Below are 57,671 nucleotides of genomic sequence, written 5' to 3' on the forward strand. Positions count from 1 at the left end.
GAACTCAGAAGTGAAACCACTCAGCGCCGATGGTAGTGTGGGGTCTCCCCATGTGAGAGTAGGTCATCGTCAGGCTCCTAAATACAAAACACCCCCGTCACGAACGTGTCGGGGGTTTTTTGTATTTAGGACACGGTGTCCTTCTGTCCCTACAACGGCCCATGTGACCGCCGATGCACCGCAGGTGCCAGGCGGAGGCGCCGAAGGCGTCGCGCAGCGATGGCGAGCACCGCTCGCCACCTAAGTAGGTCAGCCCACCCTCACATGGTCCCCTCGGGGTCGGACCTCGGTAACCGCTTGTTGCTTCGCCCCTTTCCCCAAAAAGCGCGCCGCCAAAGCGGCTTAGCGCTCGATTTCCCCACCCTGAAACACCGCCTTAAGCCCACGCGAGCGCTACTTAGCCACCATTTCCAAGGCCAAAAAGTAATGTCTGACGCCGCCACAGGCCGCTCCCAGGCCAGAAAGCCGACCTGAATCAAGCACTTCCGGTGGTCCGACCCCGCTCGGTGGCTCCTCCGCGGGGCGTAAATCCGGTACAGTCTTCAGCAATCCCACAACGAAGATTGCGACGATGACCCTGACTACTCCGGCGCTGTTGTTTCCCGCCATCTCCCTGCTGCTGCTGGCTTACACCAACCGTTTTCTGGTGCTGTCGCAGATCATTCGCAAGCTGGCGGATGAGGAGAAGACGCACCATCAGGAGGTGGCGTCGCGGCAGATCGGGTTGTTGCACCGGCGGGTGGTGCTGACCAAGTACATGCAGGTGGCCGGGGTGCTGAGTTTTCTGTTGTGCACCCTGTCCATGTTCGGGCTGTACCTGCATCTGGAGCTGACCGGGGTGGTGTTGTTCGGGGCCAGCTTGATCAGCCTGTCCCTGTCGCTGATCTTTTCCCTGTGGGAGGTACTGATTTCCACCAACGCCCTGAACGTGCAGGTGGCGGCGCTGGCCCGGAAACGTTCCGACGAGGAAGGCTGAGGCGGGGGCCGGCTGGAGAAGATCAGGCCAGCAATTCGCTGCCGTCGGGCAGCGCCAGCTTCAGGGCACCCGGCAGCACCCGCAGTTCGAAGCGGGTGTCTTCCAGCGGCTCGCCGTCCAGGTTCAGGTGCATGGGTTCCGGGGTGGTGATGGTCAGGTGATCCAGGCGGGCCCGTTCGAACAGCCCTTCCTTGCCGCCATTCTCACCGCTGCGGAACAGGCCGCGTACGCCGGCCAGCAGATCCATATCGGAAGGCAGGATGGCCACGTCCATCAGGCCGTCATTGATCAGCGCCTCCGGGCAAAGTCGCTGGCCGCCGCCGGCCTGGCGGCTGTTGCCGATGCCCAGGGCCAGGAATTCCCCTTTCCAGTGGAAGTCGGGGCCTTCGAACTCGCCCTCGGCGGCGCGCACTTCGGTGAAGCGGGTGAGACCGGTGAGCAGGTAGGCGGCGCCGCCGAGAATTTCCTTCAGGTCCTCCGAGGTTTCGGTGGTCACTTCGGTGCCGAAGCCGCCGGTGGCCATGTTCAGAAAGTAGCTGTCGTTCACCTGGATTACATCCACGGGCACCGCCGGTCTATCCAGCAAGGCCAGGGCATCCGCCGGCGCTTCCGGCACGCCCGCGGCGGTGGCCAGGTCGTTGGCGGTGCCCAGGGGGATCACCGCCAGCGTCAGATCGTCGCGGCCGGAGGCCATCATCGCCTGGGTGATGTCGCGTACCGAACCGTCGCCGCCGCCGGCGATCACCGTGCGGTAGCCCAGCTGCAGCGCCTCCTCCACATAACGCTCGGCGTCGCCGCCTTCCCAGGTGACCCTGACCGCCAGGTCCCAGCCTTCATCCCGGCGGGCCATCACCGCTTCGCGCACGTCTCCATTAGCGGCTTGTTTGCCATGCAGAATCAGAAGGGCTTTGCGGTCGTCCATAGAAGTTCCTTATCCATTCAGGGCGGGGCGCCCGCCGGTACCGGCTCAGAGTAAGCGGAAGGGGGCCGGCGCGCATCGTCGAAGTGCGGCCCTTTACAACAATTAACGGCGGAAAGAATAGGTGGGGGCTATTGAAAAAATAGCTCGCAACGGCATTTACCTATCTGTGAGAATGGATATCATTTAGAAATGTGCGGCGACGTGGCAAACGGCGGCGCGACGAACAGCCAGGAGGTGTCCCATGATCAAGACAATGAGTTTCGGCGTGATGCACATCAGCGTGGCGTTTCTGGTGGTCTGGGCGATGACCGGAGACTGGCGCATCGGCGGGGCTACCGCGCTGGTGGAGCCGTGCGTGAACACCGTGGCCTACCATTTCCACGAGAAGGTCTGGAAGCGGCTGAGAAGCCGCAAAGCGGGCCCGGGCGGCCCCGACGGCCAGCCGCTGGCGGCTTGATAAACTCCTTGTTTACGCCCCGGCCGGGCTTGGTTAAGCTAGCGGCCGGGTAAACAAAAACAGGGGATAAGTCACGTGCAACGCGGACCCGACGATCTCGACGCCATACGCCAGGTGGTGAATCAGGTTCTGGAAGCCCACGCCGAGGAAGAGGGCGGCCAACGCTCCCAGGCGCGCGCCGAGATTCTGATCCATTCCATGCACGTGTTCGCCCAGCGCGGCCTGGCCCGCACCACGGTTCAGCACCTGCTGGACGCCGCCAAGGTGTCGCGCCGCACCTTCTACAAATATTTCCGTAACAAGATGGACGTGCTGGAGCACATCTATCGCATCTTCATCGACAACATGCTGCTGCATTTCCACCAGGAAATGCGCCAGGCCCGGTCGGTGCGCGCCATCATTCACAACACCACGAAGGTGTATTTCGATTACCACCTGAGCATGGGGCCGGTGATCAATCTGATGATGGAAGAGGCCCGGTCCTCCGGCTCCGCCCTGGCGCCGCACCGGGAGCGCGCCCAGCGCATCGCCGCCCAGGTGGTGACCGCGGAAATCAATCGTCTCACCGGCCGCCAACTGGACCCGCTGGTGTTGCGCACCATGCTGTGGATCCTCGAGAACTATTCGCTGTATATCTTCGAAAACGGGGCGTTTTCCGCCGAGCGGCTGGAGGAATGCCAGCGGGTGATGATCGGCATCGCCGAGGCGGTGGTGCTGGGCGGGGACGCCTCCCCGGAGCTGCTGGAGGCGCGGCCGGGCTGAGTGGGCCGGTTCAGGGGCCGTCGCGCAGGCCCCGGATCAGCACGCGCATATAGGTGACCGCCTGGCGTTCCGGCTCGCCTTCGCCGGTGAGCACCCAGGTATAGGTTGTCCCCACCAGCAGATTGACCATCATCAGTACGATGTCCCGGGTGGGCAGGGCGGTGAAGTAGCCCTGGCCGCGTAATTCCTCGAAGAACGCCTCCGCCACCGGCAGGTTGTCGTCCACCAGCTGCAGATAGCGCTGCTGGATGGCGCCGAGAAACTCGCCGGCTTCCTGGATCAGCAGCCGGGAAAAGTCCGCCTCCCGCTCCAGAAATCGGGCCACCGCCCGGCACACCCGTTCCAGCCGCTCCAGCGGCGGGGCCCCGGAGAGCAGTTCCCGCAGCACCAGATCCCGGATGACGGTGAGATTTTCCTCCACCACCGTCAGCAGCAGTGCGTCCTTGGACGGGAAGAATTGATAGATGGTGGCCTTGCCCACGCCGGCGTCCACGGCGATGGCCTTCACCTCCGCCCGGCGGAAGCCCTCCCGGGCGAACCGGTCGCGGGCGGCGGCGAGGATACGTGCGCGGCGCGGGTCGTGGGCGTCCATCGGCTCAGAGATACTTGATCTTCTCCAGCTGCTCTTCCAGGCGTGCCTGCTGCGAGCGGTAATCGTCGAGCTTCTCCCGCTCCTTGGCGACCACCGCATCCGGGGCCTTGTCCACGAAGTTGGGATTGCGCAGCTTGGCGTCGCCGCGGGCCACTTCCTTGCGCAGCTTGTCGATTTCCTTGCCCAGCCGTTCGATCTCCGCGTTCTTGTCGATCAGGCCGGCCATCGGCACCAGGATTTCCATATCGCCCACCAGACCGGTGGCGGAGGCCGGCGCGGAGTCTTCCGGGCTCAGCCAGGTGATCGCCTCCAGCCGGGCCAGACGGCACAGGAAGTTGTGGTTGGCGTCCAGGCGGGCCCGGTCGCTGTCCTTGCCGTTGTGCAGATACACGTCCAGGGCCTTGCCGGGGGGGATGCGCATCTCGCCGCGAATATTACGGATCGCCGTGATCACCGCCTTGATCCACTCGATGTCCTGCTCGGCGGTTTCGTCGATGCGATCGGCGTCGGCGGCGGGGTAGGGCTGGCGCATGATGGTGGCGTGCGCGGCGTCATCGCCGGCGCCTTTGCCGGCCAGCGGCGCCACTTTCTGCCAGATCTCCTCGGTGATGAACGGCATGAACGGATGCGACAGGCGCAGAATGGCTTCCAGCACCCGTACCAGGGTACGACGGGTGCCGCGTTTTTCTGCTTCGCTATAGTCATCGCCGTAGAGCACCGGTTTGGACAGTTCCAGGTACCAGTCACAGTACTCGTTCCAGATGAACTCGTAGGCGGCCTGTGACGCCACGTCGAAGCGGAATTGATCGAGCGCTTCGCTCACTTCCCGCTCGGCCCGCTGCAGGGCGCTGGTGATCCAGCGGTCCGCCAGGGACAGGCTGACTTCGCCGGCGTTCGGGTCCAGGCCGCAGTCCTGGCCCTCGGTGTTCATCAGCACATAGCGGGCCGCGTTCCAGATCTTGTTGCAGAAGTTACGGTAGCCCTCGATGCGGCCCATGTCCCATTTGATGTCACGGCCGGTGGAGGCCAGGGACAGGAAGGTGAAGCGCAGCGCGTCGGTGCCGTAGGCGTTGATACCGTCTGGAAACTCCTTGCGGGTGCGCTTGGCGATCTGCTTTTCCTTCTGGGGCTGCATCAGGCCGCGGGTGCGTTTGTCGACCAGATCCTCCAGCTGGATGCCGTCGATCAGATCCAGCGGGTCAAGCACGTTGCCCTTGGACTTGGACATCTTCTGGCCTTCCGCGTCCCGCACCAGGCCGTGCACGTAGACGGTCTTGAAGGGCACCTGGTCGGTGAACTTCAGGGTCATCATGATCATCCGCGCGACCCAGAAGAAGATGATGTCGAAGCCGGTGACCAGCACGTCGGTGGGGTGGAAGGTCTTCAGGTCCTCGGTCTGCTCCGGCCAGCCCAGGGTGGAAAAGGTCCACAGCGCCGAACTGAACCAGGTGTCCAGCACGTCCTCGTCCTGGCGCAGGGAGCGGCCGCCCAGGTCGTGCTCGGCGCGCACCTCCGCCTCGTCGCGGCCCACATAGATGTTGCCGTCGTCGTCGTACCAGGCCGGGATGCGGTGGCCCCACCACAGCTGCCGGGAGATGCACCAGTCTTCCAGGTCGCGCATCCAGGAAAAGTACATGTTCTCGTAGTTCTTCGGCACGAAGCGAATGTCGCCGTTCTCCACCGCCTCGATGGACGGCTTGGCCAGCGCCTCCACGGCCACGAACCACTGATCGGTGAGATAGGGTTCGATCACCACGCCGGAGCGGTCGCCGCGCGGCACCTGCAGGGTGTGGTCGGCGACCTTTTCCAGCAGGCCCAGGGCGTCCAGGTCATCCACCACCTTCTTACGCGCCTCGAAACGCTCCAGGCCCCGGTAGGCGGCTGGCACTTCGTCATTGAGGTGGGCGTCGTCGGTGAGGATGTTGATCATCGGCAGGTCGTGCCGCTTGCCCATTTCATAGTCGTTGAAGTCATGGGCCGGGGTGATCTTCACGCAGCCGGAACCGAAATCCGGGTCCACGTAATCGTCGGCGATGATCGGAATATCCCGGTCGGTGAGCGGCAGGCGAATGCTCTGACCCACCAGATCCTTGTAGCGTGGATCCTCCGGATGCACCGCCACGGCGGTGTCGCCGAGCATGGTTTCCGGGCGGGTGGTGGCCACCACCAGATGGCCGGAGCCGTCGGACAACGGGTAACGGAAGTGCCAGAGGTGACCCTGCTCCTCCCGGTTCTCCACCTCCAGGTCGGAGATCGCCGTGTGCAGCGCCGGGTCCCAGTTGACCAGCCGCTTGCCGCGATAGATCAGACCTTCCTGGTGCAGGCGCACGAACACCTCGCGCACCGCCCGGGAGAGACTCTCGTCCATGGTGAAGCGCTCGCGGCTCCAGTCCACGCTGGCGCCCATGCGGCGCAGCTGGCGGGTAATGGTGCCGCCGGACTCGGCCTTCCATTCCCACACCTTCTCCAGGAATTTCTCGCGGCCCAGTTCATGGCGGTTGGTGCCCTCGGCGGCCAGCCGCCGCTCCACCACCATCTGGGTGGCGATGCCGGCGTGGTCGGTGCCCACCTGCCACAGGGTGTTGCGGCCCTGCATACGCCGGTAGCGCACCAGCGTGTCCATGATGGTGTCCTGGAAGGCGTGGCCCATGTGCAGGCTGCCGGTCACGTTGGGCGGCGGAATCACAATGGTGAACGGGTCGCCCTCGCCGGACGGGCGGAAATGCCCCGCCTCTTCCCAGGTCTCGTACCAGGCCTGCTCGATGCGCTCGGGTTGGTAGGTCTTGTCCATGATCTCCGCTGTCTTCACCGTCAAAAAACGAAGGGCGAATTATAGCGGACGGGGCGGCCCCCGTCGCCCATCGTGGCGCGGGCGGCAGGGGCCGGTATGGGCGATCAGAGCCGGTGGCTCTGAATATCAAAGCCCCGTTCCCGGTAGAAACGGAAACGGGCGCGGCCGGCCTCACGCAGGTCCGGATCGCCGGTGATCATCTCCGCCACCCGCTCGAAGCGGGTGGCGAAGTCCGGGACTTCGACGGCCAGATTGATCATCACGTCATGGTGACCGGCCGGGTCGTCCCCGTGGCCCACCAGCACCGGCGAGGCCGCCTCCGGGCCGGCCGGCTCGTGGGGCAGAAAGCCGGTGGTCGGGTGCGACCAGAACGCGGCGTCCACGCCCCGGGCCTGGGCGGCGTCACCGCAATGCACATAAATGCGCCGCCCCTGGCGCCACGCCTTTTCGGCGATGCGCCAGGCCAGCGCGGTTTGCACCCCGTCGCCGGCCCGGTCGGTGATGTAGAACAGGATTTCGGTCAACGCCTCAGCCCTTGTTCGCCAGGTTCATCAGGTAACGGGTCAGCATGGGAACCGGGCGGCCGGTGCCGCCTTTCTCCTTGCCGCCGCTCACCCAGGCGGTGCCGGCGATGTCCAGGTGGGCCCATTTCACATCACGGGCGAAGCGATGCAGGAAGCAGGCGGCGGTGATCGAGCCGGCCTTGGGCCCGCCGATGTTCTGCATGTCCGCGAACGGGCTGTCCAGCTGGCTCTGGTAGTCCTCCCACAACGGCATCGGCCAGCCCCGGTCGCCGGTGTCCTGGCCGGCGGCCAGCAGCGCCTCGCTGAGGTCGTCGTCGTTGGCGTACACCGCCTGGGCGTGGGCGCCCAGGGCCACCACGCAGGCGCCGGTGAGGGTGGCGATGTCGATCACCGTGTGCGGCTTGTGCTTTTGCTGCACATAGGTGAGGGCGTCGCACAGCACCAGCCGGCCCTCGGCGTCGGTGTTTAGGATTTCCACGGTCTGGCCGGACAGGGTTTTGACGATGTCGCCGGGCCGGGTGGCCTCGCCGTCGGGCATGTTCTCGGCGGCGGCCACCACCGCCACCAGATGGATCGGCAGACCCAGCTCGCACACCGTCTTGACGCTGCCGAATACGCTGGCCGCGCCGCCCATGTCGTACTTCATTTCGTCCATGGTGGCGCCGGGCTTCAGGGAGATACCGCCGGTGTCAAAGGTGATGCCCTTGCCCACCAGGGATACCGGTTTGCCGGCGGCGCCCTTGTAATCCATGACGATCAGGCAGCCCTTGCGAGCGCTGCCCCGGGCCACCGCGCAGAAGGCGCCCATGCCCATTTTTTCCGCCTGGGCGTAGCTGATCACCTTCACCGACAGCTTGTCGTAGTCCTTGCCCAGGTCACGGGCGCGCTGGGCCAGATAGTCCGGGTGGCAGTCGTTGGGCGCCATGTTGCCCAGGTCTTTCGCCAGGGCGGTGCCGGCGGCCACCGCGCGGCCCACCTCGGCGGCCTTGCGCAGGCCGTTGTTGCGCTCGGCCAGCCAGAAGGTCCACTTGGCCAGGGTCGCCGGCTTGGGCGGTTTGCTGCGGTACAGGTCGAAACGGTAAGCCGCTTCCTCGGCCACCCGGGTGCCTTCGCGGACCTGCCAGTCCAGATCCTTGTCCACCTCCAGACCGCCCAGCACCCAGGCGGCGTGTTTCACCGGGCCGCTCTGCAGCGCGCGGCTGGTCTGTTGCACCAGTTTGAGAAAGCCCCGTCCATCCAGCGCTTTATCGCCGGCGCCCACCAGCAGCAGGCGGGCGGCGCTGATGCCGGCGGGTTGATGCAGCCACGCCATCTGGCCCTTGTCGCCGGAAAAATCACCGGCTTTCATGAACGCCTGGACCGCTTTGCGGGTCTCATCGGGCAGGCTCTCCGGCAGGGCCGTTTTGCCGCCCAAGGGTAAAATCAGGCAATCCACTTTCAATTTCGGCAGGGCCGAATGACTGATGGCGTACTCCATGCTCTCTCCTGAGTTACAATGCCGCACTCATTTCAGTGCAGGATAGGCGGGGCCAACGTTGATATTACACCGCTATATCAATCGTCAGATCTTCATGACCACGGTGATGGTGACCTTCATTTTGGTGATGGTGCTGGTCAGTGGGCGCTTTATCAAGTACCTGGCCGAGGCCGCCGCTGGCCAGATCGCCGCCGACGCGCTGTTCATGGTGATGGCGTTCCGGCTGCCCGAGTTCCTGCAGATGATCCTGCCGCTGAGCCTGTACATCGCCATTCTGCTGGTGCTCGGCCGCATGCACATGGACAACGAAATGGTGGTGCTGCGCGCCGGCGGTCAGGGCGACGGACGGGTGGTGCGCTCGATCATCATCCCGGTGCTGGTGGCGATGGGCGTGATCGCCCTGTTCTCCTTGTACGTGACCCCCAACGGGGATGCGGAGGTCAACCGCATCTTCGAGGAACAGAAGGATCGCTCGGCGCTGGAACTACTGACCCCGGGGCGTTTTCACGTGAAGGGCGACGGCGACGCCCAGCGCGCCACCTACGCGGAGAGCCTCAACCGGGAAGAAGGCTTCCTGGAGAACGTGTTCGTGGCGGACGCCAGCTTCGACGACCAGGAGGCGGGCCGGCTGCTCACCGTCTGGGCGCGCAGCGGCCGGCTGGAGCAGCAGGACGGCATCAGCTATCTGCTGCTCGAGGACGGCTACCAGTACCAGGGCAAGCCCGGCGAGGCGGATTATCGGGAGGTGGCCTTCGAGCAGGCGCGGGTGCGGATCGGCGAGGAGCGCTCCAGCAGCCGGCCGCCCAAGGTGCGCGGGCGCACCACCGCGGAACTGCTGGACGAGGGTACCAACCAGGCCTGGGCCGAGCTCCAGTGGCGCCTTTCGCTGGTGCTGACCGTGCCGATCATGTGTCTGGCGGCGATCCCGCTGGCCCGGGTCAATCCGCGCCAGGGGCGCTTTCTGCGCATGATCCCGGCGGTGCTTGGTTACATGCTCTACGTCGGCATGCTGCTTACCATGCGCAGCTGGATCGCCGATGTGCCCGGCAGTGACCGGCCCTGGTTCTACTCCATGCTATGGATTCATCTGATCGCCCTGATGGCGGTGTTCATGCTGTATTTCGGCGGCCGACTGTTGTCCCGGAGGGCGCGCGCATGAAATTGCTTAATCGGTATTTCTGGCGGGCGGTGCTGATTCCGTCCGTGGCCATCGTCGCCATTATCGTGGCGCTGGACTGTCTGTTCGGCTTTATCTACGAGCTGGAATTCCTGCGCGGCGACTACCAGATTCTGCAGGCGCTGCAGTTCATCCTCACCACGGTGCCGCGCCGGGTGCACGAATATCTGCCCATGGCGATCCTGCTCGGCACCCTGATCGGGCTGGGGCTGATGGCCAACAACGGCGAGCTGTCGGTGATCCGCGCCGCCGGCCTGTCGACCCTGCGGGTCAGCGCCATGGTGCTGCGCCCGGTGATCTTCCTGATGGTGATTTCCCTGCTGATCGGCGAATACCTGGCGCCCTATTCGGAGCAGGTGGCGCAGAGCAACCGCTCCTTGCAGGAAGGCGGCGGCGAGGCGCTGCGTTCGGACTATGGCTTCTGGCACCGGGAAGGGGATGAGTTCATTCATATCAATACGGTGCAGCCCAACGGCGTGCTCTATGGGCTGACCCGCTACCGCTTCACCGACAACCATACCCTGGCGGAAAGCCAGTTCGTGGAGCGCGCCATCTACCAGGGCGACCATTGGTCCCTGGAGCACATCCAGGGCACCCGTTTCACCGGCGGCGGCACCGATACCTACACCGAACGGGGCGGCGAATGGCGCACCAGCCTGACCCCGCAGCTGCTCAGCGTGGTGGTGCTGGAACCGGGCCGGCTGGCGATGAGCAAGCTGTGGAGCTACTCCGCCTATCTCAAGAAGCAGGGCCTGGAGACCGCCGACTATATGCTGGCCTTCTGGCAAAAGCTGCTGATGCCGGCGGCCACCATCGGCATGGTGCTGATCGCCATTTCCTTCGTGTTCGGCCCGTTGCGGGAAGTGACCATGGGGCTGCGCATGGCGGCGGGCATCGTCGCCGGCCTCACCTTCCACTACGGGCAGCAGTTCTTCGGCCATTTGTCGCTGGTGTTCCACACCGATCCGCTGATCGCCGCGGCCCTGCCGCCGGTCCTGTGCGTGATCGTCGGCATCTGGTTATTGGCCCGGGTCCGCTGAGCGCGGGCCGAACGGCCCGCCGCGTCCCGTCACCCGGGACCCTTTCTTGTCCGCTCCCCTAAAGTTGGCGACTGACCGGTCGAAAAATCCTGTGACGGTGGACGGCCGGCCGACAGCAGGCCGTCCACCTGACCTTTGCCTCTCGCACCGTGACGATCCCAAGCCGGAGCAACATCCATTGGATTTCAAAAATCTTTCCATCGCCAGGCAACTGGCGCTGAGCACCCTGGTCGCCGTTTTCTTCCTGATCGTCAGCGGCGTCCTGAACGGTTACAGCCTCAGTCATATCAACCAGACCATGCGTTCGCTCTACACCGACCGGGTGGTGCCTCTCAAGGGGCTGAAAACGATTTCGGACGCCTATGCCGTGGACGTGGTGGACGCCGTCAACAAGGCGAACGCCGGACTGATCAGCGCGCAGCAGGCACTGAGCGCGGTGCGCGACGCCCACGCCACCATCGACCGCGAATGGCGGGCCTACATGGCGACCCGGTTGACCGAGCGCGAAGCCGCCCTGGCCGGGGAGGCGAACCGGCTGTTCGCGCCGGCCGGCAAGGCCCTGGATGATCTGGAGCAGGCGCTGCAGGGCTACTCCGGCGTGCGCACGGGCGCGCTGGACGCCTACGACGGCAGCCTTTATACCTCCATCGACCCGATCAGCAACAAGATCAACGCGCTGATCGATCTCCAACTTGAGGAAGCCCAAATGGGCATGCAGGGCAGCGAGGCGGAATACCGGGCGGCGCTGCTGAAAACCCTTCTGCTCGGCGTGGTCGCCGTGGTGCTCTCCGGTGGCGCCGCCTTCCTGATCACCCGGGGCATCACCCGGCCCCTGGGCCTGGCGGTGGCACAGGCCAAGGCGGTGGCCGCCGGCGATCTGACCACCCGGGTGGCGGTGCGCTCCAGCAACGAGATCGGCCAGCTGCTGCTCGCGCAGCGCGCCATGGTGGAAGGGCTGGCCGAGGTGGTGGCCGAGGTGCGGCGCAACGCGGAAAGTGTATCCACCGCCAGCCAGCAGATCGCCCAGGGCAACGTGGACCTGAGCCAGCGCACCGAAGAGCAGGCGGCGGCCCTGGAGGAAACCTCGGCCTCGGTGGAGGAAGTCGGCACCAGCGCCGCGCAGAACGCCGAGAACGCCGGCAACGCCAGTCGCCTGGCGTCCGACGCCAGTTCGGTGGCCAGGCAGGGCGGCGAGCTGGTCGGCGACGTGGTCGAAACCATGCGCGAGATCAACAGCAGCAGCGCCCGCATCAGCAATATCATCGCGGTGATCGACGGCATCGCCTTCCAGACCAACATTCTGGCGCTGAACGCCTCCGTGGAAGCGGCGCGGGCCGGTGAACAGGGCCGCGGCTTCGCGGTGGTGGCCGTGGAGGTGCGCAATCTGGCGGAGCGCAGCGCCGAGGCGGCCAAGGAGATCAAGGCCTTGATCGAGGCCAGCGTGACCCGGGCGGCGGACGGCGCCGCCCTGGCCGACCGGGCGGGCAATACCATGCAGCAGATCGTGTCCTCGATCACCAATGTCAGCGACATCGTCGATGAGATGAGCAGCGCCAGCAGCGAGCAGAGCACCGCGGTGCGCCAGGTGAGCGTGGCGATCAGCCAGATCGACGAGACCACTCAGCAGAACGCGGCGCTGGTCGAGCAGTCCGCGGCGGCGGCGGAAAGCCTGCGCTCCCAGTCGGTGCAATTGGTGCGGGTGGTTCAGCGCTTCCGGCTGGCGGGCTGAGCCGCCAGCGGCGCGGGCCGGCTGGCATTGTGGCCGTACCTTGGTATACTCGCCGCCCTGGACGGCCCGCGCGGGCGGGCCTCCGCCAAAGCCAGAGTGGTGGAATTGGTAGACACGACGGATTCAAAATCCGTTGGGGTAAAACCCGTGCCGGTTCAAGTCCGGCCTCTGGTACCAGATAGATGTGCGGTAGCGTGCAAAGAGTGCCTCGATAAACTATGGAATCATCAGTTTATCTTGCTGGCTGGCTCTCTCCGCTGCCGCCCCTGCGTTTGTTGATATCGGCCCCTCGGGGCCGGTTTCGGGTCCAACTCCATGGCTCGCAAACCGGCGCCGGGCAGGGGAACCGAAAAGCTTAAGGGCACCAGAGTCCGCTTTGCCAAGGCCGGGAACAACGTCGGCAACCTCAGGCAAAAGCGGTTCCTCCCCGTGGTGCCGGCCTGGCACTGGCAGGTTTGCCGACCCAACGGGGCCATCTCCGGGTTCTTATCCGCCGAAATCGTAGGTCAGATAAAAATGAGCGACCCGGATGTTTCCCAGCGGTCCTTTTCTGTCGATGCGAGCTAAGAGCGACTGCAGCTTCCAGTTCTTAGAGATTTGATATCTCGCAACCAGCTGATACGAACGCGCGTTACTTCCAGATCCTTTGAAGAAGCCATTCGAACCGCGTACCAGTTCGGGGCTGTCCAGGTGAGTGTAACCAAACGCAAGGGTCAGTCCGTGGTTGGGAAGCCTGATAGTGTCATTGAGTGAATAGGCTCGACCAGGTGCGACATCAACGCTGGAAAGGGAAGCTCCGAGTTGATTGGTATAAAACCTGGTGGTGTTGTAGTTGCCCTGCTGGTAAGGCGATATGAACCCGCCGCCTCGGTAAGCGCCAGGGTGGCTGACAACCTCATTGTAGGATAGGGCCACCTCGTTGTACGGAAGTTGCGCGGCAATCTCTATGCCGTAGAGGTCCGAGTCAACATCTTTGTAATCACCTTTCTGATCGCTGGTGTCCCATTCATGAGAAAATTGGGCACTTAAAGAAACGCTTTTTAAAAAGTTCCTGTTTGTGTCAATTCGGTGGCTGCCTTCCGTATAAAAGGCGTTTAGCCTGTTGTCGAAGTGGTAGTACCAGAAATCCAGGTTGCTATTACGATATTTTGATTTTACGCCGATCGTTTCAAATCCGCTGCTGGAGGTCTGTGGAAGCACTCCGATCTGATTGCCCGGGTTTGCACCCGTATCAAGTTTATTGAATCCCGAATACCCATAGCCTTTGAACCTGAAGACTTTGTATCCGTGTATTTCCAGATTTTTGGAGGGGAGCTTGTAGTATCCGCCCAGTGCTTCATAGAAGGGCGGGATCATTCTGTAATCCACGCCCATGGATTCCGCAAGTGGCGTCTCGATGGGTTGTCTCCCAAACCTTAATTTCAAACCTGCGTTCTTGTACTGGAGATAGGCCTGGCCAAGGGTGGTGACGTCCTTGTTGGGCAAACTTGTGTTTTCCCTGGCGTCTTCCCGAGACCCGATATTCTGAGCTGTGTATGCGGCCAAACCTAAGTTAAAGCCACTGATGTCAGGCGTTTCGAGCTTGAGCCAGCCGCCTACTGAGTTCGTTAGTTGTGATGGCCGAATATTTTCATAAAATTGGCTGAAGTAATATGCTCGAAGCTGGCCGGTGACTTCCGTTTTCGAAAGCCAGGATTTCAAGCTTTCATGTTGCCGGATGTCGAGTCCTGACGGGGCGTCCTTGCCTGGCGCGGGCCTGGTCTGTGCCTCGGCGGATGGAAAGATTGACAGCGCGGCTATGATTATAAAAGTCGCTAATTTAATATAAAAATTTCCCACAATCATGGTTCTTCCTCTTGTTTCGGGCAAAAGTAGAGCTTTGTCCGAAGTGGATGTTTTTGGTGTTATGTTCTGGCTGTTATGCTTTTGCGGGGAAGGAAAGGGGGTTGTGGCTGGCCTTTCGGGTTTTCGATAATAAGCAGGTGCACCTTTGCCGAGAGGGTGAGAGCCCGCTTTCCTGGGGCGTGCTAAATTCAGACTGACGAAGATGGGTGAGCCAGGCGCGACCGGGACCGGGATTGCAGGCCGGGTCGCGCACCGGGTGACGGGCGTTTCACGCCCGCGCTCCGTAGACCGTGATCAACAGGCCCCCGGCTGTCCGTACCAGGGCGCGCACCTCGTGCGCGCCCTGGCACGGTTCCCGGATCACTTCCGCTCCCGAGGCGACAAGTTCGGCAACGGCCGCTTCGACACTTTCGGCCTTTGCCGTCAGTACCATTTCCCCTGGCGCCGGATGGTCCTCTGGCGCCGCGAACGTCACCCCAAGACTCAGGTCCGAGCGGTCCACGGCGGCATACCGGTCGCCATCCCGGAACGCGATCCGCGCTGAGAACGCGCCTGCGTCAGCGATCAGCGATTCCATGTCATGCGCGGTGATCACCACATCGCGCAACGTGAAAGAGCTCATTGGCCTGCCTCCATATCCATCAGCCCGCGGAAATCGCTACGATGGAAAACCAGCGGCTCGGCGGCGCTGGCCACGCCATGACCGGTGATGCGCAGTAGGGCGATGATGTGATCGCCGCCATCAAGCTCGTCGTGCACGACGCACTCTAACCAGGCAACACTTTCATCAACGAATACCGCGCCGGTCTTGGTCGCCGACCAGGCGACCTGGGCGAACCGGTCTGGTACATTCGATGACAGGGCGCGGCAGATTTTTTCCTGGTCAGCGGACAGGATGCTGACACCGACAGCACCGTTCTCGCGGATTTGAGACCATGTACGGGAGCCTTTCTGCACGCAGACCGAGACAAGCGCGGGGGCCAGCGAGACAGAAGTGAACGTACTGATCGCCATACCCACCGGCCCTTCCGGGCCCCGGGTGCACAGGGCGATAACGCCGGTGGGGAAGCACCCGAACGTGGTGCGAAGGTTGCGTGGTTCCAGAACGTCTGGAGAGCTCATCGGTAATGCACTGGTGGTCATGTGATCATCCTCTCTCAAAATCAGTTGATCAGCCGGGCGCGCCCAGACCAGTATTGATCGCGCAGATCCCGTTTAAGGACCTTGCCGGCCGGACTGCGTGGCAGGGTGTCAACGAACTCAACCCGTTTAGGTGCTTTCACACTTCCGAGTCGGGATTTGCACAGGCTGAGTAGCTCGGAGGCATCGAGCCCCGCGCCGGGATTCAGTTCGACTATCGCTGTGACCAGTTCGCCCCATTCGTCGTCGGGAATACCGATCACCGCGCAATCCTGGACCGCCGGATGACTCCAGATCACCTGTTCGACCTCTTGCGGGTAGATGTTGAGTCCACCGGAAATGATCATGTCCTTCTTGCGATCGCAAAGGTGGAGACGGCCACCGCCATCAATCCACCCGACGTCCCCGGTGTGCAGCCAGCCGTCGATGATGGTTTCAGCGGTGATGTCTTCGTTTCCGTAATAGCCCGGGGTCACGAGGTCGCCGCGAATACACACCTCGCCGGTTGTTCCCGGCGCGACCTCGGCGTTGTCGTCGTCCATGATGCGAATCTCGATAAACGGGGTTGGATAGCCGCAACTGGTGAGCACCTCGTCCGACGCGATCTGGTCGCCATCCCAATGGTCCTGGGGAGCAAGAAACGTCACCAACGCGGGTGCTTCGGATTGGCCGAAGAACTGAGTCATGCATGGCCCGAACAAGTGGAGGGCGCGCTTCAGCTTATCCAGGGACATGGGCGCCGCGGCATACGCGAAGTACCGAACCGAACTAAAGTCCCGCTTTTCGATGCCGGGATGATCAAGTAGTCGATACACCACGGTGGGCGGCAGGAAGAACTCCGTCACGCGGTGCTTCTCGATGGTGTCGAGCATCGTCTCGATGTCCGCGTTCGGCAGCACAACCAATGAGCCGCCGCGCGCCAATGCCGGTAACGACAGCATCCCTGCGGCGTGAGTGAGTGGCGCGGCCGCCATGACTACCGGGCGTTCATCGGCCTCGTAGGTGAAGCTGACCATGTAGGCGGCGACAAGGTTGTAGAGGTTGCGTTGCGTCAGCATCACGCCTTTTGAACGCCCGGTGGTGCCGCCCGTCGGCATCAGGACGGCGATTTCATCCCGGTCGCGTTGGATATACAGAGGTGTCGCTGCCGAGCCTTCCAGCCATCTATCCAACGAGGGCGCGATGTCCAGATCGCGATCCAGACAGACCAGCGTATTGAGATCAGGCAGCGCGGTACGAAGCTGCTCGACCATGCCCGCGAACTCGCTCTGAAAGAACAGAACCGTGCAGTCAAACTTATCGAGGACATAGTGCATGTCCTCAAGCGCACTCTTCGGGTTCGCCGGGATCCAGGTCACGGAGGCACGATGGAAACCAAAGGCGCACATGAAAGACAGCGCGCTGTTGGTGGAGAGAACGGCCGCGTGTGTGCCCGGCCCGAGCCCAACCGACCGCAGCTTGTTACCCATGCGGTACGTGAATTGCTGCACCTCACGGTAGGTCCAGGAACGGTCACCCTCCACCATGCAGGTTGCCTCACCACCGTAGGTGGCTCCCCGGTCGAGGAAATGCGTGAACAACATGTCAGAATCCTCTGTTTTCGTTATTAGGAGGCGTCAGACTCAAAGATGCCCACCAGGGCCGCTGCCTCTTCGACGCCGTAGAGTCCGCCGCCATTCTCCAGAATCGCGCGTCGGGCACCGGCCACCTGCCGGCCTCCCGCTTCTCCTCTGAGCTGGGTCACCAGTTCGTAGGTCTGTGCGAGGCCGGTTGCGCCGATGGGGTGCCCGCGTGATTGCAGGCCGCCGGACACATTGATTGGAATGCGGCCGCCCAAGCGGGTCTCGCCACGCTCGGCGGCGGGCCCGCCCTGCCCGCGAGCCACCAGGCCCAGGTTTTCGGAATTCAGCAATTCCCCGAAGGCGGTGGCGTCATGAACCTCGGCCAGATGCATGTCCGACGGCGCCATGGCGGCTTTTTGGTAAGCCCGGTCCGCTGCGAGTTTGGTGAGGTGTAAGTCCCAATCACCGGGATCACGATCCCGGCCCGAGGCAAGTTCCAGGGCAGCGATCGATACCGCCCGGCCTTCGGCCTTCAATTGCCGGGCCTTCTCCGCCGTACATACCAGTGCCGCCGCCCCGCCGTCCGAGTATGGAGAGCACATCGGCACGGTGAGCGGGAATGACAGGGGGCGGGCCAACAGAACCTCCTCGACGCTGAACTCGCGCTGGAAATGACAAAGCGGATTCAGTGTCGAATGCTTATGGTTCTTGGATGAGATCTCCGCCAGCTGCCGCTGGGTGGTGCCGAAATCACGCATATGAGCTCTGGTCCAGAAGCCATAGATATCCATGAAGATCGACCGATCACCATCGACTTCGGGCAGCTCCTCATCGCCGGCCAGCTTCTTCAGTCCCGCGATCACCGATTCCCGGTCGTGGACATCCATGCCGCCCTCGAACAGGGCGTTTCGTCGTTCGACATGGTCCGTCGATAGCTTCTCGACGCCGACCGCCATCGCGGCGTCCGACAAACCGGCCTTGACATGCGACCAGGCAAGATACAGCGCAGTGGTGCCGGAGGCGCAGGCGTTCTCGGTGTTAACGATCGGGATGTTCTCGAAGCCGAGCGGCCTGAGTGCCATCTGTCCGGCCGTGGCCGATTGCCCTTCGATAATGTCCTGACCGGAGTTTGAGAAGAAAAGCGCCCCGATGTCATCGGTGGTGGCTCCGGCATCGGCCAGTGCGGCCGTGACCGATTCCGCCGCCATCGATTTGATGCTTCGGTCGGGATAGTGTCCAAACCGGGTCATACCAACGCCTACGATGTAGATGCGGTCCTCGCGCATTATCTTGCTCATATCACCGCCCCCCGAAGCGCGGCGCCCGCCGCTCTGCAAATGACGTCACGCCTTCCTTGAGGTCCTCGGTATGCGCCAGATCGGCGAACGAGTTCTCCTCCATACGGATGGCGTCGACCAATGTCATCCCGGGAGCACGACGAGACACATCCTTGGCAAAGCGTTGCGCAAGCGGTGCTCTCGTTGCCAACAGCCGGGCGTACCGCACCGTTTCGTCGAGAAGCGACTCCGGCGCGATGACGCGATTAACCAGTCCGATTCTCAGCGCGTGCTCGGCATCAAACCGCTCACCCGACAGAATGATCTCCATGGCGTGGCCCATGCCCACGATCTGGGGGAGTCGAACGCACCCGCCATCGCAGGGGTGCATACCCCATTGGACATCCTGAATCGCGAACTCGGCATCGGTGGAGCAGAACCGGAAGTCAGCGGCCAGTGCCAGCTCCAGGCCTCCCGACATGGCATAACCATTGATGGCCGCGATAACCGGTTTACCGATCCGCAGGCCACGCGTGATGCCACCAAAGCCGTTCCCATCGACGAAATGTTGCCGAAAGTACGGCGCGGGCTTGGTGGCGTAAGCCAGTGAGTACGTTTTGAGATCGGCTCCGGCGCAGAATGCTTTGTTCCCGGCGCCGGTCACGACCGCGACGCGCGCATCGTCGTTGGCTTCGAAGTCCGAGAACGCCTTGATGAGCGCATGGTTCGCGTCATAATCCAGGGCGTTCATTGCTTCGGGGCGATTCAATGTGATGACCGAGACATTGTCATGCTGCTCGATGATCACGGGGTCGGAGCTGTGCATCATCACTCCCCCTTGAACGCTGCCGGGCGTTTCTCTGCAAATGCAGCGATGCCTTCATGCAGGTCCTGCGTATGAGCCAGGTCATAGAACGACCGGGTTTCCATGCGCAGCGCCTCGTCAAGGTTCAGCCCAATCGCGCGGTGCATGACATCCTTCGCGAAGCGCTGGGCCAGCGGGGCGCGCGACGCCAGCTTCTCAGCGAACTCGATGGTCCGCTCAAGCAACTCCTCTGGCGCATAAACCCGGTTGACCAAGCCGATTCGATAGGCATGCTCGGCATTGAACTTGTCGCCGGACAGCAGCATCTCCATGGCGTTGCCCTGACCGACAACCAACGGAAGCCGGATGCTCCCACCGTCAGCGCAATGGAAACCCCAGTTCACATCCTGCAAGGCGAACACGGCGTTGCTGGAGCAGAACCGTATGTCGGTGGCCAGAGCCAGTTCCAGACCGCCGGAGATGCAGTAACCGTTGATCGCGGCCACTACCGGTTTGTTACCTTTGAAGTTCCGGGTGATCGCGCCGAATCCGGGACCGTCGGTGTAGTCCATGCGAAAATCAGCCGCCGACCGGCTCACGTACGAGTACGTATAGCTTTTGAGGTCCGCGCCCGCGCAAAACGCTTTCTCGCCCGCACCGGTGAGCACCGCGACATAGGCGTCGGGGTCGTCTTCAAACTCCCGGAAAGTGCGTATGAGCTCCTGGTTGAGATCGTAGTCCAGCGCATTCATGCTCTCGGGACGGTCGATCGTGATCACTGCAACGTGGTTTCGCATTTCTTTTCTAATTGACGGCATGATTACTCCTTGATGGTGTCGAGGAAGTCGATGAGGGCGGTGCCGAACGCCATCGGATCGTCGATCATGGGGAAGTGCCCGCAGTGCGGTAGCGTGATTACCTGGCCACCCGGCAACAGTCGCTGAAAGTCTTCAAAGCAATCGATGGAAGGTCCGTCCTCACCGAGGATCGTCAGAGCCGGTACCTTGACTTGTGTAATCGCGGACATCAGATCGTAGTCGCGGACCGCCCAGATAACGTCCATCATCGAATGCGCTCCCGCCTTGGCCCGATCGATGTTCCAGCGCTGCAATGTTTCATCAGTCAGCGCGCGGAATCGGGGGGCGACGGTGTCGAATGATTGAGTGACGTCAGTGAACATCGACTCGATCATCAGGAAGTGGTCGACCCACCACTGCTGGGGCCGTAATTGCATATCCACGATGATTGATCGGTCGATCCGGTCGGCGAAGTTCGCACCCAACTCCACGGCCAGAATGCCGCCGATCGAGCAGCCGGCGATGCTGGCACTCGCGATGCCCAGATGGTCGAGAAGCGCGATGGCGGTCCGCGCGTGATCGCGGACACTCATATGCTGAGTCAGGGCGTCGGAATCACCGTGCCCCAGCAGATCCCATGAGATGGTTCGAAACCGCGTCGAAAGGTGTTCGTAGTTGTGGTCGAACTCGTGGATCGAGGCTCCGCCGGAATGCGCCAGCAGCAGCGGCTTGCCGGTGCCATGCTCGACATAGTGGATTCGCCCGTACTCCGTTTGAACAAAGCCCTCTTTCATTGCGCCCCCTCGGAGAAGTGCGGCATGACTTCCTCGGAGAAGCGGCGGAGTGAATCCGTGTTCGCACTGAAGTCCGCCAGCAGTACGTAATCGACACCATGGAATTCCAGAACCTTGAGTTTCTCGATCACGTCCTCCGGATAGCCGATGAGCGCGGCCTCGTCGACCACGACATCATCGGTTCCCCCGGTGGGGAGACCTTCCCGTTCCGAGAACGAGGCCCATTTTTTACCTGTCTGGGCGCCAAGCGCGTCGAGCTTGGCTGCGCGGTCGATGTGTGCCTGGCGGAGTTCCTCGTCGTTGTTGACCAGATGTAGCGCACGGTTGACGCCCACGCACTGTGGAGCAACGTCAAAGCCCGCTTCGATCGCGGCCTCCTTGTATTGCTTGATGCGTAATCCGAGCAGCTCCGGGGCCGCGATCTGATCAAGCAGGAGCCGGTGACCGTCCCGGCCCGCTCTTACCGTGGAAGCTTCACTGGTGGCTCCGACCCATATGGGCGGGTGCGGCGACTGAAAGGCGGGCGGATCGATAACCACGTCATCGAATGAATAGTGCTGCCCGCGGTGGTCAAAACGTGATCGATCAGACCAGGCGCGCTTACAGAAGGAGAGAACCTCCTCGTAGCGCCGTGCCGCCTCATCCTGGGTGATGCCGAAGCCCGCGAACTCGTGCGGCCGATAGCCTTTGCCCACGCCGAAGTCAAAGCGCCCGTTGGAGAGTTGATCAATCGTGGCGATCTGCTCCGCCAGAAGCACGGGGTTGTGCCAAGGCAAGACAACGACGGCGGTGCCGAGCCGCATGGTGGATGTGCGTCCCGCCAGATAGGCGAGGACCGATAGGGATGACGATACCTGTCCATTGCCCGTGAAATGATGTTCAACCAGAAAGGTGCTGGCGAACCCCAGATCCTCTGCCGCGCAGATGTAGTCGCCGAATGTCTGGAGGGTCTGGGCAGAGGCGAAACCTTTAGCTCCGCCGCTCTCACCGGCCGAGACATCCGTCATCAAACCGAACTTCATATGTTGCACTCCTCTCGGTAGGGCCGCGGTTCCGCCGTGGCGGCTGCCTGACGATCTGATCGCCGGGTTCGGTTGCCCATCAGAGAACCGCTTTTGTTATTAAACACAACGCACGTTCGTTTTTTATTATGCATGCCGCCTCAGGCAGGCACAACCCCCTCCGGGGTGGTCGCCGTTGGGCGCGGGAATGGCCGGTGTGGAGCCCGCTGGGCAGGGCGCCGGCGCAGGTTGTACCGAAGAAGGCGGCCGGATCGGATGGCTGTGGTCAAAAGCGGGGAGCAGGGGACAGGGGCGGCCCGGGCGCCGGTCCGGCGCATGGCGTCGGCCCTATGCAGCGGATTTGACAGCAACCCTTCGCTACGCTAATTTCTCGCCATGCCCAAAGTCTCCCAGGAATACGCCGACGCCAGACGCCTTCAGATTCTGGATGCGGCACAACGTTGTTTCCTGCGCGCAGGCTTTCATGAGACGTCCATGCAGGACATCTTCGCTGAGTGTGGATTGTCATCGGGCGCCGTATACCTCTACTTTCCCGGCAAAGACGCCTTGGTTCTTGAGCTCGCCAGAGAGAACCTGCGTGACGTCTCCGAAGTTGTGCGCCGATTGTCCCGGAGCGGGACTTCACAGGCACCTGGCAAGGTGCTTTCAAGCGTGCTCAGCCTGATGCGGAAGAAGCATCGCGAGAACGGCTTCGCCACGCTCCTCGTTCAAATCTGGTCCAAAGCGTTAACCGATCCTCAGCTGGGCGAGGTCTTCCGCACGCTGCAGCGTGAGCTGCGTGATGAATTCACCGACTATGTGCGTGAGCATCAAGCGGCGAGCAGCATGTCGGCACATCGAGATCCCGCCGCCGTGGCCGGGGCACTGCTCGGGTCCATGCAGGGTTACATCCTTCAGTTGGCAATGTACGGCCCCCGTGGTGTGGACGGGATGGCCGACGCGCTTGCCGGTGTGTGGACACAGGCCTTGTCCGGTGAAAATCTCTCCTGACTTTTCCTCTGTAACGCAGGCGCCATAAACGGATCCTGCTTCTCTCGTGACCACGTCCAATCATCGGCTGTGGCTTTTGTTCCCCTCAAAACAAAACGAACATTCGTCTTGACTTGGTCGTGTTCTGAATATCACACTCGGTCTCATCGACATGAGCGGTGTCATGAGATGACTCGCTTTCCGTAAGAACATAAGAATCGATAGCGGCGACGAGGAGGCCGTAATGGAAGATAATAAAAAAAGCCTGGAAGAAATGTTCGATGACTATAATCTGAGCCGATACCAGAAGGTGATCATCGTCTTCTGTGCACTGGTCGCCATGCTCGATGGCTTCGATACACAGGTTATTGCCTTCGCCGCCCCGGCTATAGCGAACGACTGGGCGGCGAATCTTGCGGCATTCGGTCCGGTTTTTTCATCGGCGCTTTTCGGAGGATTAATCGGCGCCTTGATCTTTGGGCCCCTGGGTGATCGTGTCGGCCGCAAACCAGCGCTGATCGGCGCTGTGCTTATCATGTCCATCGGCTCATTGTTGACGCCTCTCTGCGGTGACGTGTCGACGCTCACCTTGGTGCGCTTCTTTACAGGCATAGGCCTGGGCGGCGCGTTGCCAAATTTTATTACGCTCACGGCGGAGTATTCTCCGAAACACCTGAGGGCGACGATCGTTCCGGTCATGTATTGCGGGTTCCCGTTGGGGGCGATCATCGGCGGTGCGGTGGCGAGTCAGCTGATATCGGCATTCGGATGGGGCAGTGTGTTCTTGATGGGCGGGATTCTGCCGCTCCTGCTGGTGCCGGCACTGATTGTTTTTCTTCCGGAGTCGGTCCGGTTCCTTGCGCGTGAGCGTAAGCGCGAAAAAATCGACTTGATACTTTCCAGAATGGGCCGATCCGGGGTCTGGGATGGTGAACTGGCGGCACCGGAGAAAGAAAGCAAGGTGCCTGTAAAGGATATTTTTCGGGACGGTCGGCTGTCAGGAACCCTGGGTATTTGGTTGGTGTTCTTCTCCAGCCTTTTGCTGACTTACTTTATGGTTAACTGGCTGCCGCTGGTTGCTCAAAGCTCGGGATTCGGACCTGAAGATGCCGTTCTGGCAGTGGTGCTTCTCAATCTCGGGGCGGTGTGTGGCACCGTATTAATCGGGCGGCTGGGCGACCGGGTAGGCCAGGGAATCGTTGTAAGCCTGGCCTACGCAATCGGATTTCTGGCTATCACGGCGCTAGGAAAAATAGGGCATTCTGTTTCCCTGCTGTTCGCACTCACCTTTTTATCGGGGTTCTTTAGTATCGGGGCTCAAATCTGCACCGTTGCCATTTGCACAAACCTTTATGATGTGACGACCCGTGCTACGGGAACCGGCTGGGCCATGGGCGCTGGCCGGGTCGGAGCCATCGTCGGGCCGGTTGTGGGTGGGGTTCTGATCGGTGCTGAAGTCGGCTTTCCCACATTATTCCTTATCGCTGGTATGGCCTCGCTTTTTTGTTCTTTGACCGTATTCCTGGTGGCCAGAGTTGCAAGGCGTTCTCCTGCGCATTCGAGGTTTGAATTGGATGCTTATAAATAGGTCGGTGTCTCTTGCTTTTTCGTAGCCTTATTTAATTTCGGTGTAAGGTTTTTGATATTTATAAGCGCGATTATTTGGTGCCGGTGGGTCGCCCCGGATAAATATAAAAAACAGTGTCTGAGGCCCGCGCGCGTACCGCCGTTTATCCGGAGCAGAAAGGAGTAATGTCATGGTCGATAACGGTTTGATGGGTGTGGTCGGCATTATTGGTCTGGGAGCGATGGGTACTGCCTACGCTCGACGACTGATAGACAGCGGCCTGGAGGTATGCGGGTATGACCCTTCGGGCGAGGCGCGCGAGCGCCTGACCGGCATGGGCGGTGATGCCACGTTATCCGCCGACGAGGTGGCGCGGCGATGTTCGGTGATCGTGTCCGCGCTGCCGACCAGGGGCGCATTCGACGACTTGCTGAGCGTACTGACGGCGAACCCCGCTGAGTCGGGATGGGTGATTGACACGAATACGCTCCCCGGTGACGTCAAGCTCGCCGCGTCGGATGATCTCGCCGCAGCGGGATGGGTGATGCTCGATTGCGCGGTCAGTGGCAACCCGGCGATGGTGCTCGATGACACCTACAGTTTCTATGTGAGCGGTGAGGGGCGTCACGCCGACGCTGTTCGAACAGTGATCGGCGCCTTGGCTACAAAAGTGTTCGATGTCGGAGAGTTCGGTAACGCAACGAAGGCCAAGCTGATCATCAATCATTTGCTGATGATTCATAACGCCGCGGCCGCCGAGGCAATCACGCTTGCTACCAAAGCGGGCTTGGAGCCCGAGCGATTGTACGAACTGGTGGTGGCGAGCGGCGGCTCGTCCCGGATGTTCGAAGTGCGCGGTAAGTGGATGGTCACCGGTGAGTATCCGAAGGCCAACGTATACGAGATCTTGCTCGACAAGGACGGTGTGGCCATCGCCGATCTGGCGCGCTCGCTTCGCCACCCCGTGCCCCTGTTTGGCAATGCTTATCAGATGCACATGATCGGGCTGGCTCAAGGATGGCACGAGTACGACGCGAGTTCGATGGAGGCGGTGTATGCGAATCTCTCCGGTCACACGCGGGTGCCGGGAGCATGAGTGGAACAGGCGATGCCTTCCATGCCGTAGGCGAGTGAGAGCCGCGCCCTGAGGAGAGCCGCGCTGTCTACGTGGGGCCGGCCCGCGATGGCCGGTTTGGCATTCGCCCCGGCCACCCACGCCGATGGCACCGCTCCACGATCGGTGGCCGGAATGCCTGTCAAGGAGGTAATGCGAGCTTGGAGCGGGTTGGATATCGGGGCCGACCAGTAGGACTCCGTCGCTGGCGTCTGCTACAATCCTGCCGATATTGACTGTTACCGTGGTTTTCCGGCCCACCTTCCGTCGTCCGCGGTCTTCGCGTATGCCCCGAGCGGGCTTTATTTCGTTGCTGCCTGCTGCCTTGCCATGACCCAAGACGCCCAACCCGCCGGTCTGTTCAAACGCCTGATGGCCCTGGTTTACGACGGCTTTCTGGTGGTGGCGCTGTGGTTCATCAGCGCCGGTCTGTTCGTGATTCTGTACAACCACTCCGGTCTGCCGACCCAGGACATCAATGGCGTGACCCGGGCGGATCCGGTGATCCTCAAGGGCGTGCTGTTTCCGCTGCTGCTGATCGAGACCTGGGCCTTCTATGCCTGGTTCTGGTTGCACGGCGGCCAGACCCTGGGCATGCGCGCCTGGCGGCTGCAGGTGCGTGACTACCGGGGCGGTCCGGTGCGTCCGTGGCAGACGGTGGCCCGTTTCGCCGCCGCCGGCCTGTCCTGGCTGCTGCTCGGCGCCGGCTACCTGGTGGCCCTGGTGCATCCGCACCAGACCCTGCACGACCGGCTGTCGCTGACCGCCACCGTGGTGTTGCCCCGGCCCGGTGCCGCCGCCAAAGGCGGCGCGAAGGGCAATCGCGGCCAGGGTGACAGCGGAAAGGGCAACAGCGGCAAAAGCGGCAAGCGGTGAGGACGGTTCCGTGCGCGTAGACGATTTCGATTTCGAGCTGCCCGACGCGCTGATCGCGCGCCACCCCCCCGCCGAGCGGCGCGATGCCCGGCTGCTGACCCTGACCGGGGACGGTCTGGGGCACCGCCGTTTCCCGGATCTGGCCGACCACTTGCGCCCTGGCGATTTGCTGGTGTTCAACGACACCCGGGTGATCCCGGCCCGGCTGCACGGGCAGAAAGACAGTGGCGGCCGGGTGGAAGTGCTGGTGGAGCGACTGCTGGAAGGCCACGAAGCGCTGGCCCATGTGCGCGCCTCCAAGTCGCCGAAGCCCGGCGGCTGGCTGCATTTCGAGCAGGGCGTGGCGGCCCAGGTGCGCGGCCGGCGGGGCGAGCTGTTCCATCTGCTGTTCACCGGCTGCGACAGCGTGCTGGATGCCCTGGAGCGCATCGGCCATGTGCCGCTGCCACCTTATATAGACCGGCCGGACGAGGCCGCCGACCTGGAACGCTACCAGACCGTCTACGCCCGGGAACCGGGCGCCGTGGCCGCCCCCACCGCCGGGCTGCATTTCGATGAGCCCTTCCTGGAGCAGCTCCGCGGCCAGGGCGTGGACACCGGCTTCGCCACCCTGCACGTGGGCGCCGGCACCTTCCAGCCGGTGCGCGTGGACCGGGTGGAAGACCACCATATGCACAGCGAGCGTTTCCGTATTCCCGAGGCGCTGGTGGAGCAGGTGGCGGCCACCCGCGCCGGTGGCGGTCGGGTGGTGGCGGTGGGCACCACCGCCCTGCGCGCCCTGGAGGCGGCTTCGGCGGACGGCGCCCTGCGCGCCGGCGAGGCGGAGACCGACATCTTTATTTACCCGGGCTACCGTTTCCGGCAGGTGGATGCCCTGGTCACCAATTTTCACCTGCCCCGGTCCACGCTGCTGATGCTGATCAGCGCCTTCGCCGGCCGCGAACGGGTGCTGGCGGCCTACCGGGAAGCGGTGCGCGAGCAATACCGTTTCTTCAGTTATGGGGACGCCATGTTTATCGAACGCGCCGGGCACGGCGACGGAGAGGCCTGATGTCACGACTGACCTTCGACCTGCTGGGCAACGATGGCCGCGCCCGGCGCGGTCGTCTGACCTTTCCGCGCGGCACCGTGGAGACGCCGGCGTTCATGCCGGTGGGCACCTACGGCACGGTGAAGGCCATGCTGCCCCGGGACCTGGCCGACATCGGCGCGGAAATCTGCCTGGGCAACACCTTCCATCTGATGCTGCGCCCCGGCACCGAGGTGATCGGCGCCCACGGCGGCCTGCACGGCTTCATGCAGTGGGACAAGCCGATTCTCACCGACTCCGGCGGCTTCCAGGTGTTCAGCCTCGGCGAGCTGCGCAAGATCTCCGAACAGGGCGTGGTGTTCCGCAGCCCGATCAACGGCGACCGCATCGAGCTGGGGCCGGAAATCGCCATGCGCGTGCAGCGCGACCTGGGCAGCGACATCTGCATGATCTTCGACGAATGCACCCCTTTTCCGGCCACGGAAAAGGAGGCGGCGGACTCCATGCGGCTGTCCCTGCGCTGGGCGGAGCGGTCCAAACGGGCCCATTTCGACGATCTGGGGAACGATGCGGCCTGTTTCGGCATCGTACAGGGGGGCATGTACGACGCGCTGCGCCGGGAATCGCTGGCCGGCCTCACCGACATCGGCTTCGACGGCTATGCCATCGGTGGCCTCAGCGTCGGCGAGCCGCCGCAGGAGATGCTGCGCACCCTGGGCGAACTGACGCCGCACATGCCCGGTGAACGGCCGCGATACCTGATGGGGGTGGGGCGGCCGGAAGACATCGTCGAGGCGGTGCGCCGCGGCGTGGACATGTTCGACTGCGTGATGCCCACGCGCAACGCGCGCAACGGACACTTGTTCACCGCCGAAGGCGTGATCAAGATTCGCAACGCGCGCCACCGCCACGACCTGGGGCCCCTCGAAGAAGACTGTGATTGCTATACGTGCCGACACTTCTCGCGCAGCTATCTGCATCATCTGGATCGCTGCAACGAAATGCTCGGCGCGCAGCTCAACACGATCCACAATCTGCGCTATTACCAGCGCCTGATGGCTGGATTGCGGGGGGCTATTGAAGCGGGTACATTGAGCGCCTTTATTAGTGACTTCTACGCGGCCCTGGGCCGTCCCGTACCCGCGCTTTAACGACGATAACGTGGAGTAACGTAATGAACTGGTTGATTTCTCCCGCGCACGCCCAGACCGGCGGCGCCGCACCCGGTGGTGGCGGCATCGAGCTGATCATGCTGGTGGTGATGGTGGTGGTGTTCTACTTCTTCCTGATCCGTCCGCAGCAGAAGCGCGCCAAGGAGCATAAGAATCTGGTGCAGAGCCTGAACAAGGGCGACGAAGTGATGACCAGCGGCGGCATCCTGGGCCGCGTGATCAAGGTCACCGACGACTTCGTGGTGCTCGAGATCGCCAACAATCTGGAAATCAAGCTGCAAAAACAGAGTGTCCAGGCCACGCTGCCCAAGGGCACCATCAAATCGATTTGAAGTAACGCCTTATGACCCGCTATCCGCGCTGGAAATTTTTCCTGCTGTTGGCCGTGCTTTTAGGGTGCGGCCTTTACGCCCTGCCGAACATCTTCCCGGACGTTCCCGCCGTTCAGATCAGTGCCAATTCCGCCGGTGAGGAGGTGCCCGCGTCGGTACGCCGCCAGGTGGCCGAGGCGCTGGACCAGGCCGGGGTGGAACATGGCCCGGGCGAAGCCGTCAATACGTCCTGGCTGGTACGGCTGGACAGCACCAATGACCAGCTGCGGGCGCGGCAAATGCTCAGCGAACGCCTCGGCGACGACTATGTGGTGGCGCTCAACCTGGCGCCCACCACGCCGCAATGGTTGCGCGCCGTGGGCGCCTCGCCCATGAACCTTGGCCTGGATCTGCGCGGTGGCGTGCACTTCCTGCTGCAGGTGGACATGGAAACGGTGATCCAGCAGCGCATGGAGGCCTGGTCCGGCCAGGCCAAAATGGCGCTGCGCGACGAAGGCATCCGCTACCGGGACGTGGCCACCGACGGCCAGAAACTGGTGGCCACCTTCGACGATCAGGTGGCCGCCGACGCGGCGCGGGCGCCGCTGCGCACCGCCCTGCCGGAGTTCACCCTGAGCCAGGCGGAGGAAACCCCGCGTCTGACACTGACCCTGAACGCCTCGACCCTGGAAGAGCTGCAGGACTACGCGGTGGAGCAGAACCGCACCGCTCTCAACAACCGGGTCAATGAGCTGGGCGTCGCCGAAGCGGTGGTGCAGCGTCAGGGCGCCGATCGCATCGTGGTGCAACTGCCGGGCGTGCAGGACGCCGCCCAGGCCCGCCGTATCCTGGGCCGCACCGCGACCCTGGAGTTCCGCCTGGTGGCGGATCAGTATTCCGCCCAGCGCGCCGCCACCGGCATCGCGCCCCCGGGCACCGAGATCTTCCCGTTCCGTGACCAGAACAACCGCCCGGTGATCCTGGAAAAATCCAAGATCGCCACCGGTGATCAGGTCACCAACGCGCAGATGGGCTTCGACCAGCAGAGCGGCACACCCCAGGTGAACGTGGAGCTGGATTCCACCGGCGCGCGCAGCATGCAGCGGGTCACCTCCAAGAACGTGGGCAATCCCATGGCGGTGCTGTTCATCGAGACCAAGACGGAAATGAAAACCGTCGAGGGCGAGAACGGCGAGCGTCGCCAGGTGCCGGAAAGCACCACCGACCGCTACGTGATCAACGTGGCCACCATCCAGGACACCCTGGGCAGCCGCTTCCGCATCACCGGTCTGGACAGCCCGGCGGAGGCCTCGGAACTGGCGCTGCTTCTGCGCGCCGGTTCGCTGGCGGCACCGGTGACCATCGTCGAGGAGCGCACCATCGGCCCGAGCCTGGGCCGCGAAAACATCGAAGCCGGCCTCAAGTCCATGGTGCTGGGCATGGCCCTGGTGCTGATCTTCATGCTGGTCTGGTACAAGGTTTTCGGCATTTTCGCCAACATCGCGCTGCTCGGTAACCTGGTGATCATCGTCGGCGTCATGTCGCTGATCCCCGGCGCCACCCTGACCCTGCCGGGCATCGCCGGCATCGTGCTGACGGTGGGCATGGCGGTGGACGCCAACGTGCTGATCTACGAACGCATCCGCGAGGAACTGCGCAACGGGCGCCGTCCCCGCGAGGCCATCGACGAAGGTTACAACCGTGCCTTCACCACCATTCTGGACGCCAACATCACCACCATGATCGTCGCGGTGATCCTGTTCTCCGCCGGGACCGGCTCGGTGCAGGGTTTCGCGGTCACGCTGTTCATCGGCATTCTCTCGTCCATGTTCACGGCCATCATCGGCACCCGCGCGATGGTGGAAATGACCTACGGTCGCGGCGCGCGCGCGCCGTCCAAACTGAGCATCTGAGGCGGTCATGTCCGGGAGCAAGACTATGTCCAACAGCAAGAAAATGATCAATTTCATGGGCGCGCGGAAGGTGCTCGGCGTGATGTCGATCTGCCTGGTGATCGCGTCCATCATTCTGCTCGCCACCCGTGGCCTGAACCTGGGGCTGGATTTCACCGGCGGCACCAACGTGGTGGTGGAAAGCCCCGCGGACATTGATATCGCCGGCGCCCGCGACACCCTGGAGCAGGCCGGTTTCGAGGACGCGGTGGTGCAGCAGTACGGTTCGTCCCGGGACCTGAGCATCCGCGTGCCGCCCCAGGACGGCATTGAAGCGGATCAGGTGGGCCAGCGGGTGTTCCAGTCCCTGGCCGACGGCATCGACGGGCTGCAGCTCAAGCAGGTGGAGTTCGTCGGGCCCCAGGTGGGCGACGAACTGCGCGACCAGTCCGGTCTGGCGCTGCTGATGGCGCTGGGGCTGATGCTGGTGTACGTGTGGTTCCGATTCACCAACAAGTTCGGCATCGCCACGGTGGCGGCGCTGTTGCACGACGTGATCATCGTGCTGGGGCTGTTCTCGCTGCTGCGCTGGCCGTTCGACCTGACGGTGCTGGCGGCGGTGCTGGCGTTGATCGGCTACTCGCTGAACGACTCCATCGTGGTGGCCGACCGCATTCGCGAAAATTTCCGCAACACCCGGGAAACCGATCCCCATGTGATCGTCAACGGCGCCATCAACGAGACGCTGACCCGTACCATCAACACCTCCTTCACCACCATGCTGGTGCTGGTGGCGCTGTTCTTCTTCGGCGGCGAGGTGATGCGTGCTTTCTCCGAGGCGCTGCTGGTGGGTATCTTCGTGGGTACCTACTCGTCCATCTACGTGGTTGCCAACCTGCTGTTCACCCTGGGCGTGTCCAAGGAAGACTTCCTGATCCCCGAGAAGGAAGAAATCGACGAAATGCCTTGAGCGGAAAAGGGCCTGTAGGCGCGGTCGGACGACCGCTCCTACAGCGGTCTCTTTTCACCAGTCCTGTTTTTCCATCCACGGGATAATGCGTTCGAACGCCGCCTCGATCTGATCCAGGGAGGTGGAGTAGCTGATGCGCAGGGCATTGGCGCAGCTGTCCCCGAAGGTTTCCCCCGCCACCGTGCACACCCCGGTTTCGCGCAGCAGTTTCAGCGCCACGTTGCCGCCGTTGACCCCGTCGGGCAGGGACGGGAACAGGTAGAAGGCGCCGTCGGGCCGATAGCCGGTCAGGTGCGGCGTCTGCTGGACCAGGTCCACCAGCCGGTCCCGGCGCCGCTGATATTCCGTGAGCATGTCGTCGATAAAGGCGCGGTCGCCGCGCAGGGCCGCCACGCCGGCCCACTGGCAGGGCGTGTTCGCCACCGTGGTGGTGAACATGTGGTAGCGCCGCAGTTTCTTGATCGCGCCCTGGCTGGCCATCAGCCAGCCGATACGCATGCCGGCCATGCTGAAGGTCTTGGAGAAACTGGACACCACCATCACGTGGTCCAGGTCCGAGCAGCAGGACAACACGCTGGGGTATTCCCGGCCGTCGTAGATCAGATGGTCATAGACCTCGTCGCTGATCACGTAGACACCCCGGTAGGCCGCCTCCTGCACGATGGCTTCCACGGTTTCCCGGGGATAGACGGTGCCGGTGGGGTTGCTGGGCGAGTTCAGCACGATGGCATAGGTGTTGGCGTCGATGGCGTCGATCACTTCCTGGGGATCGAGCTGATGCTGGTTCTCGGCGCGGGTGGGGATGGTCTTGACCACGCCGCCGTTCATGCGGATCAGCGGCGCGTACAGCATGAACGACGGTTCCGGGACGATGAACTCGCGGCCCGGTGCCGAGGTGGCGGTGAGCGCCAGATAGATGGCCTCGGTGGCGCCGGTGGTGATCATGATGTTTTCCGGCACCAGGGTGCGGTTATAGCGCTCGCCGTAGTACTCGGCCAGTGCCTCCAGCAGCTCCGGCAGGCCGGCGTCCATGGTGTAGCCGGTCTGGCCCGCCTGCAGAGCGTCCACCGCCGCCTGCACCACGTGCTCCGGGGGTTTCAGATCCGGCTGGCCGATCGACAGATGGATCACATCGTCCATGGTCGCCGCCAGATTCACCATGCGGCGGATGCCCGGCACCGGAATGGTCAGCAGCGCCGGGTTCCAGATCGGGTCCTCGGTTTCGTAGAAGTCCGTGTCCAGGTTGATGTTGCTCATGGTCACGCCTCCTGGCCGGCGAGCGCCAGCGGCGGGCGCCCGGTGAAGGGACGGGCTTGCTCGAACAGGTGGCCGGCCTTGAGCACCAGTTCGTCCTGGAAGCGGCGGCCGACGATCTGCAGGCCCATGGGCAGGCCGTCGCCGGCCAGCCCCAGGGGCACCGACAGGGCCGGCTGGCCGGTCAGATTGAACGGGTAGGTAAAGGGCGTCCAGGTGGGCCAGCGGGTGCTGGGCCAGTCCCGGGGCACTTCCCGGTTGGTGTCGAAGGCGGTAATCGGCAGGGTCGGGGTGAGCAGCAGGTCGTACTTCTGATGGAACACGGCCATGCGCTCGGACAGCGCCATGCGCTCATTGACCGCCGCCAGGTAATCCAGCATCGACAGCTTCTCGGCTTTCTCCACCACCTGCACCAGGGCCAGGTCCATCTGGGCGCGCTTGCGCGGGCCCAGGTCCCGGCAGGCGTTGGCGGCGCCGCCGTAGAACAGATGGCCGAAGGCGGCCAGCGGGTTGCTGAAGCCCGGGTCCACTTCCACCACGGTGGCGCCCAGATCGCGGAACACCGCCACCGCCTCGGCGGTCGCCCGTTCGATGGCCGGGTCCACGTCCACATAGCCCAGGTTATTGCTGTAGGCGATGCGCAGGTCCTTCAGATCGCCGGCCAGGGCGGCCAGATAGTCCACCTGGCGGCGCGGCGCCGCCTGGGCGTCGCGGCTGTCCGCCTCGGTAAGCACCTGCATCATCAGCGCGCAGTCCTCCACCGAGCGGGTCATGGGCCCGGCATGGGCCAGGGTGCCGAACGGGCTGGCCGGCCAGTGCGGCACCTCGCCGAAGGTGGGTTTGTGGCCGACGATGCCGCAGAAGGCGGCGGGAATGCGGATCGAGCCACCGGCGTCGGTGCCCAGGGCCAGCGGCGCCATGCCGGCGGACACCGCCGCCGCCGAGCCGCCGCTGGAACCGCCGGCGGTTTTCTCCGGGTTCCAGGGATTATTGGTGGGCCCGCACAGAGGGCTGTCGGTGATGCCCTTCCAGCCGAATTCCGGCGTGGTGGTCTTGCCCAGCGGCACGTAGCCGTGGCGTTCCAGCGCCGCCACCGCCGGTGAGCGCTTGTTCAGCGTGCTCTCCGGGTCGATGGTGCGCGAGCCCTTGAGCGTGGGCCACATGGGGGTGAGAAACACGTCCTTCACCGCCACCGGAATACCGTCCAGCAGGCCCCGGGGCTCGCCCTTGCGGTAACGCGCCTCGGCGGCGCCGGCCTCGGCCAGGGTGGTGTCCCGGTCGATCAGGCACCAGGCGTTGAGGGCGTGGTCGTGATGCTGCACATGGTCAAGCAGGCCGGCGGCCACCTCCACCGGCGACAGTTCGCCGCTTTCGAAGGCGCGCTTCAGCGCCGTGGCGGTGAGCGCCCTGATGTCTTCGGCCATGGCTTTCCTCCTCCTTCAACGGCGTCCATATCCCCGCGCCGTGTCCACCGGATTAGCCAGCGGCTCACCGAGCCGCCAGCGGTTGAAGTTGTCCACGAACTGCTTACCCAGAGCCCGGCGCCAGCCGATAAAGTCGCCGGCCATATGGGCGGAAAGCATCACATTGTCGAAGCCCCACAGCGGGTGGTCCGCCGGCAGCGGCTCCTGTTCGAACACGTCCAGGGCGGCGCCGGCCAGGTGGCCGTCCAGGGCATCCATCAGGGCGGCGGTGCGCACGATGGCGCCGCGCCCCACATTGATGAACACCGCCCCGGGTTTCATAAGGTGGAAGTGATGGTGGTCGAACAGACCCTCGGTGTCCGGGGTCAGCGGCGCGGTGACGACCACGTAGTCGGCCTCGCCGAGCAGGTCCGGCAGGTCTTCCTGGCCGTGCACCCGGGAAAACGCCGGGTCCTGGTCCCGGGGCCGGCGGGCGGTGCCGACCACCTCCATGCCCACCGCGCCCAGCAGGGTGGCCACCTCGCGGCCGATGGAACCGGCCCCCACCACCAGGGCGCGGGCGCCCCGGATCAGGGCGGTTTCCCGGTGGTCCCATTGCCGCTGGCGCTGGCGGGACAGATTGGTGAGCGTGTCCTTGGCGAACAGCAGCACCGCGCCCAGCACGTACTCGGCGATGCCCCGGTCGAACAGGCCGGCGGCGTTGGTCACCGGAAAATCACCGTCGCGGATCGGCGGGATCATCAGGGCGTCGACGCCGGCGCTGGTGGCATGCACCCAGCGGATCGGGCAGGGATCGGGCCAGGCCGCTTCCAGCGCCTCCACCCGGAAGTCGGTGACCACCAGCACGTCGGTGTCGGCGAGCGCCTCGGCGAGGCCGTCGTCGCCCTGCAGCTGACGCACCCGGGCCAGCCCGTCCAGGGCCTTCAGGCCCGGCAGCGGCGCTTCGTCCGGCGCCAGCAGCACGGTCACCCGGGTGTCGCTCATGCGGTCTCCTCCAGGGCGTCGCGGAACAGGTCCACGGCGCGGTCGATCTCCTCGCGGCTGACGGTGAGCGGCGGCAGCCAGCGCACGATCTGCCCATGGGTGCCGCAGCGCAGCAGCAGAAGGCCATTGCGCTCGGCGGCCTTGAGCACGGCGGCGGCGCGTTCACCATCCGGCTGGCGTGGCCCGGCGCCGATCTCCATGCCGCGCATCAGGCCCATGCCGCGCACCTCGTCGACGCAGTCGTACTCGGCCTTCAGGGCGTCCAGGCGCTGCGCCAGATGGTCTCCCTCGGCGGCGGCCCGGGCCACCAGGTCCTCCTGCTCGATCACGTCCAGGGTCGCCAGGGCGGCGGCGCAGGCCACCGCGTTGGCGCCGTAGGTGCCGCCCTGGGAGCCGGGCCAGCCTTCCGCCATCAGCGCCCGGCTGCCGGCTACCGCCGACAGCGGGTAGCCGCTGGCCAGCCCCTTGGCGGTGACCAGCAGGTCCGGCTGCACGTCGAAGTGCTGGTGGCTCCAGAAGCGTCCGGTGCGGCCGTAGCCGGCCTGGATTTCATCGGCGATCAGCAGAATGCCGTGGCGGTCGCAGCGCTCCCGCAGGCCTTGCATGAACCGTGCCCCCGCCGGGTAGTAGCCGTATTCGCCCTGCACCGGCTCGACGATCATGGCGGCGACTTCCGTCGGCAGCGTCTGGGTCAGAAACAGGTGGTCCAGCTCGCGCAGACAGAAATCGACGGTTTCTTCCTCGCTCCAGCCGTAGCGGTAGCTGTGCGGGAAGGGGCTGAAGCAGACGCCGGCCATCAGCGGATGCCAGCCGCTGCGCACCTTGGTGGTGGAGGTGGTCATCGAGGCGGCCGCCAGGGTGCGGCCGTGGAAGCCGCCGGTGAAGGCGATCACATTGGGGCGCCCGGTGGCCTGGCGGGCCAGCCGCAGGGCGGTTTCGATGGCTTCGCTGCCAGAATTGGCGAAGGCCACCGCGTCCAGCGCGCGGGGCAGGTGTTCGTAGAGGCGATCGGTGAGCCGGAGCATATTCGGATGGGTCACCGTGGTGTACTGAGCGTGCACCAGGGTGGCGACCTGCCGTTGGGCGGCTTCCACCACCTTGGGGTGGCAGTGGCCGGTGGCGGTGACGCCGATGCCGGAGGTGAAGTCCAGCCAGCGACGGCCTTCACCGTCGTAGAGCCAGCTCCCCTCGCCGCGTTCCGCGCAAATCCCGCTGGATTGCACCAGCAATGGAGACAGATGATTCATGGCTTGCTCCTCCCACGTCATGAACCCGGGCGGGGAGGCCGGCCTTGCGTGAAGACCGGATTTAGAGGTTCCCGCCCAGGGCGCCTTGAATCCGCACACCGATCGCATCGGTGCCGCTCGCCGGATGTTTTCCGGCCAGGTCTTGCTCGAGCGTCTCATGCAAATGACGGGCGGCGCCATAAAAAATCGCGTTTTTTTCACCCAGCCACTGCAGCAGCAGCGCCAGGCTGAACAGGGTGGCGCGGGGATCCGCCACGCCCTGGCCGGCGATGTCCGGCGCCGAGCCGTGGGTGGGCTCGAACAGGGCGGGCTGGTCCGGGTCGGAAGGATTGAGGTTGGCGGAGGGCGCCACGCCCAGGCCGCCGGCGAGCACCGCCGCCAGATCGGTGAGAATGTCGCCGTGCAGGTTGCTGGCCACCACCACGTCGAAGCCCCAGGGCGCCTGTACGAATTTCATGGCGGCGGCGTCCACCAGTTCATGGTGGGTGGCGATGTCCGGGTAGTCCGCCGCCACTTCCGCGAACACCCGGTCGTAGAGGTCGCCCCAGAACGCCTGGGCGTTGCGCTTGGTGATCAGACACACCTGCGCCTCACGGGTGGCGCCGTCGGGCAGGGTGAAGGTGCGTGGGCGCTGTTCGTGATCCCGCTCGTCGCGGCGTGCCCGGGCGCGTTCGAAGGCGTGGCGGATCAGCCGCTCGGTGGCGGCGTAGGTGAACACTTCCAGCTGAGTGGCGATCTCGTCGCGGGTGCCGGCGCGCAGCCGGCCGCCCTGGCCGGCGTACTCGCCTTCGCTGTTTTCACGGATCACCAGCATGTCCAGGTCCCGGGCGCGGGGATCGGCCAGGTACTGGACGGTGCCGGGGTAAAAGCGGGCCGGCCGTTCGCAGGCCCACAGATTCAGGCCCTTGCGCAGGGTCAGCAGCGGCGCCAGGGAGACGCCGTCCGACAGCCGGTAACGGTCGGGGTCGCTGAGCGGCCCGGGGTCGCCCAGGGCGCCCAGCAGCAAAGCGTCATAGGCGCGCAGGCGTGACAGGGCATCGTCGGGCATCATCTCGCCATGGCGGCGGTGCCAGTCGGTGGCCGGCCAGGGCAGGACGTCGTACTCCAGCGGCAGCCGGTGGCCGTGGATCAGTGTCTTCAACACCGCCTCGGCCACCGCCATCACCTCCGGACCGATGCCGTCGCCGGGCAACAGCGCGATGCGGTGTGAACCGGTCATAAAGACTCCCGATCAGAACGCTTATTCCGCCGGAGCGCCGCCGGCGCTCCCGCGCCCTGGCTTCACCCCATGCAGAGGTATTTCACCTCGCAGTATTCCTCGATGCCGTACTTGGAGCCTTCGCGGCCCAGGCCGGATTCCTTGACCCCGCCGAACGGCGCCGCCGCGTTGGAGATCAGGCCCTCGTTGATGCCCACCATGCCGGCTTCCAGGGCTTCCGCCACGCGCCACACCCGGTGGATGTTCTCGCTGTAGAAGTAGGAGGCCAGGCCGAACGGGGTGTCGTTGGCCAGGCGGATGCCTTCCTGTTCGTCCTTGAAGCGGATCACCGCCGCCAGCGGGCCGAAGGTTTCCTCCACGCAGAATTCCATGTCCTGGGTGGCGTCCACGATCAGGGTGGGCTGCACGAAGTTGCCGCCGCGCTCGTGGGCCTCGCCGCCCAGGATCACCTTGCCGCCTTTTTCGCGGGCATCCTTGATGTGCTCCAGCACCTTGTCCACGGCGCCCTTGTTGATCAGCGGCGCCTGGGTGACGCCGTCCTCGAAGCCGTCGCCCACCTTCAGTTTCTCGATGGCGGCCTTGAGTTTTTCCACGAAGGCATCGTGCACGCCGTCCTGCACCAGGAAGCGGTTCACGCACACACAGGTCTGGCCGGTGTTGCGGAACTTGGAGGCGATGGCGCCTTCCACCGCCTTGTCCAGGTCGGCGTCATCGAACACCAGGAAGGGGGCGTTGCCGCCCAGCTCCAGCGACACCTTCTGAATGTGCTCGGCGCACTGGGACATCAGCTGGCTGCCCACCTCGGTGGAGCCGGTGAAGCTGACCTTGCGCACCACCGGCGAGCTGGTGATGGTGGAGGAAATGGCGGCGGCGGAACCGGTGATCACATTGATCACCCCGGCGGGAATGCCGGCGCGGGTGGCCAGCTCGCCCAGGGCCAGGGCCGAGTAGGGGGTGGCGCTGGCCGGCTTGACCACCATGGTGCAGCCGGCGGCCAGGGCGGCGCCGGCCTTGCGGGTGATCATGGAAGCGGGGAAATTCCACGGGGTGATGGCGGCGGTGACGCCCACCGGCTGCTTGATCACCACGATGTGCTGGCCGGGCTTGGCGGCGGGGATGGTGTCGCCGTACACGCGGCGGGCTTCTTCCGCGAACCACTTCAGGAAGGAGGCGGCGTAGGCGATCTCGCCCTTGGATTCCGCCAGCGGTTTGCCCTGTTCCAGGGTCATGATGGCGCCCAGGTCGTCCTGGTGCTCCATCATCAGTTCGTACCAGCGGTACAACAGCTGGGCGCGTTCGTCGGCGGTCTTGTCGCGCCATGCCGGGAAGGCGCGGTCGGCGGCGGCGATGGCCTGGCGGGTGTCCGCCTCCTGCATGCGCGGCACCTGACCGATGATCTCGCCGGTGGAGGGATTGTCCACATCGATGGTGGCGCCGTCCTCGGCGTCGCACCACTGACCATTGATGTAGCACTGCTGGCGGAACAGGTCTTTGTCTTTCAGTTGAAACTGGCTCATCGGGCTCTCCTGAAGAAGCATCTTCGCGCAAACGATTAATGGGTTTAACGCTAGCAGAGCTTGGCGGTGAGTCCTATCCCTTGAGGCAGGCTTTTACGTCTCTAAACGGCGTAGGAGCGGCTTTAGCCGCGATAGTTTCCCGTGATTGGACGGCGCTATCGCGGCTAAAGCCGCTCCTACGAGGAGGCAGGTCGGGGGGCGAGCGCGGCTCAGCCGCGCTTGAGACTGTCGGTGAGGTGCGGCTTGATCTTCTGCAGCAGGCCCTTGAACACCTTGGGGGTGCCGGCGACCAGGTTGCCGCGGCTCAGGTGATTGTGGCCACCGACCAGGTCGCCCACCAGACCACCGGCTTCGGTGATCAGCAGGGTGCCCGCGGCCATGTCCCACTCCTGCAGGCCCAGCTCGAAGAAGCCGTCGGTGCGGCCGGCGGCCAGCCAGGCCAGGTCCAGGGCGGCGGCGCCCGGGCGGCGCAGGCCGGCGGCGTCCTCGGCGATGGCGCGGAACATGCCCATGTAGGCATCCAGATAGGCCATCTGATCCTTGCGGAACGGGAAGCCGGTGCCGATCAGGGCGCCGTCCAGGCTGGCACGGCCGGTAACGCGCAGGCGGCGGCCGTTCAGCGCCGCGCCACGGCCCCGGCTGGCGGTGAATTCCTCTTCGCGCAGCGGGTCGTAGACCACGCCGTGCTCCACCCGGCCCTTGATCTTCAGGGCGATGGACACCGCGTACTGGGGGAAGCCATGGATGAAGTTGGTGGTGCCGTCGAGAGGGTCGATCACCCACAGGTAATCGGCGCCGTCACCGCGACCGGGCTGCTCGCCGCCTTCCTCGGCCAGGATGCCGTGGTCCGGGTAGGCCTTGCGGATCACCTCGATGATGCGTGCTTCGGCGGCTTTGTCCACCTGGGTGACGAAGTCGTTGGCGCCCTTGCGATCCACTTTCAGCGGGTCGCTGTTTTCCGCGGCGCGGCGGATCAGGGTGCCCGCCTGGCGGGCGGCTCGCAGGGCGATATTCACTTGCGGCGCGTGCATGCATTCATCCTATCGGTTTGAAAGAGCGGGCCCCACGGAGTGGCGGGGCCGGACGGGAGGCGGATTGTAACAGAGCAGAAGGAAGGAGGGCAGGCCGTTATCTGCTAGAATCCCGCCCCCACGACCGACGCGGACAACCCACATGCTCGACAAGGTGCGGATGGTGATGGTGGAAACCACCCATCCGGGAAACATCGGCGCCGCCGCCCGGGCCATGAAGACCATGGGCCTGAGCGACCTGCGCCTGGTGGCGCCGAAAATCCACCCCAGCGCCGAAGCCACCGCCCGCGCCTCCGGCGCCGGCGATGTGCTGGCCGCGGCGCAGGTGTGCGCCACCCTGGACGAGGCCCTGGACGGGGCCACCCTGGTGATCGGCACCAGCGCCCGCCAGCGGCGCATTCCCTGGCCCTGCCTGACCCCGCGCCAGCTCACCGCGCAGCTGGCCCGCGAGCCGGAGGACACCCGCATCGCGGTGCTGTTCGGCCGCGAGGACCGGGGCCTCACCAACGACGAACTGCACCGCTGCAATCTGCACGTGTCGGTGCCCACCAATCCGGACTACGGCGTGCTCAACGTGGCCTCGGCGATCCAGCTGATGGCCTATGAACTGCGCCTGGCCCTGGTGGGCGAGGACGCGGACCTGCCGGAGGCGCGCTCGCGCCGGGAGCAGATGCCGCTGCCGGAGATGTTCTGGGACGAACCGGCGGCCAGCAATCAGGCGGTCCAGCAGTTCCTGGATCATCTGCAGCGGGTCATGGAAGACAGCGGCTTCCTGGACCCGGAGCAGCCCGGGCAGGTGATGACGCGCATGCGGCGATTGTTCCTGCGCGCCCGCCCGGACAAAATGGAGATCAGCATCCTGCGCGGTACCCTGGTGGCTTTGGAGAAGCGCCTGCGGGGCCCGGATTCGAGGTAACTATGCTCAAGCAAATCAAAGAGGACATCGCGTCCGTCTTTCACCGTGACCCGGCGGCGCGCAACACTCTGGAGGTGCTGCTCAACTACCCGGGCCTGCACGCGGTGCTGTTTCACCGTCTTGCCCACTGGCTGTGGCAGCGGCGCTTCAAGCAACTGGCGCGTCTGATCTCCACCTTCAGCCGCTGGCTCACCGGCATCGAAATCCACCCCGGCGCGCGCATCGGCCGGCGCTTTTTCATCGACCACGGCATGGGCGTGGTGATCGGTGAAACCGCCGAGATCGGCGACGATGTGACCCTCTATCACGGCGTCACCCTGGGCGGCACCAGCTGGAACAAGGGCAAGCGTCATCCGACCCTGGAAGATGGCGTGGTGGTGGGTGCCGGCGCCAAGGTGCTGGGCCCGTTCACGGTGCACAAGAACGCCAAGATCGGCTCCAATTCGGTGGTCACCAAGGAGGTGCCGGAGGGCGCCACCGTGGTCGGTATTCCCGGCCGGGTGATCGGCCAGCCGGCCACCGAGCAGGAAAAGAACCGCAAGGAAATGGCGGACAAGATCGGCTTCCAGGCCTACGGCGTCAGCAACGACATGCCCGACCCGGTGGCGGAGGCCATCGGCGCCCTGCTGGATCACCTGCACGCGGTGGACGGCAAGCTGGACCGGGTGTGCGACAACCTGCGCCGGCAGGGCATTCAGGGCTGCGATGAAAAGCTGCCGGAACTGAGAAGCGAGGACTTCGAGTCGGTGAAGGCCCGCGGCGGCAACGACTGACCCGGCCGTGGCCGGGCCGGGTCAGCCGGGCAGCCGGCGCAGCCGCTCCGGCAGGGTCGGGTCGAACTGTTCCAGGGCGCCGGGTTCCACGTAGCGGGTCCAGTTGTCGAACTCCTCCCGGCCGGCCAGGAAGCCTTCAAAGATGGCATGGTCGGTCTTGCGCGGCGCCTGGCAGTCGCCCACCCGATGCACCTTGGGATGGCGTTCCCGCAGCGCCAGGTAAAGGGCCTCCGCCGGCAGGTGGCGGACCGCCAGGACCACGGTGTCCACGTCCTCCAGGGTTTGCGTTTCGCCGGTGTAGAGCTGGTACAGATCCACCTTGCCGTTCTCGAAGCTGCTGACCCAGCTGTTCAGCGTGGCCCGGAATCGGTCGCCGGGCAGCTTGCCGTACACCACCGGCTGATCCAGGGTCTGGGCCAGCTTGTGGAACAGGGCGTTCCAGCGGGTCACCAGGTGCACCTGATGCCCCCGCTCCACCAGATACTCGGTGATGCCCGCGGAATAACGGTTGCCTTCCTCGTCCAGCACCAGCACCCGCTCGCCCACCTGGGCGCCCTCCAGCACGTCCACGGCGGTCAGCACATGGGGCGCGTCGATGCCGGGAATCTTCGGCACCAGCGGGTTGATGTCGGAGTAACCGCTGCGGTCCGGGGTGGAACCGGTGGCCACGATGATGCCGTCCGGGTCCAGGGCCAGCACGTTGTCCACGTCCGCCTCGCTGCCCAGGCGCACGTCCACGCCCAGTTTCTCCAACTGGGTGCCCAGGTCCTTGGTGATCCAGGCGAAGCTGTCCCGGCGCGGCAGTTTGACGATGTGATTGACCTGGCCGCCCAACTGCCCGTCCTTTTCCAGCAGGGTCACCCGGTGGCCGCGCCGGGCCAGGCCCTCCGCCGCCTTCATGCCGCCGGGGCCGCCGCCGATCACCACCCAGTGGCCCGGCGTGGCCGCCGGCGTTTCGGTGTGCGGGGCGAAGCGTTCCTCGCGGCCGGTGGCCGGGTTCACCTGGCAGGTCATGGAGGTGCCGTAGAACAGCCGCGCCACGCAGCCCTGGTTGCAGCGCAGGCAGTGGTAGATGTCGTTCTCGCGGCCCTGGCGGGTCTTGTTGGCGAAGTCCGGGTCGGCGATCTGCGCCCGGGTCATGGCCACCATGTCGGCGCCGTCCCGGGCCAGGATCGCCTCCGCTTCGGCGGCGGTGGTGATGCCCGAGACCGCGAACACCGGCAGATTCACCGCTTGCTTGAGGCGCGCCGCCGGGTCGGCCAGCCAGCCATTGGGCACGTCCGCCGGCGGCATGATGTAGCTGGCGGACTGGTACACCCCGGCGGTGGTCATGATGTAGTCGATGCAGCCGGTGGCTTCCACGGTGCGCGCCACCTGAATCCAGTCGTCCACCTCCAGGCCGCCGGGCACCATCTCGTCCAGCGTGAGCCGCACGCCCACCACGCAATCCCGGCCCACCCGTTCGCGCACCGCGCGCACCACTTCCAGTGGAAAGCGCATGCGGTTCTCGAAGGCGCCGCCGTACTCGTCGGTGCGCTTGTTGAACAACGGCGAGATGAACTGGTGCAGCAGGTAGCTGTGCGCCAGATGCACTTCCACCCCGTCGAAGCCCGCCGCCTTGGCGTACTCGGCGGAGCGGGTCCAGCCTTCCACCACTTCGTCCATGTCCTGGCGCTCCATGGCCTTGGCCTGTTCACCGAACACCGGCGACTTGATGTTGGACGACGACCACAGCACCCGGTAGTCGTCCATGGCATGGGTTTCGCCCATCACGCCGAAGTGGTTGAGCTGGGCGAAGATGCGCGCGCCGTGGTCATGCACCGCCCGGGTCAGGGCGCGGTCGCGCTCCACCATTTCGTCCCGGTAGCCGTAGGCGTAGCCCCGGCAGAAGGTGTTGGAGGTGGGGTGGATCAGGCGGTTGCCGGTGATCATCAGGCCGATGCCGCCCCGGGCCCGGGCCGCGTGGTACTCGATGTCGCGGTTGGTGGTGAGGCCGTCGCGGGTGTTGAACGCCATGGCGTGGGCGGACTGCATCAGCCGGTTACGAATCTCGATGTTGCCCACCCGTAGCGGACGGAACAGATGGGGATAACGTTCCTGAGTCATGATGTGCCGTCTCCTATTGCGCCTGGGTGCCCAGCGTCTCGCGCCAGTCGTGGTCGAAGCTTTCCAGTTCGCCCTGTTCGATAAAGCGGTCCGGGTCGTCGAGCATCTCGCGGCCGGCCAGCATGCCTTCGTAGATCACGTCCTGGAGCGGGCGGGGCAGCAGCGCGTCACCGATGCAGTGCAGATTGCTCACCCGGCCCTGCAGGGCCTGATAAAGGCTGTTCTCGGCGGCGTGGCCGGCGGCGATCACGAAGGTGTCCGCCTCCAGCACCTGGCTGTTCTTGTCGGTGAACAGGTTGAACAGTTGCGCGCGCTGGCCATCCACGGAACGCACCCAGCTGTTGAGGGTGTATTCCAGCCCTTTCTCGAACACGTGCCGGTAGTTCACCGGCAGATCCAGGGTCAGTGCCAGATTGGGGGAGAGGGCGTTGAAGCGGCTGACCAGATGCACCGGATGGCCGCGGTCGAGCAGGAACTCGGCGGTGCCCAGGGCATAGCGGCCACCGTCCTCGTCGAACAGCACCACCCGCCGGCCCACCGCGTCCGGGTTTTCCAGCACGTCCACCACGCTCAACACATTGTCCTGGTCCATGCCGGGCACCCGGTCCACCGCCGGCCGGGTGGAGGTGAAGCCGCTTTTCAGCGGCCGCGAACCGGTGGCCACGATCACGCCATCGGCGCCGAACGCCGCCACCTGGTCCGCGTCCAGGCGGGTGTTGAGCCGGATCTCCACGCCGGCCTTGCGCAGTTGGCGCTCCAGGTCCCGGGGCAGAAAGCCGAACTTCTCCCGGCGCGGCAGCCGCGCCGCCAGATTGAGCTGGCCACCCAGTCGTTCGCCGGCTTCCACCAGGGTCACCCGGTGGCCGCGCTGGCGCAGCACCAGGGCCGCCTTCATGCCGGCGGGGCCGCCGCCGATCACCAGCCAGTGGGCCGGCGTGGCCGCTGGCTTCAAAGTATGGGCGCCGAAACGCCGCTCGCGGCCGGCGGCCGGGTTGACCACGCAGGAAATGGCGTTGCCCACCATCAGCCGGGCGATGCAGGCCTGGTTGCAGCGGATGCAGTGGTTGATCTCGTCCTCGCGGCCGTCGCGCAGTTTATTGGCGAATTCCGGGTCGGCGATCTGGGTGCGGGTCATGGCCACCATGTCGGCGGCGCCGTTGGCCACCAGGTCATCCGCTTCCTTGGGATCGACGATATGGCCGACGATGAACAGGGGGATGTCCGCTTCCTCGCGGATCGCCTGGCGCATGCGCGCGCCGTCCTTCACCAGCCAGTTTTCCGGGTAGTCCCCCGGCGGAATCTGATCCGCGTGGGCGGCGTAGGTACCGGCGGTGGCGCTCACGTAGTCCACCAGACCGGTGCGTACCATCAGCCGGGTCATCTCGATGGCCTGGTCAGCGTGCATGCCGTCCACGGTGCACTCGTCCATGGACACACGGATGCCGACCATGAAATCCGGGCCCACTTCGTCACGCACCCGCTGCAGGGTTTCGATGGGAAAGCGCACGATGTTTTCCTGGCTGCCGCCGTATTCGTCGGTGCGTTTGTTGTAGACGAACGACAGGAACTGCTGATGCAGATAGCCGTGGGAGTAGTGCAGCTCGACGCCGTCGAAGCCGGCCTCCTTGGAATAGCGGGCGGTGAGCGCGAAGTGTTCCGACACCTCGTCCATCTCCGCCTTGGTCATTTCCTTGGCCCACTCGTTATAGGCCGGGGACTTCATGGTGGAGGGCGCCCACAGCACCCGGTAGTCGTCCAGGGCGCCGCTGCGGCCCTGGGGGCCGAAGTGAATCAACTGGGCAATGATACGCCCGCCCTGGGCCTGCACCGCCTGACACATTTCCCGGTCGCGCTCGATGATCTCCTGGCGATTACCACGGGCCAGGGTACGCCCGGGACCGGTGGAGTGCGGATGGGTGTGGCGGGCGCCGGTGACGATCAGACCGATGCCGCCCTTGGCGCGCTCCGCCTGATAGTAGATGTCACGGTCGTTGGTCAGGCCGTTGCCGGCATGGAAGCCCTTGGCGTGGGCGGTTTGCATCAGACGGTTGCGGACCGTCACGTTGCCGATCTTCAGCGGACTCAGCAGATGGGAATAGGCGTGGGAATCGGTCATGGGTGATCCTTCCTTTTCTTACTGTTATTGGCGCTTACCTTCGAGGGCGCCCCCGGGGTATGGACGGCGTCCTCCGCCGGTAAAAGGGCAAGACACATGCCAAGCCGGGCCGATTTCCATAACTGACTGAATCGCGAACGCTTTTGCCGGTATTCGGCGTTTTCGGCCGCCCGCCTTTCGTTTCAGAGCGAGGGGTGGGGCTTTCAGATTGAAGGAGTGCGAGGGACTGCGCCCCGACTCGCTCCGTGGGACGCAAGCGTGCCATCGCCTTTCAGGCTGAAAGGGCGAAATTTCCAGGTGAAAGACCCGGGCTGGCGGGTGAGCCGTGCGACGCTTCAGCGCCAATGTAAAAAAGACTTTAAAAACAAACGACTAATTCAAAAGCGGGGGCAAACAAAAAAGTTGGCACCGTGTTTGCGATGGGCAGTGGCGACCCTTCAACAAACACAACGTGCGAACAACCTATGACAAAACCACTCGAAGGCGTCCGGATTCTCGATCTGACGCACATGCTTTCCGGCCCCTACGCCGGCATGATTCTGGCCGACCTCGGCGCGGATTCCGTCAAGGTCGAGCCTTTGAAAGGCGAGGGCACCCGCAGCCTGCTTGCAAAGGACCCGAACAATTCCTACGGCGGCCAGGGCGCTTACTTTCTGACGCTGAACCGCAACAAGAAAAGCGTCTGCATCGACCTGAAAAGCGAGGCGGGTCTCAAGGTCTTCTACGACCTGGTGAAGGACGCGGACATCGTGCTGGACAACTTCTCCGCCGGCGTGCCCGCCAAGTTGAAAATCGATTTCGACCATCTCTCCAAGATCAACCCGCGCATCATCACCTGTTCCGTCACCGGCTTCGGCCAGGCCGGACCCAACTTCCAGCGGCCGGCCTTTGATCAGGTGGTGCAGGGCATCGGTGGCGGTATGTCGATCACCGGCCACGACCAGGACCATCCGGCCCGCGCCGGCATTCCCATCGGCGATCTGGGCGGCGGTATGTTCGCGGTGATGGGCGTTTTGTCGGCGCTGCATGCCCGGGAAAAACGGGGCTACGGGCAGCACGTGGACATTTCCATGCTGGATTGCCAGATCTCCATGCTCAACTACATGGCCACCATGTACTTCCTGAGCGGCGACGATCCCAAACCGATCGGTAATTCCCACTTCGTGCACGTGCCCTACGACGCCTTTCCGACCAGCGACGGCTTCGTGATCATCGCGGTGATCTTCGACAGCTTCTGGGACAACCTGGTGGAGCTGCTCGACATCGACGCCCTGCGCGATGACAAGTACAAAACCCAGCCCGGCCGCTTCGCCGATAAGGACAAGATCAACGGCATCCTCAAGGCGCTGCTGGTCACCAACACCACCGCCCATTGGGTGGATCTGCTGTCCAGCGCGCGCATCCCCTGCGCGCCGGTGAACAAATTCTCCGAAGCACTCAGCGATCCCCAGGTGTTGTTCCGCAACATGGTGGTGGATATCCCGCAGAGCGACGGCGGCGCGGTCAAGGCGCCGGGTAATCCGATCAAGCTGTCGGTGGATTCCGAGGAAGCCTTCACCACCCCGCCCGGTCTCGGCCAACACACCCGTGAGGTGCTGCGCGCGCTCGGCTACAGCGAGTCGCAGGTCGAGGAGCTCATGACCCAGGGCGTGATCGGCTAGGAGGCGAGCATGGATATCCGTATCAACGAAGTAGGGCTGCGTGACGGCCTGCAGAGCCAGGGCAAGACCCTGACCGTGGACGAACGGCTGGCCCTGGCCGAGGCGCTGGCCGGCGCCGGTCTGCGCTTTATGGAAGCCGGCAGTTTTGTTTCTCCCAAGGCGGTGCCGCAAATGGCCGGCACTGAGGATCTGTTCCCGCGACTGCCGTCGCCGGAGCGCATTCAGTACGCCGCCCTGGTGCCCAACATGAAGGGCTATGAACGGGCGGTGGCGGCCGGCGCGCGCACCGTCAACGTGGTGCTCTCGGTCACCGAGACCATGAACCAGAAGAACATCAACATGTCCCTGGAGCGCACCGCCGAGGTCTGCGAGCAGATCGTGGCACGGGCCGCCGACGAAGGCGTCACCGCCCAGGCCTATCTGGCGGTGGCCTTCGAATGCCCGTTCGAGGGGCCGGTGGCGCCGGAGGTGGTGGCCCATTTCGGCAAGCGCATGAACGACGCCGGCGCCGGCAAGGTGATCGTCGCCGACACCATCGGCGCCGCCGACCCGGCCAAGGTGGACGCGGTGCTGGGGCGGCTGCTGGAGCGCGTGGACGTGGCGCGGGTGTCCTGCCATTTCCACGATACCCGGGGCATGGCGCTGGCCAATATCCATGCCGCGGTGCTGGCCGGCGTGCGTGAATTCGACGCCTCCATCGGCGGCTTGGGCGGTTGCCCGTTCTCCCCCGGCGCCAGTGGCAATGTGGCCACCGAGGACGTGGCGCTGATGCTGCGAAGCATGGGCCTGGACACCGGCATCGACCCGCTCGATCTGGTGCCGGTGGTCCGCGAGGCGGAGCGCCTCACCGGCACCGCCCTGGGCGGCAAGGCGTTCCGCTGGTTGAGCCGGCAGTACGCCAAGAGCCGGGGAGGGCAGGGCGATGATCAGTAAGCTGCTGGGTTGGGTGGCGCGCATCGCGCCCTGGGCCATCGTCGCCGGCCTCGGTTACGCGGCGGCGTTCGTGCAGCCCACCGTGGAGCCGCTGCCGTTGCCGCAGCCCCTGGTGGAGCCCCGCGATCATTTCCTGGACGTGGCCGGCGACGGCAACGGCGCCCTGTGGTTCGCCGGTAACGCCGGCACCGTGCTGCACCGCGATGCGGGCGGCCACTGGGCGCGGCGGGCGTTGCGGCAACCGGTCAATCTGCAGGGCATCGCCGAGGGCCAGGGCCGGGTGGTGGCGGTGGGCAACCAGGGCTGGGTGTTCACCGACGCCGGCCAGGGCTGGTCCGCCCTGCAACTGCCGGTGTCCGACTACGCCGGCAAGCTGATCGCCGTCGGCTATCTCAACGGCACCTTCTGGATCACCGGTGAAATGGGCGCCATTTTTCGTGGCGACGGCGCCGGCGACTGGCAGGCGCTGAGCCTGGACACCGACGTGGCGCTCAACGACATCGCCCGCGCCGACGACGGTGGTCTCTGGATCGCCGCGGAGTTCGGCAATCTGTTCCATTCCTCCGACCAGGGCCGCAGCTGGCAACGCCAGGAACTGCAGGGCGAGAGCTTACAGGCCATCGCCTTCCACGGCCCCACCGGCGTGGCCGTGGGCAATCAGGGTCGCGTGTATCTCAGCGACGACACCGGCGTGTCCTGGCGGGCCGTGGACAGCGGCACCCATGAGCACCTTTACGACGTGGCCCACGACGGCCGCCGCTGGCTGGCGGTGGGCGCCGGTGGCGTGCTGCTGACGTCCGAGCGGGGCCGTCACTGGTCGCCGCTGGCGGCGCGCGGTTTCAGCAATGGCTACCACACGCGGGCGCTGCCCACCGCCGACGGGCTGGTGGTGACCGGCGAGGATCTGGGGCGTGTGCATCAGGGGCAATGGACCGCCTGGCCGGCAGAGGAGAAAGAATAATGTCAATGAGCCGTTTCGCCATCGGCCTGTCCGAGCTGTGCATCCGGCATCGTCGCTTGGTGGTGGCGTTGATTCTGGGGATCACTTTCTTGATGTCGCTGGTGCTGCTGCGCATCGACGTGCGCACCGTCTTCAGCGACATGGTGCCCAAGGGCCATCCTTACGTGGAGGTCCACGAGCAGTACAAGGAAACCTTCGGTGGCAGCAACAAGGTCACCATCGTGGTGAAAAGCGAGCAGGGCGAGATCTTCACGCCGCCGGTGCTCGCCGAGATCCAGCGCGTCACCCGGGAGCTGGCCAAGGTCAGCGGCGTCAACCCGTTCCAGATCGTGTCGCTGGCCTCGCGCAAACTCAAATCCGTGAACGCCTCCTCCATGGGCATCGAAAGCGTGCCGCTGATGTGGCCGGACGTGCCCGCCGATGCCGCCGGCATCCGCACCCTGCGCGAGGCGGTGATCAACAATCCGCTGGTGTACGGCATCTACGTGGACCGCGATCTGCAATCGGCGCTGATCCAGGTGGATTTCTACGATCAGAAAGTGGACTACGGAAAAATCTTTCCGCAGATCAACGCCATTTTCGACGCCTCCCCGATTCCCGAGCAGGTGTCGTACCACCTGGTGGGCGAGCCGATTCTGTACGGCTGGGTGGACCATTACCTGGACGAGACCGTGGTGATCGCGCTGCTGTCCCTGGGTGCCATGCTGCTGGCCCTGTTTCTGCTCAACCGCACCTGGCGGGGCGCGTTGCTGCCGCTGGTCAGTGGCACGGTGTCGGCGATCTGGGCGCTGGCCATCGGCGTGATGCTGGGCTTTAACTTCGACCCGCTGGTGATCGTGGTGGCGTTCATCATCACCGCCCGCTGCTTCAGTCATTCGGTGCAGCTGATCACCCGTTTCGACGATCTTTGCGACGGCGACGGTCTGCAGCCCCGGGCGGCGGCGGAAGCCACCATGAAGGAACTGTTCCGCCCCGGTCTGCTGGGGCTGATCTCCGACGCCGGCGCCATCCTCTGCGTGCTGCTCACGCCGATTCCGCTGCTGCAGAAGGTCTCCATCATCGGCGCCCTCTGGGTGATGACCATCATGTTCTCGGCGGTGGTGCTGACCCCGGTATTGCTGAGCTGGGTGAAGGCGCCGCTGCGTTACGCCCATCCGTTGAACCTGCGTTTCCTGCTCGACGCGGTGCTGACCGTTGCCTACCGGCTGGCCGCCGGACGCGGCGCCTACCTGGTGCTGCCGGTGACCCTGGTGCTGGTGGGCCTGTTGATGGCCAAGGCCACCGACCTGACCATCGGCGACGCCGCCCCCGGCTCGCCGATCCTGTGGCCGGAGGCGAGCTTCAATCAGGACAGCGCCCTGATCAACCAGCGCTACCCGGGCACCGAGCAGATGTTCGTGGTGCTGGAAGGGGATCGCACCGATGCGCTCAAGCGGGTGGACGCCCTGGACTGGATGCAGCGTTTCCAGCGCCGCATGGAGCGGCTACCCCAGGTGGGCGGCAGTGTGTCCCTGGCCGACATCGTGGTGGACGTGCGCCGCAACCTTTACGAGGGCAACCCGCGCTACCGGGAACTGGGCGCCTCGCAGATCGAGAACGGCGAACTGATCAGCTTCTACATGCAGGGCGCGGCGCCGGATGACCTGGCCCAGTTCGCCGACCCCCTGTTCCAGAACGGTTCGGTGCTGCTGATGTTGCGCGATCGGCGCGGTGACACCCTGCGCCAGGCGATCTTCCAGATCCGCCGCTTTATCGACGAGAACCCGCTGGACGGCTTCCAGATTCGCATGGCCGGGGGCTCCATGGGTATCACGGCGGCCATCAACGAGGTGCTGCTGTCCGATCAGATCGAGGCCATCGCGCTGGCGCTGCTGGTGGTGATCGTGTCCTGCCTGCTGGTGTACCGCTCCTCCGCCAGTGGCGTGTTCTTCATCGTACCGGTGCTGATCTCCAACGTGGTCACCTTCGCGTTCATGGCCTGGCAGGGCATCGGCATGAGCATCAGCACCCTGCCGGTGGTGGCCCTGGGCATCGGCCTGGGGGTGGATTACGCCTTCTACATCGTCGATTCGATCAAGGAATACCTGGAGAAGTACCCGAACGCGGACCCCCGCGACGCCATCCGGCAGGCGCTGTTTTCCGCCGGCCGGGGCGTGCTGCTCACCTCGGTGACGCTGGCCGCCGGGGTGCTGCTGTGGGCCGCTTCCTCGCTGCGCTTCCAGGCCGAGATGGGGATGTTGATCGGCCTGTGGCTGCTGGTGTCGGCGTTCACCTCCTTGCTGGTGATGCCGTCGCTGGTGCGCATCCTCAAGCCCGCTTTCATCTTCGATCCGCCGAAAGACCAGGCCGCCGTCAGGGGGCCCTCGGAAAAGGCGGCGCTTTCCACAGAGTAAAAAACGCCAACGACTCACCAAACGGGGTAATTGCCATGATTGGATTAAACAAAAAAAACGTCACCAGGCCGGACCGGCGTCTGCCGGGCAGCGTGGCCCTGGCGGTCACGCTGGCGGCCACTTCCGCCGCCCGGGCCGACGACCAGAACTGGCTCACCAAGGACTGGGAAATCAGCGGCTACGCGCGCCAGTACCTGTCCTGGAACCTGGAAAACCCGACCCTGATCGGCCCCGGCCCCAACGGCCTGGATGGCGTCCAGGAAGGCGACTACCGGGGGGATCTGTCCATGGTGCGCACCGTGGGCAAGCTCAATATCTTCCGTGACTTCGGCGCGGTGCGTTTCAAAACCACCGGCCGGGTGTCCCGGGAAGCGTCCACCAGCTACCTGGACGATGTGCAGGACGTGGCCGATGCCTGGGCACGTACCGGCGGCGTGTCGGCATCCTCCGTGGACCTGATCGACGACAGCTATAACGACGAGGAGCTGCGTGAGTTCTGGCTGCAAGGCGATCTCACCGACAGCCTTAACCTGAAGATCGGCCGCCAGCAGGTGGTCTGGGGCGAGACCGACTTCTTCCAGCTGATGGACGTGATTCACGGTTACGATTTCCGCTGGCGCTCGTTTCTGGAGCCGGAAAACGAAGAGCTGCGCAAGCCGCTCAATATGGTCAACCTGACCCAGCGTTTCGATGACGCCGGCGGCAGCCTGCAGCTGATCTACATTCCCGGTCGCCTTAACGATGAGGAAGACCGGGGTAACAGCTATGACGTGGAAGGCGGGCGCTGGGCCAACCAGCCCAACCGGGGCGTGCCGTTCGCCACCGCGCCGTTCGGCGCCAACGTGCGCTACAACTACCACCATCCGGACGCGGACATGGACGACGACTCCTACGGTCTGCGCTGGAATGGCCTGGCCGGTGACTGGGGTTACTCCCTGGCCTGGTTCCACGGCCCCAATCCGAACCCGGTGGCCAACCCCAACCCGGCCACCAACAACACCGCGCCGGAGCTGTTCCTGGGCGCCTACGAAGGCACCTATGAGGGCGGCCCCGCCGAGGCCGGCGAGTTCATCTACCCGTACATCGACGTGTTCGGGGTCTCCGCCAACAACTACTTCCCGTCCCTGGACGTGGTGTTCAGCACCGAGCTGGCCTACATCCCCGAGGCGCCCTACAACGCCGGCATCCAGAGCAACAGCCAGGGCCGGGGTTGCGGCTTCTTCCCGGGTTTCTGCGGCATCGAGGAGAAGAACCTGTTCCGCTCCATGTTCCGCATCGACAAGCAGGTGGATCTGACCGGCGTGCTCGGCACCAGCCGTCCCTCGTTCCTGTCGGTGCAGGTGTTCAACAACTGGATCGCCGATTTCGACAAGAGCGAACAACTGGTCAACACCGCCGGCTTCAGCGGTGACACCAAGGAATTCAGCAGCATCGTCACCGCCATCCTCGCCGCCAACTACGCCAACGACCAGATCAACCCGAGCCTGGCGCTGGGCAGCGATCTGACCTACGGCGGCGGCTTCGTGATTCCGTCCGTGGAGTTCGTCTACGGCGACCACATCCGCGTTCGCCTGGAGGCCGACATCTTCTTCGACCGCGAAGAGCAGGACCGGCCCCTGCAGGACTTCAACGACACCAATCTGTTCGGCTATTTCGCTGGCAACGACCAGTTCGTGGCCCGGCTCACCTATCAGTTCTGAGGAGATCATCATGACAATAACCAAGTATCTTTCCGCCGCCGTGCTGTCGTTGTCCGCGCTCGCCGCGGCCCCGCTCAGCGCCGCCGAGCTGTCCGCCGGCGACCGGCTTGATGCCGGCAACCTGGACGGACGTCTGCAGGACACCTTCGAGGGTCACAGCATCGACAGCCTGCTCACCGACGTGCAGAAGCGGCTGATTCGTGAGCAGGGGCTGGTGATCACTCTCAAGAACTCCGAGCCGGTGAAGCTGGGCAAGGACTATCTGGCCGCCACCGAGAAGTATTCCGGTGGCGTCTCCTACGACGCGGACACCCGGTTGATGAAGGGCTGGAAGGCCGGCATGCCGTTCCCCAACGTCACCGAGGACACGCCCCACGCCGCCGAAAAGCTGGTGTGGAACCACCATGTGGCCCAGCCCACCAAGAACTTCCAGGACTACCCGCAGTTCGCCTACCTGTTCGTGGACGACAAACGGGGCCTGGAGCGGCGCCAGGAATGGGTGTTCAAGCGCTTCTACACCAACGGCCGTCTGGGCGAGGACAGCACCGAGATCGGTGACGGCAACACCCTGTTCAAGCAGCTGCTGTACGCCACCTACCCGAACGACATCCGTGGTCTCGGTCTGTTCACGGTGCGTTACGACGGCCCGCAGCTGGACGACAGCTGGGCCTATCTGAAATCCGTGCGCCGCACCCGGCGGCTGTCCGGCGGCACCTGGATGGATCCCATCGGCGGCACCGACCAGCTCAACGACGACATCGAGATCTTCAACGCCCATCCCACCTGGTATCCGGAATACAAACTGCTCGGCAAGCGTACCGTGCTGGCGGTGGCGCACAGCTCCGTGAAGGCCTGGGACCAGAGCGCCAAGGGCAACGCCGAGTTCCCGGTGGTGGACCTGGACCAGCCGCCGTACTGGAATCCCCTCGACAAGTGGGAACCCCGTGAGGTATGGGTAATCGAGGCCATCGCGCCGCCGGAGCATCCGTACAGTAAAAAAATCATGTACATGGACACCCAGTTCCCGCGCTTCTACATGGCCGACGTCTACGACAAGAAGGGGGAGTTCTGGAAGTGGTTCAACTACCACCTCAAGACCATCCAGACCGAGGACGGTGATACCGGCATCGTGTCCTCCGCCGGCTTCACCATCGACTACCAGCGCCGCCACGCCACCATTTTCATCCTCAGTCCCGATGCACGGCTGAATACCCCCGGCGTCGATCCGGGCGATATCAGCCTGCGCGAACTGGAACAGGCGGCGGTGCGCTGAGGCCGGTCGACAAAGCCTCTTAAGAATAAGTAACGGAGACGAAGAATGAGTTATCGATTGGGTGTTGATGTGGGTGGCACCTTCACCGACCTGCTGTTGATCAACGACGACACCGGCGCCACCTACACCGCCAAGGTGCCGTCCACGCCGAGCGACTCGTCGATCGGCGTGCTCAACGGCATCGACAAGATCTGCCGTACCTCCGGCGTGGACCCCCGTGACATCGACAAGGTGATGCACGGCACCACGGTGGCCACCAACGCCATCCTGACCCGGCGCGGTGCCCGGGTCGGCCTGGTCACCACCCGTGGCTACAAGCAGGTGCTGCATATCGCCCGGTCCTATGTGCCGGGCGGCATCGGCGGCTGGGTAATCTTCAACAAGCAGCCGGTGCTGGCGGCCCTGGAGGACACCATCGAGGCCGATGAGCGCATCGGCGCCGACGGGGGCGTGGTCACGCCGCTGGATGAGGCACGCCTGCGCGACGATCTGAAGGCGCTCAAGGAAGACGGCATCGAAGCGTTGACCGTGTGCCTGATCAACGCCTACGCCAACGGTGAGCACGAGGAACGTATCGCCGCCATCGCCCGGGAGGTGATGCCGGAGATTCCGGTATCGATCTCCTCCCGGGTGGTGCCGGAGATGCAGGAGTACGAACGCACCGAGACCACGGTGGTGAACAGCTACGTGCGGCCGGAAGTGTCCCGCTACCTGGACAACCTGGCCCGCGAGCTTGAGAACCGGCTGGCCGACGATGTATCGCTCTCCATCCTGCGTTCCGACGGTGGTCTGTCCGCCAGTGACCTGGCCGGCGATACCCCGGTGAACCTGCTGCTGTCCGGCCCCGCCGGCGGCGTGGCCGGGGCCATCTGGTTCTGTTCCCGGGGTGGCTACGACAAGGTGCTGACCTTCGACGTGGGCGGCACCTCCACGGACGTGGCGCTGATCGAGAACAACAGCGCCCGCCTGCGCCGCGAAACCCGGGTCGGTGACGTGGCGGTGCGCGCGCCCTCCGTGGACGTGCGCACCGTGGGCGCCGGCGGCGGCTCCATCGCCTTCGTGCCGGAACTGACCAAAGCCCTGCGGGTGGGCCCGGACAGCGCCGGCGCCGATCCCGGCCCGGCGGCCTATAACAAGGGCGGCGAGCTGCCCACGGTGACCGACGCCAACGTGGTGCTCGGCTACTTGCCCGCCGACCAGAAACTGGGCGGCGACATGGTGATCCGCCGGGATCTGGCGGAGAAGGCCATGGCGCGCATCGCCGAGCCCATGGGCCTGTCGCTCAAGGAAGCCGCTGAGGGCGTGGTGCGCATCGCCAACGAGCACATGTTCGGGGCGCTGCGGCTGATCTCCGTGGAACAGGGCTACGACCCCCGCGACTTCGCCCTGTGCGGGTTCGGCGGTGCCGGGCCCCTGCACGCCAATGCCCTGGGCATGCTGATGAACGCCTGGCCGGTGATCGTGCCGCCGTCGCCGGGGGTGCTGTGCGCCTATGGCGACGCCACCACCCGGGTCAAGGACGAAGCGTCCCGTTCCCTGGTGAAGGGGTTCTCGCAACTTTCCCTTGAGGAAGTCACGCGCATTCTCGAACAGCTCACCGAGCAGGTCACCGCGTCGCTGTCCCACCAGGGCATCGCCGGCGACGACCAGACCATCACCTGGCAGGCGGACGTGCGCTACCAGGGCCAGGCCCTGCTGCTCACCCAGGACCTGGACCGCGAAGCGCTGGCGGAACGGGGCCTGGCGCTGATCGGCGATACCTTCGACGGCGAGCACGAGCAGCTGTTCAACTTCGCCCTGGACGAGGAGCACGAACTGGTCAACCTGCGCGCCATCGCCCGGGCGCCGCGCCCCAATATCGCCGAGCGTGACTATGGCGGCGACGCGGTGGCGCTGGAGGACGCGGTGGTCGGCGAAAGCCAGATCTATTTCCAGGGCGCCGATCATGACGCGGTGCTCTATGACCGGGCGCGGCTGTGGCCGGGCCATGCCCTGGCGGGCCCCGCCATCGTCATGGAGATGGACTCCACCACCGTGATCTTCCCCGGTTACGGCGCGCGCGTGGACGGGGTCGGCAACCTGCTGATCGAACCGGCCGATAACAACGAGAAGGAGTGAACCATGGCTGCCACTTTGATACAGACCAACAACCAGCCGTTCCAACGTCAGGACGTGGACACGGTAACCCTGGACATCATCGAAAACGCCATGGCCAACGCCCGCAACGAAATGGACGCGGTGCTGTTCCGCACCGCCATGTCGCCGGGCATCCGCGAACAGGGCGACGCCTTTCCGATGATCGCCAACCAGGACGGCAAGATGGTGGTGGGCCAGTTCGGCTCCTTCATCTACGGCTTCATGCAGTCCTACCAGGGCACGGTGGAAGAGGGTGATGTGTTCCTCACCAACGACCCCTACATGTGCGACGGCGCCGTCAGTCACCTGCCGGACTGGCTGGTGATGGTGCCGATCTTCAAGGACGGTCGCCTGATCAACTGGGCCGCGATGTTCGGTCATATGTCCGACGTGGGCGGCAAGGTGCCCGGCAGTCTGCCCACCGACGCCAGGAGCAT

General features: G+C 64.5%; 48 protein-coding genes and 1 tRNA gene (1 of these 49 running past the window's edge). 26 read left to right on the plus strand and 23 right to left on the minus strand.

The features are described from left to right. The first annotated feature begins 571 nt into the window (after positions 1-571). Positions 572-976: a DUF2721 domain-containing protein gene (locus ACLD0W_RS07185; protein ID WP_410306814.1), complete on the plus strand. Its 405-nt coding sequence runs from the start codon at positions 572-574 to the stop codon at positions 974-976. A gap of 22 nt (positions 977-998) precedes the next feature. Here the strand turns inward: ACLD0W_RS07185 and yegS are convergent, their stop codons facing one another. Next, complete coding sequence (gene yegS / locus ACLD0W_RS07190; protein WP_410306815.1) at positions 999-1,898, minus strand: lipid kinase YegS; 900 nt, start codon at positions 1,896-1,898, stop codon at positions 999-1,001. 241 nt (positions 1,899-2,139) lie between these two features. On the opposite strand from yegS, the gene ACLD0W_RS07195 reads away from it, so the two are divergent. After that, on the plus strand, positions 2,140-2,355 hold the full coding sequence (locus ACLD0W_RS07195) for a DUF2061 domain-containing protein (RefSeq protein WP_410306816.1): 216 nt from the start codon (positions 2,140-2,142) through the stop codon (positions 2,353-2,355). Between the two features lie 75 nt (positions 2,356-2,430). Then, positions 2,431-3,117, plus strand: a complete 687-nt coding sequence (locus ACLD0W_RS07200) for a TetR/AcrR family transcriptional regulator (RefSeq protein WP_410306817.1) — start codon at positions 2,431-2,433, stop codon at positions 3,115-3,117. A gap of 10 nt (positions 3,118-3,127) precedes the next feature. Here the strand turns inward: ACLD0W_RS07200 and ACLD0W_RS07205 are convergent, their stop codons facing one another. From ACLD0W_RS07205 to ACLD0W_RS07220, 4 genes are all read right to left on the minus strand, one after another. Continuing rightward, positions 3,128-3,709 carry a TetR/AcrR family transcriptional regulator gene (locus ACLD0W_RS07205; protein ID WP_410306818.1) on the minus strand — a complete coding sequence of 194 codons (582 nt, stop codon included), beginning with the start codon at positions 3,707-3,709 and terminating at the stop codon, positions 3,128-3,130. Positions 3,710-3,713: 4 nt separating this feature from the next. Continuing rightward, complete coding sequence (locus ACLD0W_RS07210; protein WP_410306819.1) at positions 3,714-6,500, minus strand: valine--tRNA ligase; 2,787 nt, start codon at positions 6,498-6,500, stop codon at positions 3,714-3,716. Between the two features lie 104 nt (positions 6,501-6,604). Then, on the minus strand, positions 6,605-7,024 hold the full coding sequence (locus ACLD0W_RS07215) for a DNA polymerase III subunit chi (protein WP_410306820.1): 420 nt from the start codon (positions 7,022-7,024) through the stop codon (positions 6,605-6,607). Between the two features lie 4 nt (positions 7,025-7,028). After that, positions 7,029-8,501 carry a leucyl aminopeptidase gene (locus ACLD0W_RS07220; protein ID WP_410306821.1) on the minus strand — a complete coding sequence of 491 codons (1,473 nt, stop codon included), beginning with the start codon at positions 8,499-8,501 and terminating at the stop codon, positions 7,029-7,031. Between the two features lie 58 nt (positions 8,502-8,559). Between ACLD0W_RS07220 and lptF the strand changes: the two genes are divergently transcribed. The 4 genes from lptF to ACLD0W_RS07240 all read left to right on the plus strand — a co-directional run bounded on the left by lptF (position 8,560) and on the right by ACLD0W_RS07240 (position 12,624). Continuing rightward, the gene (gene lptF / locus ACLD0W_RS07225) at positions 8,560-9,660 is read left to right on the plus strand and encodes an LPS export ABC transporter permease LptF (protein WP_410306822.1); all 1,101 of its coding nucleotides are present in this window, start codon (positions 8,560-8,562) and stop codon (positions 9,658-9,660) included. Then, positions 9,657-10,718, plus strand: coding sequence for an LPS export ABC transporter permease LptG (lptG, locus tag ACLD0W_RS07230; protein WP_410306823.1), 1,062 nt, complete (start codon positions 9,657-9,659; stop codon positions 10,716-10,718). The genes lptF and lptG overlap by 4 nt, the downstream gene beginning before the upstream one ends. A 178-nt stretch (positions 10,719-10,896) precedes the next feature. Further along, positions 10,897-12,447 (plus strand): methyl-accepting chemotaxis protein, encoded by a 1,551-nt coding sequence (locus ACLD0W_RS07235; protein WP_410306824.1) that lies wholly within the window; start codon positions 10,897-10,899, stop codon positions 12,445-12,447. 90 nt (positions 12,448-12,537) lie between these two features. After that, positions 12,538-12,624: transfer RNA gene (locus ACLD0W_RS07240), tRNA-Leu, on the plus strand. A gap of 309 nt (positions 12,625-12,933) precedes the next feature. Here ACLD0W_RS07240 and ACLD0W_RS07245 read toward each other — a convergent pair. The 9 genes from ACLD0W_RS07245 to ACLD0W_RS07285 form a co-directional block, all read right to left on the minus strand. Next, a complete protein-coding gene (locus ACLD0W_RS07245) occupies positions 12,934-14,292 on the minus strand; it encodes a hypothetical protein (protein WP_410306825.1) in 1,359 nt (452 codons plus the stop codon). A 268-nt stretch (positions 14,293-14,560) separates the two neighbouring features. Beyond that, positions 14,561-14,914, minus strand: a complete 354-nt coding sequence (locus ACLD0W_RS07250; protein ID WP_410306826.1) for a VOC family protein — start codon at positions 14,912-14,914, stop codon at positions 14,561-14,563. Further along, positions 14,911-15,435 (minus strand): flavin reductase family protein, encoded by a 525-nt coding sequence (locus ACLD0W_RS07255; protein ID WP_410306827.1) that lies wholly within the window; start codon positions 15,433-15,435, stop codon positions 14,911-14,913. Before ACLD0W_RS07255 ends, ACLD0W_RS07250 begins: the two co-directional genes overlap by 4 nt. Positions 15,436-15,455: 20 nt before the next feature. Beyond that, on the minus strand, positions 15,456-17,015 hold the full coding sequence (locus tag ACLD0W_RS07260) for an AMP-binding protein (protein WP_410306828.1): 1,560 nt from the start codon (positions 17,013-17,015) through the stop codon (positions 15,456-15,458). Positions 17,016-17,038: 23 nt separating this feature from the next. Beyond that, the gene (locus ACLD0W_RS07265; protein ID WP_410306829.1) at positions 17,039-18,292 is read right to left on the minus strand and encodes a thiolase family protein; all 1,254 of its coding nucleotides are present in this window, start codon (positions 18,290-18,292) and stop codon (positions 17,039-17,041) included. Position 18,293: 1 nt separating this feature from the next. After that, a complete protein-coding gene (locus ACLD0W_RS07270; protein WP_410306830.1) occupies positions 18,294-19,100 on the minus strand; it encodes an enoyl-CoA hydratase/isomerase family protein in 807 nt (268 codons plus the stop codon). Then, positions 19,100-19,894 (minus strand): enoyl-CoA hydratase/isomerase family protein, encoded by a 795-nt coding sequence (locus ACLD0W_RS07275; protein ID WP_410306831.1) that lies wholly within the window; start codon positions 19,892-19,894, stop codon positions 19,100-19,102. The genes ACLD0W_RS07270 and ACLD0W_RS07275 overlap by 1 nt, the downstream gene beginning before the upstream one ends. A 2-nt stretch (positions 19,895-19,896) precedes the next feature. Next, positions 19,897-20,667, minus strand: coding sequence for an alpha/beta fold hydrolase (locus ACLD0W_RS07280; RefSeq protein WP_410306832.1), 771 nt, complete (start codon positions 20,665-20,667; stop codon positions 19,897-19,899). Then, positions 20,664-21,689, minus strand: a complete 1,026-nt coding sequence (locus ACLD0W_RS07285; RefSeq protein ID WP_410306833.1) for an LLM class flavin-dependent oxidoreductase — start codon at positions 21,687-21,689, stop codon at positions 20,664-20,666. Before ACLD0W_RS07285 ends, ACLD0W_RS07280 begins: the two co-directional genes overlap by 4 nt. 375 nt (positions 21,690-22,064) lie before the next feature. Here ACLD0W_RS07285 and ACLD0W_RS07290 point away from each other — a divergent pair, with 375 nt between their 5' ends. The 9 genes from ACLD0W_RS07290 (at position 22,065) to secF (ending at position 31,590) form a co-directional block, all read left to right on the plus strand. Then, on the plus strand, positions 22,065-22,679 hold the full coding sequence (locus ACLD0W_RS07290) for a TetR/AcrR family transcriptional regulator (RefSeq protein ID WP_410306834.1): 615 nt from the start codon (positions 22,065-22,067) through the stop codon (positions 22,677-22,679). A gap of 223 nt (positions 22,680-22,902) precedes the next feature. Then, positions 22,903-24,246: an MFS transporter gene (locus ACLD0W_RS07295; RefSeq protein ID WP_410306835.1), complete on the plus strand. Its 1,344-nt coding sequence runs from the start codon at positions 22,903-22,905 to the stop codon at positions 24,244-24,246. A 169-nt stretch (positions 24,247-24,415) separates the two neighbouring features. Then, positions 24,416-25,321 carry an NAD(P)-dependent oxidoreductase gene (locus tag ACLD0W_RS07300; RefSeq protein ID WP_410306836.1) on the plus strand — a complete coding sequence of 302 codons (906 nt, stop codon included), beginning with the start codon at positions 24,416-24,418 and terminating at the stop codon, positions 25,319-25,321. Between the two features lie 348 nt (positions 25,322-25,669). Continuing rightward, positions 25,670-26,215 carry an RDD family protein gene (locus tag ACLD0W_RS07305; RefSeq protein ID WP_410306837.1) on the plus strand — a complete coding sequence of 182 codons (546 nt, stop codon included), beginning with the start codon at positions 25,670-25,672 and terminating at the stop codon, positions 26,213-26,215. 10 nt (positions 26,216-26,225) lie between these two features. Then, positions 26,226-27,266, plus strand: coding sequence for a tRNA preQ1(34) S-adenosylmethionine ribosyltransferase-isomerase QueA (gene queA / locus ACLD0W_RS07310; RefSeq protein ID WP_410306838.1), 1,041 nt, complete (start codon positions 26,226-26,228; stop codon positions 27,264-27,266). Then, a complete protein-coding gene (gene tgt, locus ACLD0W_RS07315) occupies positions 27,266-28,396 on the plus strand; it encodes a tRNA guanosine(34) transglycosylase Tgt (protein WP_410306839.1) in 1,131 nt (376 codons plus the stop codon). The genes queA and tgt overlap by 1 nt, the downstream gene beginning before the upstream one ends. Positions 28,397-28,419: 23 nt before the next feature. Beyond that, entirely contained in the window at positions 28,420-28,749 is a 330-nt protein-coding gene (gene yajC, locus ACLD0W_RS07320; RefSeq protein ID WP_262730339.1) for a preprotein translocase subunit YajC, read from the plus strand. Between the two features lie 11 nt (positions 28,750-28,760). Beyond that, positions 28,761-30,641 carry a protein translocase subunit SecD gene (gene secD, locus ACLD0W_RS07325; protein WP_410306840.1) on the plus strand — a complete coding sequence of 627 codons (1,881 nt, stop codon included), beginning with the start codon at positions 28,761-28,763 and terminating at the stop codon, positions 30,639-30,641. A 25-nt stretch (positions 30,642-30,666) separates the two neighbouring features. Next, the gene (gene secF / locus ACLD0W_RS07330) at positions 30,667-31,590 is read left to right on the plus strand and encodes a protein translocase subunit SecF (protein WP_410306841.1); all 924 of its coding nucleotides are present in this window, start codon (positions 30,667-30,669) and stop codon (positions 31,588-31,590) included. A gap of 54 nt (positions 31,591-31,644) precedes the next feature. Here secF and ACLD0W_RS07335 read toward each other — a convergent pair whose 3' ends face one another. The 7 genes from ACLD0W_RS07335 to suhB form a co-directional block, all read right to left on the minus strand. Continuing rightward, positions 31,645-32,847, minus strand: coding sequence for a pyridoxal phosphate-dependent aminotransferase (locus ACLD0W_RS07335; protein WP_410306842.1), 1,203 nt, complete (start codon positions 32,845-32,847; stop codon positions 31,645-31,647). Positions 32,848-32,849: 2 nt separating this feature from the next. Continuing rightward, positions 32,850-34,268, minus strand: coding sequence for an amidase (locus ACLD0W_RS07340; protein WP_410306843.1), 1,419 nt, complete (start codon positions 34,266-34,268; stop codon positions 32,850-32,852). A 15-nt stretch (positions 34,269-34,283) separates the two neighbouring features. Continuing rightward, a complete protein-coding gene (locus ACLD0W_RS07345; RefSeq protein ID WP_410306844.1) occupies positions 34,284-35,252 on the minus strand; it encodes a D-2-hydroxyacid dehydrogenase in 969 nt (322 codons plus the stop codon). Next, on the minus strand, positions 35,249-36,499 hold the full coding sequence (locus ACLD0W_RS07350; protein ID WP_410306845.1) for an aspartate aminotransferase family protein: 1,251 nt from the start codon (positions 36,497-36,499) through the stop codon (positions 35,249-35,251). Before ACLD0W_RS07350 ends, ACLD0W_RS07345 begins: the two co-directional genes overlap by 4 nt. A gap of 61 nt (positions 36,500-36,560) precedes the next feature. Then, positions 36,561-37,718 (minus strand): isocitrate/isopropylmalate dehydrogenase family protein, encoded by a 1,158-nt coding sequence (locus ACLD0W_RS07355; RefSeq protein WP_410306846.1) that lies wholly within the window; start codon positions 37,716-37,718, stop codon positions 36,561-36,563. Positions 37,719-37,780: 62 nt separating this feature from the next. After that, positions 37,781-39,235 carry an NAD-dependent succinate-semialdehyde dehydrogenase gene (locus ACLD0W_RS07360; protein ID WP_410306847.1) on the minus strand — a complete coding sequence of 485 codons (1,455 nt, stop codon included), beginning with the start codon at positions 39,233-39,235 and terminating at the stop codon, positions 37,781-37,783. 209 nt (positions 39,236-39,444) lie between these two features. Beyond that, positions 39,445-40,266 (minus strand): inositol-1-monophosphatase, encoded by an 822-nt coding sequence (suhB, locus tag ACLD0W_RS07365; protein ID WP_410306848.1) that lies wholly within the window; start codon positions 40,264-40,266, stop codon positions 39,445-39,447. A gap of 142 nt (positions 40,267-40,408) precedes the next feature. On the opposite strand from suhB, the gene ACLD0W_RS07370 reads away from it, so the two are divergent. After that, positions 40,409-41,182: an RNA methyltransferase gene (locus ACLD0W_RS07370; RefSeq protein WP_410306849.1), complete on the plus strand. Its 774-nt coding sequence runs from the start codon at positions 40,409-40,411 to the stop codon at positions 41,180-41,182. 2 nt (positions 41,183-41,184) lie between these two features. Further along, positions 41,185-41,955 (plus strand): serine O-acetyltransferase, encoded by a 771-nt coding sequence (cysE, locus tag ACLD0W_RS07375; RefSeq protein ID WP_410306850.1) that lies wholly within the window; start codon positions 41,185-41,187, stop codon positions 41,953-41,955. Between the two features lie 21 nt (positions 41,956-41,976). Here cysE and ACLD0W_RS07380 read toward each other — a convergent pair whose 3' ends face one another. Next, positions 41,977-44,061 (minus strand): NAD(P)-binding protein, encoded by a 2,085-nt coding sequence (locus ACLD0W_RS07380; RefSeq protein WP_410306851.1) that lies wholly within the window; start codon positions 44,059-44,061, stop codon positions 41,977-41,979. A gap of 13 nt (positions 44,062-44,074) precedes the next feature. Continuing rightward, positions 44,075-46,177, minus strand: a complete 2,103-nt coding sequence (locus ACLD0W_RS07385; RefSeq protein WP_410306852.1) for an FAD-dependent oxidoreductase — start codon at positions 46,175-46,177, stop codon at positions 44,075-44,077. Positions 46,178-46,641: 464 nt separating this feature from the next. Here ACLD0W_RS07385 and ACLD0W_RS07390 point away from each other — a divergent pair, with 464 nt between their 5' ends. The 8 genes in view from ACLD0W_RS07390 to ACLD0W_RS07425 are tightly spaced (at most 45 nt apart) and all read left to right on the plus strand, a layout consistent with a single transcriptional unit that may run on beyond the window. Continuing rightward, positions 46,642-47,838 carry a CaiB/BaiF CoA transferase family protein gene (locus ACLD0W_RS07390; RefSeq protein ID WP_410306853.1) on the plus strand — a complete coding sequence of 399 codons (1,197 nt, stop codon included), beginning with the start codon at positions 46,642-46,644 and terminating at the stop codon, positions 47,836-47,838. Positions 47,839-47,847: 9 nt separating this feature from the next. After that, entirely contained in the window at positions 47,848-48,771 is a 924-nt protein-coding gene (locus ACLD0W_RS07395; RefSeq protein ID WP_410306854.1) for a hydroxymethylglutaryl-CoA lyase, read from the plus strand. Continuing rightward, complete coding sequence (locus ACLD0W_RS07400; protein WP_410306855.1) at positions 48,761-49,732, plus strand: WD40/YVTN/BNR-like repeat-containing protein; 972 nt, start codon at positions 48,761-48,763, stop codon at positions 49,730-49,732. Before ACLD0W_RS07395 ends, ACLD0W_RS07400 begins: the two co-directional genes overlap by 11 nt. Positions 49,733-49,737: 5 nt before the next feature. After that, the gene (locus tag ACLD0W_RS07405; protein ID WP_410306856.1) at positions 49,738-52,125 is read left to right on the plus strand and encodes an efflux RND transporter permease subunit; all 2,388 of its coding nucleotides are present in this window, start codon (positions 49,738-49,740) and stop codon (positions 52,123-52,125) included. A gap of 35 nt (positions 52,126-52,160) precedes the next feature. Continuing rightward, entirely contained in the window at positions 52,161-53,825 is a 1,665-nt protein-coding gene (locus ACLD0W_RS07410; protein ID WP_410306857.1) for a DUF1302 family protein, read from the plus strand. Between the two features lie 10 nt (positions 53,826-53,835). Beyond that, positions 53,836-55,098: a DUF1329 domain-containing protein gene (locus ACLD0W_RS07415; RefSeq protein WP_410306858.1), complete on the plus strand. Its 1,263-nt coding sequence runs from the start codon at positions 53,836-53,838 to the stop codon at positions 55,096-55,098. A 45-nt stretch (positions 55,099-55,143) separates the two neighbouring features. Next, positions 55,144-57,216 carry a hydantoinase/oxoprolinase family protein gene (locus tag ACLD0W_RS07420; RefSeq protein ID WP_410306859.1) on the plus strand — a complete coding sequence of 691 codons (2,073 nt, stop codon included), beginning with the start codon at positions 55,144-55,146 and terminating at the stop codon, positions 57,214-57,216. Between the two features lie 3 nt (positions 57,217-57,219). Then, a protein-coding gene (locus ACLD0W_RS07425; protein ID WP_410306860.1) for a hydantoinase B/oxoprolinase family protein crosses the window boundary here: on the plus strand, positions 57,220-57,671 show its 5' end (the start). The gene runs 1,411 nt beyond the window's last position; the window shows 452 of its 1,863 coding nt (coding positions 1-452); the start codon lies at positions 57,220-57,222; the stop codon falls past the right edge of the window.

The sequence above is a fragment of the Alloalcanivorax sp. C16-1 genome, assembly GCF_046507805.1.
Lineage (GTDB): Bacteria > Pseudomonadota > Gammaproteobacteria > Pseudomonadales > Alcanivoracaceae > Alloalcanivorax.

Coding starts and splice junctions, on each gene's coding strand:
- ACLD0W_RS07295 (WP_410306835.1), top strand. CDS start 22,903: ATGGAAGATAATAAAAAAAGCCTGGAAGAAATGTTCGATGACTATAAT.
- ACLD0W_RS07260 (WP_410306828.1), bottom strand. CDS start 17,015: ATGTTGTTCACGCATTTCCTCGACCGGGGAGCCACCTACGGTGGTGAG.
- ACLD0W_RS07270 (WP_410306830.1), bottom strand. CDS start 19,100: ATGATGCACAGCTCCGACCCCGTGATCATCGAGCAGCATGACAATGTC.
- ACLD0W_RS07285 (WP_410306833.1), bottom strand. CDS start 21,689: ATGAAGTTCGGTTTGATGACGGATGTCTCGGCCGGTGAGAGCGGCGGA.
- ACLD0W_RS07390 (WP_410306853.1), top strand. CDS start 46,642: ATGACAAAACCACTCGAAGGCGTCCGGATTCTCGATCTGACGCACATG.
- tgt (WP_410306839.1), top strand. CDS start 27,266: ATGTCACGACTGACCTTCGACCTGCTGGGCAACGATGGCCGCGCCCGG.
- ACLD0W_RS07385 (WP_410306852.1), bottom strand. CDS start 46,177: ATGACCGATTCCCACGCCTATTCCCATCTGCTGAGTCCGCTGAAGATC.
- ACLD0W_RS07265 (WP_410306829.1), bottom strand. CDS start 18,292: ATGAGCAAGATAATGCGCGAGGACCGCATCTACATCGTAGGCGTTGGT.
- ACLD0W_RS07355 (WP_410306846.1), bottom strand. CDS start 37,718: ATGACCGGTTCACACCGCATCGCGCTGTTGCCCGGCGACGGCATCGGT.
- ACLD0W_RS07415 (WP_410306858.1), top strand. CDS start 53,836: ATGACAATAACCAAGTATCTTTCCGCCGCCGTGCTGTCGTTGTCCGCG.
- ACLD0W_RS07335 (WP_410306842.1), bottom strand. CDS start 32,847: ATGAGCAACATCAACCTGGACACGGACTTCTACGAAACCGAGGACCCG.
- ACLD0W_RS07305 (WP_410306837.1), top strand. CDS start 25,670: ATGACCCAAGACGCCCAACCCGCCGGTCTGTTCAAACGCCTGATGGCC.
- ACLD0W_RS07275 (WP_410306831.1), bottom strand. CDS start 19,894: ATGCCGTCAATTAGAAAAGAAATGCGAAACCACGTTGCAGTGATCACG.
- ACLD0W_RS07380 (WP_410306851.1), bottom strand. CDS start 44,061: ATGACTCAGGAACGTTATCCCCATCTGTTCCGTCCGCTACGGGTGGGC.
- secF (WP_410306841.1), top strand. CDS start 30,667: ATGTCCAACAGCAAGAAAATGATCAATTTCATGGGCGCGCGGAAGGTG.
- yegS (WP_410306815.1), bottom strand. CDS start 1,898: ATGGACGACCGCAAAGCCCTTCTGATTCTGCATGGCAAACAAGCCGCT.
- ACLD0W_RS07185 (WP_410306814.1), top strand. CDS start 572: ATGACCCTGACTACTCCGGCGCTGTTGTTTCCCGCCATCTCCCTGCTG.
- ACLD0W_RS07340 (WP_410306843.1), bottom strand. CDS start 34,268: ATGGCCGAAGACATCAGGGCGCTCACCGCCACGGCGCTGAAGCGCGCC.
- ACLD0W_RS07290 (WP_410306834.1), top strand. CDS start 22,065: ATGCCCAAAGTCTCCCAGGAATACGCCGACGCCAGACGCCTTCAGATT.
- secD (WP_410306840.1), top strand. CDS start 28,761: ATGACCCGCTATCCGCGCTGGAAATTTTTCCTGCTGTTGGCCGTGCTT.
- ACLD0W_RS07360 (WP_410306847.1), bottom strand. CDS start 39,235: ATGAGCCAGTTTCAACTGAAAGACAAAGACCTGTTCCGCCAGCAGTGC.
- lptG (WP_410306823.1), top strand. CDS start 9,657: ATGAAATTGCTTAATCGGTATTTCTGGCGGGCGGTGCTGATTCCGTCC.
- ACLD0W_RS07245 (WP_410306825.1), bottom strand. CDS start 14,292: ATGATTGTGGGAAATTTTTATATTAAATTAGCGACTTTTATAATCATA.
- ACLD0W_RS07345 (WP_410306844.1), bottom strand. CDS start 35,252: ATGAGCGACACCCGGGTGACCGTGCTGCTGGCGCCGGACGAAGCGCCG.
- ACLD0W_RS07420 (WP_410306859.1), top strand. CDS start 55,144: ATGAGTTATCGATTGGGTGTTGATGTGGGTGGCACCTTCACCGACCTG.
- ACLD0W_RS07405 (WP_410306856.1), top strand. CDS start 49,738: ATGAGCCGTTTCGCCATCGGCCTGTCCGAGCTGTGCATCCGGCATCGT.
- ACLD0W_RS07300 (WP_410306836.1), top strand. CDS start 24,416: ATGGTCGATAACGGTTTGATGGGTGTGGTCGGCATTATTGGTCTGGGA.
- ACLD0W_RS07255 (WP_410306827.1), bottom strand. CDS start 15,435: ATGACCACCAGTGCATTACCGATGAGCTCTCCAGACGTTCTGGAACCA.
- ACLD0W_RS07210 (WP_410306819.1), bottom strand. CDS start 6,500: ATGGACAAGACCTACCAACCCGAGCGCATCGAGCAGGCCTGGTACGAG.
- suhB (WP_410306848.1), bottom strand. CDS start 40,266: ATGCACGCGCCGCAAGTGAATATCGCCCTGCGAGCCGCCCGCCAGGCG.
- ACLD0W_RS07280 (WP_410306832.1), bottom strand. CDS start 20,667: ATGAAAGAGGGCTTTGTTCAAACGGAGTACGGGCGAATCCACTATGTC.
- ACLD0W_RS07220 (WP_410306821.1), bottom strand. CDS start 8,501: ATGGAGTACGCCATCAGTCATTCGGCCCTGCCGAAATTGAAAGTGGAT.
- ACLD0W_RS07195 (WP_410306816.1), top strand. CDS start 2,140: ATGATCAAGACAATGAGTTTCGGCGTGATGCACATCAGCGTGGCGTTT.
- ACLD0W_RS07370 (WP_410306849.1), top strand. CDS start 40,409: ATGCTCGACAAGGTGCGGATGGTGATGGTGGAAACCACCCATCCGGGA.
- ACLD0W_RS07250 (WP_410306826.1), bottom strand. CDS start 14,914: ATGAGCTCTTTCACGTTGCGCGATGTGGTGATCACCGCGCATGACATG.
- ACLD0W_RS07350 (WP_410306845.1), bottom strand. CDS start 36,499: ATGAATCATCTGTCTCCATTGCTGGTGCAATCCAGCGGGATTTGCGCG.
- ACLD0W_RS07400 (WP_410306855.1), top strand. CDS start 48,761: ATGATCAGTAAGCTGCTGGGTTGGGTGGCGCGCATCGCGCCCTGGGCC.
- ACLD0W_RS07410 (WP_410306857.1), top strand. CDS start 52,161: ATGATTGGATTAAACAAAAAAAACGTCACCAGGCCGGACCGGCGTCTG.
- ACLD0W_RS07205 (WP_410306818.1), bottom strand. CDS start 3,709: ATGGACGCCCACGACCCGCGCCGCGCACGTATCCTCGCCGCCGCCCGC.
- cysE (WP_410306850.1), top strand. CDS start 41,185: ATGCTCAAGCAAATCAAAGAGGACATCGCGTCCGTCTTTCACCGTGAC.
- ACLD0W_RS07395 (WP_410306854.1), top strand. CDS start 47,848: ATGGATATCCGTATCAACGAAGTAGGGCTGCGTGACGGCCTGCAGAGC.
- yajC (WP_262730339.1), top strand. CDS start 28,420: ATGAACTGGTTGATTTCTCCCGCGCACGCCCAGACCGGCGGCGCCGCA.